Genomic DNA, 56,709 nt, shown 5'->3' with positions numbered 1-56,709 from the left:
GGCGCAGCCAGGTCCGCACCGTGGACCGCTCCGAGCGGATCCGCACCTACAACTTCCCGGAGAACCGGATCTCCGACCACCGCACCGGATACAAGGCCTACAACCTCGACACGGTGCTCGGCGGCGACCTGGACGCGGTCATCACCAGCTGCGTCGAGGCCGACCTGGCCGCCCGGCTGGGGGAGCTCGAGACGTGAGCGGTCCCGTCGCCGCCGGCAGCCCCCGGGACCTCGCCTCGGCGGCCGGCCGTCGGCTGCGGGCCGCCGGGGTCCCCTCGCCGGAGCACGACGCCGCGCTCCTGCTCGCCCACGTCCTGGGGGTCCGGCCGGGCCGGCTCGCGCTCGTCGAGGTGGTCGGCCCCGAGCAGCGGGCGACCTTCGAGGACCTGGTCGCCCGGCGCGCCGCGCGGGAGCCGCTCCAGCACCTGACCGGCAGCGCCGGCTTCCGCCACGTCGAGCTCGCGGTGGGTCCTGGCGTCTTCGTCCCGCGCCCCGAGACCGAGCTGCTGGCCGGCTGGGCCGTGGAGCAGGCCGCGGCCCTCGAGGCCCCGGTCGTGGTCGACCTCTGCACCGGCTCCGGCGCGATCGCGCGGGCGGTGGCCGACGAGGTGCCCACGGCACGCGTCCACGCGGTCGAGCTGGACGAGGGGGCGCACCGGTGGGCGGAGCGGAACCTGGCCGGCACCGGGGTGGACCTGAGGCTGGGGGACATGGCCGACGCCTTCGAGGACCTCCGTGGCCTGGTGGACGTCGTGGTGTGCAACCCGCCGTACATCCCGCTCGAGGCGTGGGAGTCGGTCGCGCCGGAGGCCCGGGACCACGACCCGCACCTGGCGCTGTTCTCCGGCCCGGACGGGCTGGGGGCGCTGCAGGCGCTCGAGCGCCGGGCCGCGCTGCTGCTGCGGCCCGGGGGAGTGGTCGGCGCCGAGCACGCGGACGCCCAGGGCCGGAGCGCTCCGGCCGTCTTCACCGCGACCGGCCGTTGGTGCGAGGTCCGCGACCACCCGGACCTGGCCGGGCGTCCCCGCTACCTGACGGCGAGACTGGCAGGATGAGTGCCCAACCAGCCCGGGGAGCACGCGGAGCCCGAGCGGTGTCGAGAGGAGTGGCAGGCGAGTGAGCACGCGGTACCCGGTCGGCGACGACGACGAGCCGGCACGTGAGCGGGCCATCGAGGCCGCGGCGCTGGCCATCCGACGCGGTGAGCTGGTGGTGCTGCCGACCGACACCGTCTACGGCCTGGCCGCCGACGCGTTCGACCCGGACGCGGTCAGCCGTCTGCTGGCGGCCAAGGGGCGCGAGCGGGACATGCCCCCACCGGTGCTGGTCAGCGCCGCCACCACGCTGGACGCGCTCGCGGTCGGTGTGCCCGGCTACGCCCGGGCCCTGGTCGAGCGGTTCTGGCCGGGCCCCCTGACGCTGGTCTGCCGGCAGCAGAGCTCGCTCCAGTGGGACCTCGGCGACACCCGCGGGACGGTCGCCGTGCGGATGCCGGACCACCCGGTGACGCTGGAGGTGCTGGAGCGCACCGGGCCGCTCGCGGTCAGCTCGGCGAACCTCACCGGGCACCCGGCCGCGCTCGACGCCGACCAGGCCGACGCCATGCTCGGCGACTCGGTGACGGCCATCGTCGACGCCGGCCCGAGCGCCGGCGAGGTGCCCTCCACGATCATCGACGTCACCGGCAGCCAGGGCCGGGTGCTCCGCCCGGGCGCGCTGGGCCTGGCCGAGCTGAACGCCGTCCTCGAGCCGCTCGGGGCCACGCTGACGGACGAGGGCTGAGGCAGACCCCGTGCGCGAGTACCTCCTGGTCTTCCTGGTCGCGGCGTCCATGACCTACCTGCTGACCGTGATCGCCCGCGAGGTGGCACTGCGGACCGGGGCGGTGGCCCAGGTCCGGGACCGGGACATGCACGTCGTGCCGATCCCGTACTTCGGTGGACTGGCCATGCTCGGCGGCCTGGTCGCGGCGTACGTCGTGGCGCGCGAGCTCCCGTTCCTCTCGCTCAGCGCGCCGAACGTGTTCCGGGACGCCGGCGTGGTGCTGGTCGCGGCCGCCCTGATCTGCCTGGTCGGGGTCCTCGACGACCTGTTCGAGCTCGACGCGCTCACCAAGCTGGGCGGCCAGGTGCTGGCCGCGGGGTTCCTGATCGCGTTCGACGTGCAGTACCGCTACTTCCCGGTCCCCGGCGAGGGGCTCTTCGTGCTCCCGCAGGAGCAGGCGGCCCTGCTGACGGTGCTGACCGTGGTCGCCACCGTGAACGCGGTCAACTTCGTCGACGGCCTGGACGGCCTCGCCGCGGGCGTGATCGGCGTGGGGGCGGTGGCGTTCTTCGTGTTCTGCTACCAGCTGGCCGCCCTGAACGGGGTCACCCTGGCGGTGACCGGCGCCCTGCTCTCCGCGGCGCTGGGCGGCGCCTGCATCGGCTTCCTGCCGCACAACTTCTACCCGGCCCGGCTGTTCATGGGCGACAGCGGCTCGATGCTGCTCGGGCTGGCGCTCGCCGCCTCGGCGCTCACCCTGACCGGCCAGTTCGCGGTCACCGACATCACCCAGGGCGGACGGGAGTCCGGGGCCAGCCTGCTGCCCACCCTGCTCCCGATCATCGTGCCGCTGTCGATCCTGGTGGTGCCGTTCGCGGACCTGACCCTCGCGGTCGTGCGCCGGACCCGGCGCGGCGAGATGTTCTACCACCCCGACAAGCAGCACCTGCACCACCGGATGCTCGAGATCGGCCACTCCCACCGCCGGGCGGTGCTGATCATCTGGCTCTGGGCCGGCCTCATCGGCTTCGGGACCGTCCTCGGGAGCCTCTACTCCGGTCCGCTGGTGTGGGGCCTGCTCGTGGCGTGGCTGGTGCTGACCGTGGTCCTGACGTTCGTGGTGCCCCGGTTCCGGGGGATCGACCCGGCCGTCGAGCCGGCCTGAGCACCGGTTGGCGACCCGCCGGGACTTTGTGCTACTTTTCACAAGCGCCGAGAGGCGCCTGATTCCCCCGAAGAGAACGGCCGCCGCCATGACGACCGAGTCGCAGCACCACAGCCCCTTCCGGGGCGGGTCCGTGCTCCTCGGCGCCGCGGTCGCCACCTTCCTCGTGGGCCTGGTCGTCACGCTCGTCGGCGCGGCCACCGGCGGTGCCCCCGCCGCGTACGGCGCCCTCACCGGGGTCCTGCTCGTGATCGTGGTCTTCGCCTTCGGAGCAGGCACCGTGCACCTCGTGGCCGGCCTGGTCCCCGCGGCCTCGCTGCTGGTGGCGCTCCTGACCTACACGCTCCAGGTGGCGGCGATGGCGGTGGCCTTCGTGACCCTCGACTCCTCCGGCCTGCTGGACGCGACGCTGGACCGCCGCTGGCTGGCCGGTGCCGTGATCGTCGGCACCCTCGGCTGGCTGGCCAGCCAGATCGTGCTCGCGGTGCGGCTGCGCCTCCCGGCCTACGACCTGCCCGAGGAGCGGGCCGGCAGCGGCCTCCGCGAGCGGCCGGAGGCGGGTGCGCGATGACCCGGTCCGGCTGCTATTGTCCGGGGCGCGATGGCTCAGCAGAAACCCCCGTCTGCTCGTCCCGGCGGCACCTCCGACGACACCCCACGAGGCGACCCGTGGCACGCGTTCGGGTACCTGGTGTCGGGTGTGGCGATGTACGGGCTGCTGGGCTGGGCGCTGGACCAGTGGTGGGACACATCCTTCCTGGTGGTCGTCGGCATCCTGCTCGGTGCGGGGCTGGGGATCTACATGACCTGGGCGCGGTTCAACCGTCAGGTCGCACCACCGCAAGACGAGACGTTGTCGGGCTGAGGTAGGAGACACGGTGAGTTTGATCGGGACGCTCGTTGTCCGGGCCGAGGGGTTCACGCCCCCGGGGCCGGGCGACTTCAACCTCCCGCCCATCGGTGGCGGGACCGGGACCTTCGAGTGGCTCGGGCAGAGCCACTACATCGGCGTCACCAAGCCGATGGTGCAGCTGGTCCTCGCCGCGATCCTCGTGTTCGGCTTCTTCTACCTCGCCGCCAAGCGCCGGGAGATGGTGCCGGGCCGCATGCAGTACGTCGCGGAGGAGGCCTACGGCTTCGTCCGGAACTCCATGGGTCGCGACATCATCGGCTCGGCCGACTTCATGCGCTTCGTCCCCTACCTGTTCGCGCTCTTCTTCTTCCTGCTCGTCAACAACCTCATGGCGAGCGTCCCGCTCATCCAGTTCCCCACGTTCTCCCGCTCCGGCATGGTCTACAGCCTCGCCGTCCTGAGCTGGGTCATCTACAACGGCGTGGGCATCAAGAAGCACGGGCTGGTCGGCTACCTCAAGCTGCAGTCGGTGCCCTCCGGCGTCGGCGGCCCGATCCTCCTGCTGCTGGTGCCGCTGGAGTTCATGTCGAACATCCTGGTGCGACCCTTCACGCTCGCACTGCGACTCTTCGCGAACATGTTCGCCGGCCACCTGCTGCTGATCCTCTTCGCACTCGGTGGCGAGTACATCCTCCTCCACATGGCGATCCAGTTCGCCCCGGTGGGGATCCTCGCCTGGGTGCTGTTCATCGCGGTCGCCTTCCTGGAGATCCTGATCCAGTTCCTCCAGGCGTACGTCTTCGTGCTCCTGAACGCGATGTACATCCAGGGTGCCGTCGCCGACGAGCACTGAGAGACCGTTCCACCCCCTACGTAACACCAGAGCAGGAACAACGAAAGGAAAGTGCCGTGGAAGGCAACCTGAACATGATCGGCTACGGCCTGGCTGCGATCGGCCCCGGCGTCGGCATCGGTCTGATCTTCGCCGCCTACATCTCCGGCGTCGCGCGTCAGCCGGAGGCGCAGAGCCGCCTCCAGTCGATCGCCATCCTGGGCTTCGCCCTCGCTGAGGCGCTCGCCATCATCGGTATCGCCCTCGCGTTCGTTCTCTGACCGGACAACCGACTGAAGGACCGCCCATGCAGACGCTGAACCTCCTCGCGGCCGGGGAAGAGCTGAACCCGCTCATCCCGCACCCCGTCGAGATCGTCCTGTCGCTCGTCGTCTTCGGCCTGCTGTTCCTGGCCGTGAAGAAGTTCGTCGTGCCGAACTTCGAGAAGACCTTCTCCGAGCGCACGTCGGCGATCGAGGGGGGTCTGGCCGCGGCCGAGACCAAGCAGGCCGAGGCCGACGCCAAGCTCGCCGAGCTGGAGAAGCAGCTCGCCGACGCCCGGCACGAGGCGGCCCGCATCCGTGAGGAGGCCCGGGAGCAGGGCGCCGCGATCGTCTCCGAGATGCGGGACCAGGCCCAGGCCGAGTCCACGCGGATCGTCGACCACGGCAAGGCCCAGATCGAGGCCGAGCGCCAGCAGGCGGTCACCTCGCTCCGGGCGGAGGTGGGCACGCTGGCCACCGCGCTGGCCGGCCGCATCGTCGGGGAGAGCCTCGACGACGACGACCGGTCGAACCGGGTCGTCGAGCGGTTCCTGGCCGACCTCGAGACCATGGAGTCGGCCCGCTCGGGTGGCACGTCCACGAACGGCGACGGGGCGCGCTGATGCTGCTTCGAGGACCGTCGGCCGACGCGGCCGCCACGCTGGGTGACCGGTTGCGGGCGGCGATCTCCGAGGTCGGCTCCCGCAAGGCGGCGCAGGTCGGGGAGGAGCTCTTCGGCGTGTCCGGCGTGCTCCGCACCAACCCGAGCCTGCGTCGTACCGTCACCGACGTCTCCGTCGACGGCCGCGCCCGGGGCGAGCTCGTGCGCGGCCTGTTCGACGGCAAGGTCGACCCGGTCACCCTCGACCTGGTCGTCGGCGCCGTCGAGCAGCGGTGGACCCGCCCCCGGGACCTGCCGGACACGCTGGAGAACCTGGGTGTCGAGGCCGTGATCCGCTCGGCCGACGAGCCCGGTCGGGTCGCCGACGAGCTGTTCGCCTTCGAGCAGGTCCTGGTGGAGAACCCCGACCTGCGCAGCGCCCTCTCGGACCCCAGCCGGTCCGTGTCCGACAAGCGGGACCTGCTCCGGGGACTCCTCGAGGGCCGGACCCTGTCCGCCACGGCCCGTCTGGTCGACCAGTCGCTGGCCGGCACGTACCGCACCATCTCGGTGGCCATGCGCGAGTACCAGAAGGTCGCCGCCGGTGTGCACGGGGAGAGCGTGGCCACGGTCCGCGCCGCGAGCGAGCTCTCCGACGGTGAGCAGGAGCGGCTCCGGTCGGCCCTGTCCACCCAGTACGGCCGCGACGTGCACCTCAACATCGTGGTCGACCCCACGGTGATCGGCGGGATCCGCGTCGAGATCGGAGACGACGTCATCGACGGCACCGTCTCCGCCCGCCTCGCCGACGCCCGCCGCCGACTGGCCGGATGACCCGGCCCCACCCACGACCCCGACCTTCGAGCACCCGAACAGTGAGGAACCAGAAATGACGGAGCTGTCCATCCGTCCGGACGAGATCCGGGACGCACTGCAGCGCTTCGTGGCGGACTACGAGCCCGAGACTGCCAGCAAGGAAGAGGTCGGCACGGTCGCCGAGGCCGGTGACGGCATCGCCCGGGTCAGCGGCCTGCCGTCCGTCATGGCCAACGAGCTGCTCGAGTTCGAGGACGGCACGCTGGGCATCGCCCTCAACCTCGACACCCGCGAGATCGGCGTCGTCATCCTCGGTGACTTCGACAAGATCGAGGAGGGCCAGGCGGTCCGCCGCACCGGGGAGATCCTCTCGGTGCCGGTCGGCGACGGCTACCTCGGCCGCGTGGTCGACCCGCTCGGCACCCCGATCGACGGGCTCGGCGACGTCGAGACCACCGGCCGTCGTGCCCTCGAGCTCCAGGCCCCCAGCGTGGTCGAGCGCAAGTCGGTGCACGAGCCGCTCGCCACGGGCATCAAGGCGATCGACGCCATGACGCCGATCGGCCGCGGCCAGCGCCAGCTCATCATCGGCGACCGCGCCACCGGCAAGACCACGATCGCGATCGACACGATCATCAACCAGAAGCAGTACTGGGAGACCGGCGACCCGGAGAAGCAGGTCCGCTGCATCTACGTCGCCATCGGCCAGAAGGGCTCGACGATCGCCTCGGTCCGCGGCGCCCTCGAGGAGGCCGGCGCGCTCGAGTACACCACCATCGTGGCCTCGCCGGCCTCGGACTCGGCCGGCTTCAAGTACCTCGCGCCGTACACCGGCTCGGCCATCGGCCAGCACTGGATGTACGAGGGCAAGCACGTCCTCATCGTGTTCGATGACCTGACCAAGCAGGCCGAGGCCTACCGCGCCGTCTCGCTGCTGCTGCGCCGCCCGCCGGGCCGCGAGGCCTACCCGGGTGACGTGTTCTACCTGCACAGCCGGCTGCTCGAGCGGTGCGCGAAGCTCTCCGACGACATGGGTGCCGGGTCGATGACCGGGCTGCCGATCATCGAGACCAAGGCCAACGACGTCTCGGCGTTCATCCCGACCAACGTCATCTCGATCACCGACGGCCAGATCTTCCTGCAGTCGGACCTGTTCGCCTCCAACCAGCGCCCCGCCATCGACGTGGGCGTCTCGGTCTCGCGGGTGGGTGGCGCCGCCATGACGAAGGCCATGAAGGCGGTCACCGGCTCGCTCAAGGTCGACCTGGCGCAGTTCCGTGCCATGGAGGCGTTCGCGATGTTCGCCTCCGACCTCGACGCCGCCTCCCGGCAGCAGCTCGAGCGGGGCCAGCGACTGATGGCACTGCTCAAGCAGCCGCAGTACTCGCCGTACCCGCTCGACGAGATGACGGTGGCGCTGTGGACCGGCACCACCGGTCGCCTCGACCGGGTCCCCACCCCCGACGTGCTGCGCTTCGAGAACGAGTTCATCGACTACCTGCGCCGCTCGCACGAGGGCATCCTCGCGGGCATCCGGGAGAGCCAGAAGTTCGAGGACTCCACCGCGACCGAGCTCGAGGGTGCCTACGACTCCTTCCTCGACCAGTTCGAGACCTCCGAGGGGGGCTCGATCAAGGCCGGGCGCGAGGAGCACGAGGCGCTTGAGGACGAGGACGTGGAGCAGGAGCAGATCGTCAAGCAGAAGCGGGGCTGACCCATGGCCGTATCGCTGCGTGAGTACCGCGCGCGGATCAAGTCGACCGAGTCGATGAAGAAGATCACGCGCGCCATGGAGCTCATTGCTGCGTCCCGGATCATCAAGGCGCAGCAGCGGGCCCAGGCGGCCGCGCCGTACGCGCGCGAGCTGACCCGTGCGGTGTCGGCGGTGGCGACGTTCTCGAACGTCGACCACGCGCTCACCACCGAGCCGGAGAACCCCCAGCGGGCCGCGGTCCTGATCGTGACCAGCGACCGGGGCCTCGCCGGTGCCTACTCCTCGAACGTGCTCAAGGAGGCCGAGCGCCTCATCGAGAAGCTCAAGGACGAGGGCAAGCAGGTCGACGTCTACATCACCGGCCGCAAGGGGGAGGCGTACTTCAAGTTCCGCCGCCGCCCCGTGGCGCAGACCTGGACCGGGTTCTCCGACCAGCCGACCTACGACGTGGCCGCCGACATCGGGGCCACGCTCATCGCCGCCTTCCTCGGCGACGACGAGACGCCGGCCGAGGAGGGTGCCCCGCAGGGTGTCGACGAGGTGCACGTGGTCTACACGCGCTTCCGGTCGATGCTCAGCCAGGAGCCGACCGCGATCCGGCTGCTGCCGCTCGAGGTCGTCGAGGGGGAGGAGGCGCCGGAGGACGAGGACCTGCTGCCGCTCTACGAGTTCGAGCCGTCGCCGTCCGACGTCCTCGACTCGTTGCTGCCCCGCTACGTGCAGAGCCGGATCTTCTTCGCCCTGCTGCAGGCGGCGGCCTCCGAGCTGGCCGCCCGTCAGAAGGCCATGAAGTCGGCCACGGACAACGCCGACGAGCTCATCAAGAAGTACAAGCGCATCGCCAACCAGGCCCGTCAGGCCGGCATTACCCAGGAAATCAGCGAGATCGTCGGTGGCGTCAACGCCCTTGCCGACGCCCAAGCCGGGAGTGAGTGAGAGAACATGACTGCCACTGTTGAAGAGACCGCCAGCGCCGGAACCGGCGGCGGCATCGGACGCGTCGCCCGCGTCATCGGCCCGGTCGTGGACATCGAGTTCCCGACCGACGCGATGCCGGAGATCTACAACGCCCTCAAGGTCGAGATCGCGTTGGGCGGCGAGACCACCCGGATCACCCTGGAGGTCGCCCAGCACATCGGCGACGGCATGGTCCGCGCCATCTCGATGAAGCCCACCGACGGACTGGTTCGCGGCGCGAGCGTCACCGACACCGGTGAGTCGATCACCGTGCCGGTCGGCGACGTGACCCTCGGCAAGGTGTTCAACACCACCGGCGAGTGCCTCAACCTCGAGGAGGGCGAGACCCTCGACGTCCAGGAGCGGTGGGGCATCCACCGCAAGGCGCCGGCGTTCGACCAGCTCGAGTCCAAGACCCAGATGTTCGAGACCGGCATCAAGGTCATCGACCTGCTCACGCCCTACGTCCTCGGCGGCAAGATCGGCCTGTTCGGCGGCGCCGGCGTCGGCAAGACCGTGCTCATCCAGGAGATGATCGCGCGAGTCGCCAAGAACCACGGTGGTGTGTCGGTGTTCGCCGGCGTGGGTGAGCGCACCCGTGAGGGCAACGACCTCATCGCCGAGATGGACGAGGCCGGCGTCATCGGCCAGACCGCCCTGGTGTTCGGCCAGATGGACGAGCCGCCGGGCACCCGGCTGCGCGTCGCGCTGTCCGCGCTGACGATGGCGGAGTACTTCCGCGACGTGCAGAACCAGGACGTGCTGCTCTTCATCGACAACATCTTCCGGTTCACCCAGGCCGGCTCCGAGGTCTCGACGCTCCTCGGGCGGATGCCGTCCGCGGTGGGCTACCAGCCCACCCTGGCCGACGAGATGGGCCAGCTGCAGGAGCGGATCACCTCGACGCGCGGCAACTCGATCACCTCGATGCAGGCGATCTACGTGCCCGCGGACGACTACACCGACCCCGCCCCGGCCACGACGTTCGCCCACCTGGACGCCACCACGGAGCTCTCGCGTGACATCGCCTCGCAGGGCATCTACCCCGCGGTGGACCCGCTGACGTCGACGTCGCGGATCCTCGACCCGCAGTACATCGGCCGCGAGCACTACGACTGCGCCATCCGCGTGAAGCAGATCCTGCAGCGCAACAAGGAGCTGCAGGACATCATCGCGATCCTCGGTGTGGACGAGCTGTCCGAGGAGGATAAGGTGATCGTGCACCGGGCCCGTCGCATCCAGCGGTTCCTGTCGCAGAACACCTACGTCGCCAAGCAGTTCACCGGCATCGAGGGCTCGACGGTCACCGTGGCCGACACCATCGAGGCGTTCAACAAGATCGCCGACGGTGAGTACGACCACGTCGCCGAGCAGGCGTTCTTCATGTGCGGCGGTCTCGAGGACGTCGAGGCCAAGTGGGCCGAGATCCAGAAGAGCCTGTGATGGGCGACTCGCTGCAGGTCGAGCTGGTCGCCGCCGACCGCCTCGTGTGGTCGGGCGAGTCGACGATGGTCATCGCCCGCACCACCGAGGGGGACGTCGGCATCCTGCCCGGCCACGCGCCGCTGCTGTCGCTGCTCATCGAGGGTGTCGTCGACATCCAGACCAGCGAGGGGGAGACCTGGGTGGCCGCGGTCGACGCCGGCTTCCTCTCGGTGGCCGGCAACCGGGTGTCGGTCCTCGCCGAGCACGCGGAGATGTCGCACGAGATCGACCTGGAGAAGGCCCGCCACGACCTCGAGCGGGCCCAGGCCGCGGGTGAGAACGACGACGAGGCGGCCGAGGCCGTACGTCGCGCCGAGGCCCGGATCAGGGCGGTCGAGAAGGCCTCCTGAGGCCCCCTGCCCTCCTCGCGGGGGCGGGTGGCGGCACGGATAGAGTGACGCCACGCGCCAGCCGGAGTGAGGGAGGGACAGATGCCACTGTGGCAGTGGATCCTGGACTCCGCGGGCATCCTGCTGCTGCTGGTGCTGCTCTACGGGCTGGCACTGGTGCTCCGCCGCCGGGCGCTGTCCCGCGACGGCGGGTGCTTCGAGCTCAGTCACCGCGCCCGGACCGATCGGCCCGGGCGCGGCTGGGTGCTCGGCCTGGGCCGCTACGCCGGCGACGACCTCGAGTGGTTCCGGATCTTCTCCCTCGCCCCCCGTCCACGGCGGCGCTGGTCCCGCTCCGAGCTGTCCTACGTGGGACGCCGCGAGGCGGGCGCGGGCGAGCAGATGGCGCTGTACGCCGACCATGTCGTGGTCACGCTCACCTCGGCCGACGGCGAGGTCGAGATGGCGATGAGCCCGAGCTCGCTGATGGGCTTCCAGTCCTGGCTGGAGGCAGCCCCGCCGGGGGGCGGCAGCGCCCGGTGACGCTGCGGTGAGTGCCCGCACCGCCGTGGCGGTGGTGTTCGTCGTCAACGGCTTCGCGTTCGCCTCGTGGGTCTCCCGGATCCCCGCCGCCCGCGAGCGACTCGGACTCGGCAACGGGGAGCTGGGGCTCCTGCTGCTGGCCCTGTCGGTCGGCTCGCTGGTGGCACTGCCGCTCACCGGCGCGCTGGTGCGCCGGTTCGGGGCGGCCCGGGTGCTCTCCGGTGCGGCCTGGTCGGCGGCGCTCGGCCTGGTGCTGATCGGCACCGGGGCCGGGGGTCCGGAGTCGGTCGTGGTGGTCGCCCTCGGACTGCTCGTCTACGGCGTCGGCACCGGCTCGTGGGACGTGGCGATGAACATCGAGGGCGCGGCCGTGGAGCACGCCCTCGGTCGGACGATCATGCCCCGGTTCCACGCCGGGTTCAGCCTGGGCACGGTGCTCGGCGCCGTCACGGGCGCGCTGGCCGCGCGCGCCGACGTACCCGCGCTCTGGCACCTGGGGCCGGTGGCCCTGGTCTCCCTGGGCCTGGCCCTGCGCGCGGTGCGCGACTTCCTTCCCGTCGTCGCCGAGGAGGAGGCGGTGCCGACCGAGCCGGGCTCGGTCTTCGCGGCCTGGCGCGAGCCGCGCACCCTGCTCATCGGCCTGATGGTGCTCGCCCTCGCGTTCACCGAGGGCACGGCCAACGACTGGCTGGGGGTGGCGCTCGTCGATGGGTACGCCGTCGAGAAGTGGGTCGGGGTCGCGGGGTTCGCGGTCTTCGTGGTCTCGATGACCCTCGGACGCTGGTTCGGCTCCGGGCTGCTGGACCGCTTCGGCCGGGTGGCCGTGCTGCGGGCGACGATCCTCGCCGCCCTGGTCGGGGTGGCGCTGCTCGTGTCCGGGGCCCAGGTCGCCGGCTCGCCGGGAGCGGCGCTGGCCGTGGTCGGGATCGCCCTCTGGGGGCTCGGTGCCTCGTTGGGGTTCCCGGTCGGCATGAGCGCCGCCGGGGACGACCCCGTGCACGCGGCCGCCCGGGTCAGCGTGGTCTCGACGATCGGCTACGCGGCGTTCCTCGCCGGGCCGCCGGTGCTGGGCTTCCTGGCCGATCGGGTCGGCACGCTGGAGGCGCTGCTCGCCGTCGCGGCGCTGCTGGTCCCGGCCGCCCTGGTCGTGCCGGCCGCGCGCCGCGAGGACCCGGCCACCCCCTGATCCCGCCTGTTCGCCGACGTCGTGGTCGGCGCCGGCCGGTTCGGGTCAGCCGCGCTCCCCGCCGGGCACCCACAGGACGTCGCCGCGCTCCCGGTTCGCGTGCCGGGCCAGGATGAACAGCAGGTCCGAGAGCCGGTTCAGGTAGGTGAGCGCGAGCGGGTTCATCGTCTCCCCGTGCTCGGCGTAGGCCGCCCAGCCGGCCCGCTCCGCGCGGCGTACGACGGTGCGCGCGACGTGCAGGTGGGCGGCCGCGACCGTGCCCCCGTTGAGGATGAACGAGCGCAGGACCTCGAGCTCCTCGTTGTAGGAGTCGCACCACCCCTCGAGCCGGTCCACGTAGTCCTGCTCGATCCGCAGCGGCGGGTACTCCGGGTCCGGGACGATCGGGGTGCAGAAGTCGGCACCCACGTCGAAGAGGTCGTTCTGGATCGTCGTGAGCACCCGGACCACGTCCTCGGCCACCCCGCCGTGCGCCAGGGCGACGCCGATGTGCGCGTTCGCCTCGTCGACGCTCGCATAGGCCTCGAGCCGCAGGTCGTTCTTGGAGGTCTCGCTCATGTCGCCGAGTCGGGTGGTGCCGGCGTCGCCGGTGCGGGTGTAGATGCGGGTGAGGTTGACCATGGGGCAGACCCTACCGACGTACGGTCTGGGACATGGATCCCCGCCGCCAGGCCCTGCTGCTCGCGCTGCCCGGACTGAGCCTCGCCGTGGCCGGGCTGTTCCATCCGCACGGGCTCAGCCACGAGACCTCCCGCCTCTGGTTCGGCCTGCACGTCCCCGGGCTGCTGGTCTTCCCGCTGGTCGGCCTCGCGCTCGCCTGGCTGGTCCGGGGTCGCACCGACCCGGTCGCCTGGGTCGTGCGGCTGGCCGCCTACGGCTACGCCACGTTCTACTCCGCCCTCGACGTGATCAGCGGGATCGCGGCCGGCTGGGTGACCTGGCAGCTCGGCCCCGGCGTCGAACGACCCGACGAGGTCCGGCTGCTGTTCCGGATCGGGACGCCGCTCGGCGAGATCGGCTCCTGGGCGCTGCTCGCCTGCGTCGCGGTGCTGGTGGCGGACCGACTGCTGCGGGGTCGGCGACCGACGGCGGCGACGCTCGTCGGGCTCCTGGTGCTGCCCGGGGCCTGGCTGGTGCACGTCGGGCACATCTTCGCGCCGGAGGGGGTCGCCGGCATGGCCCTGCTCGGCGTGGGTACCGCGGCGCTGTCGTGGTCTCGGCGCGGCGAGGCAACCGATCGGGCTGCCGGCGCGTCATAGTCGATGACACGCGACGAGCGGTGGCATTCGGGTGCCACCGACGAGGGGGACGGCATGGAGATCAGCATCGACGGGCCACGGCTGGTCCTGCGCGGAGACCTGGACGGTCGCAGCACCCAGGAGGTGCGGGCGGCGCTCTACGACCGGCTCGGCGCCTGCGACGGCGACGTCGTGGTGGACCTGACCGAGGTCACCGCGGCCGACGTGATCGGGCTGCGGGTGCTCGCCGCCGCCAGCCGGTACGCCGGCCGGCGCGGTCGGCGCATCGTGCTCCGGGGCGCCGGCGGTGGCATCCGCCGGCTGCTGCACCTCTCGCACCTGGTCCGGGTGGTCGAGCTCGAGCGCAGCCTGGAGGGCGCCGAGGGCGGCTGATCGCCGGGGGATCCGGCACCGATCCCGGTGCGATCGGCCACCTCCGGTGTCGTGAGGACCACACCCGAGACCGGTGCCCACCCGCCGGGAATCGGTTTACCCTCCCCACATGAGTGAATCGCGCGCCGAGAAGGACCGCCCCTGGGTCATGCGGACGTACGCCGGTCACTCGACCGCCGCGGCCTCCAACGCGCTCTACCGCACCAACCTCGCGAAGGGGCAGACCGGGCTCTCGGTCGCCTTCGACCTGCCCACCCAGACCGGCTACGACCCGGACTCGCCGCTGAGCCGGGGCGAGGTCGGCAAGGTCGGGGTGCCGGTGCCGCACCTGGGGGAGATGCGCCGCCTCTTCGAGGACATCCCGCTGACGGGGATGAACACCTCGATGACGATCAACGCCACCGCCATGTGGCTGCTGGCGATGTACCAGGTCGCCGCCGAGGAGCAGAACCCCGACCTCGCGCCGGAGGAGGTCGCCCACCAGCTGGCCGGCACCACCCAGAACGACATCATCAAGGAGTACCTCTCCCGGGGGACCTACGTCTTCCCGCCGGAGCACTCGCTGCGCCTGATCAGCGACGTGATCTCCTACACCGTCCACCAGATCCCGAAGTGGAACCCGATCAACATCTGCAGCTACCACCTGCAGGAGGCGGGCGCCACGCCGCAGCAGGAGCTCGCCTACGCCCTGTGCACGGCGATCGCGGTGCTCGACCAGGTGAAGGGCTCCGGTCAGGTCTCCGAGGAGGACTTCGACAAGGTCGTGGGCCGGATCTCGTTCTTCGTCAACGCCGGTGTGCGGTTCGTCGAGGAGACCTGCAAGATGCGGGCCTTCGTGCAGCTGTGGGACGAGATCACCCGGGAGCGGTACGGCGTCGAGGACCCCAAGATGCGCCGGTTCCGCTACGGCGTGCAGGTCAACTCGCTGGGGCTGACCGAGGCCCAGCCGGAGAACAACGTGCAGCGGATCGTGCTGGAGATGCTGGGCGTCACGCTCTCGAAGAGCGCCCGCGCCCGCGCCGTACAGCTGCCGGCGTGGAACGAGGCCCTCGGCCTGCCCCGGCCGTGGGACCAGCAGTGGTCGCTCCGGCTCCAGCAGGTGCTGGCTTTCGAGTCCGACCTGCTGGAGTACGACGACATCTTCGAGGGCTCGACCGTCATCGAGGCGAAGGTGCGCGAGCTGGTCGAGGGCGCCCGCGAGGAGATGGACCGGGTGCAGGCCATGGGCGGCGCGATCGCGGCCGTCGAGTCCGGCTACATGAAGTCCGAGCTGGTCTCCGCGCACGCCGCCCGTCGGGGTCGCATCGAGTCCGGCGAGGAGCGGATCGTCGGCGTGAACTGCTTCGAGACGACCGAGCCGTCGCCGCTGACCGCCGACCTCGACGCGGCGATCATGGCCGCCGACCCCGAGGCGGAGGCCTCGGCGCTGTCGTCGGTCGAGCGGTGGAAGGCCGAGCGTGACGACGCGGCCGTGCGCGAGGCCCTCGCCAGGCTGGCCGCCGACGCCAAGTCCGAGGCGAACCTCATGGAGGCCACCTTGGCCGCCGCCCGGGCCGGTGCCACGACCGGTGAGTGGGCCGGCACGCTGCGGGAGGTCTTCGGTGAGTTCCGGGCCCCCACGGGCGTGAGCGGCGCGGTCGGCGTGGCCGATGCGGGCGCCGAGCTGAGCGCGGTCCGCGAGCGGGTCCGGGCCACGGGCGAGGAGCTGGGCGGTCGGCTCCGGCTGCTGGTCGGCAAGCCCGGGCTGGACGGGCACTCCAACGGCGCGGAGCAGGTGGCGGTCCGGGCGCGGGACGCCGGCTTCGAGGTGATCTACCAGGGCATCCGGCTCACCCCGGCGCAGATCGTCTCGGCCGCGGTGGCCGAGGACGTGCACTGCATCGGCCTCTCGATCCTCTCCGGCTCGCACATGGAGCTGGTGCCGGCGGTGCTCGCCGGCCTCCGAGAGGCCGGCATGGACGACGTCCCGGTGATCGTCGGGGGGATCATCCCCGACGCGGACGGCCGGGCGCTCACCCAGCAGGGGATCGCGGCGGTCTACACCCCGAAGGACTTCGGCCTCACCGAGATCATGGACGGCATCGTCGGGGTGATCCGGCGGGCCAACGGGCTGGACTGAGCCGACTACCAGCCCCAGGTCCCGGGCGGGCCCTTGAACGGGCCGACCACCCGTGAGGTGATCCACCCGCCGTAGAAGCCACCCTCCTGCGGGGTGACGGTCTCGCCGTCGACGACACACCGCTCCACCGCCGACGGCATCACCGACAGGTGGTCCACGAGCGCCGCGAAGCCGGGGGCGGGCTCCGGGTAGGTCCACGCCGCGCGCGCCGCCGTACCCGAGGGGACCACGAGGTCGAAGTAGGACGCCCGGCCCTTCCACTCGCACGCCGACGAGCCGGCCGCGCGACGCAGCACCCCGTCGACGAACGCCGACCGGGGCAGGTAGTACAACGGCGGGTGGCTGGTCTCGAGCACGCGGTACGACGCGCTGGTGCGCGCGACGCACTCGCCGCCCAGCCACACCTCCACCCGCTCGGTGCTCGGCTCCAGCCGCGGTGGGCGGGGGTAGTCCCACACGGACTCCTGCCCGGGACCGGGGGACGTGGGGGTCGGCACGCCCCCAACCTAGCCAGGGGGACCCACCGGACCCGGCTACCGTGGCCGGATGAGCGACCTGCACTGCCCGGCCCGGGTGTACGTCGTGGTGCCCGACGCCGGCCAGGCCGGGGCGGAGGCCGGGGCGCAGGTGGGGGAGCGACTGCTCGCCGCGGCCCGGGCCGAGCGGGTGGCCGCGGTCCTCGCCGCCGGACCGACCGGGTTCGCGCAGGCGCTCGCCACCGGCCTCGGGGTGCCGCTCGAGCTGCGCTCCGACCTGGCCGGGATCCGCATCGCGGTCGACGCACCGGTCCCTGCCGCGCTGGATGCGGTGGCCGACGAGCGCCTCGGCGAGGCGGTCCTCGTCGTGGGCGACGCGGGGCGTCCCGGGACGCTGCGGATGGTCCGCGACAGCACCGGCTGGGTGGTCACGTCCTGAGGGTAGGCATGCCTCAGTCGCAGGTGTACCGTCGAAGGATGGGCCGCAAGACCAAGCCGAAGAGCCGGTGCTGCGTCAGCGCCGTCCGGTGCGAGAACTGCCCCCTGCGGATGCTCGAGGAGGGCACCCTGCCCCGGGGCTACACGGTCCGGCACCACAAGCTGGTCAAGGTGTCCCGGTCGCGCCGGGCCCGGTCCGCCCAGTCCGCCCGGGCCGCCTGAGGTCCGGCAGGACCGTCCGGCCCGACTCCGGCCGTCGGCGCCCGGTGCGGCGCGGGCACCGGCATACTGGGGCCCATGGCACGGGTCAGCGTCGTGGGCGCCGGGGTGGTCGGGCTCACCGCCGCGATCAGGCTCCTGGAGGCCGGGCACCGCGTCGACGTCCTGGCTCGCGACCTCCCGCTCGAGACCACCAGCGCGGTCGCGGCCGCGCTCTGGTACCCCTACCGGGCCCTGCCGCAGGACCGGGTCACCGGGTGGTCGCAGACGACCTACGACACGTTGGCCGGGCTGGCCGGGTCGACCGGGTCGGCCGGGGGGACTGCCACCGGTGTGCGCATGCGCACCGGCACCGAGGTGTTCACCGCGCCGACGTCGGACCCGTGGTGGCGCGGGGCGGTGCCGGACCTGGACCGGGAGACGGCGCTCCCCGAGGGGTACGTCGACGGCTGGACGTTCCGCACCCCTGTCGTCGAGATGCCGGTGCACCTGCGGTGGCTGACCTCGCGGGTCTCCGAGCTGGGCGGCACCCTGACCCGGATCAGCCTGGGCGCACTGCCGAAGGGGGCCGACCTGGTCGTCAACTGTGCCGGGCTCGGGGCGCGGCTCCTGGGCGGCGACCACGCGGTCACGCCCGTGCGCGGCCAGGTCGTCGTGGTCGAGCAGGTCGGCCTGGACCGCTGGTGGCTCGACGCCGCCGGGCCGACGTACGTCGTGCCGCGCTCGGCCGACATCGTCGTCGGCGGCACCGACGAGGAGGGCGACTGGAGCCGCACCGCCTCCCCGGAGACGGCCCGGGCGATCCTGGCCCGGGCGCGGCGCCTGGTGCCGGAGCTGGCCGGTGCCCGGGTGCTCCGGCACAAGGTCGGTCTGCGGCCGGTGCGGCCGACCGTGCGGCTGGAGCGGGTCGACGACGTGATCCACTGCTACGGCCACGGGGGAGCGGGGGTGACCCTCTCCTGGGGCACGGCCGCGGAGGTGGTCGCGCTGGCGGACGCGGGCTGACCCTGGCTGACCCTGGCTGACCCTGGCTGACCCTGGCTGACTCTGGCCGACCCGGGCCGACGGGGAGCGGGGGCTCAGCCCTGCCGGCGCTCGCGCCGGCGCCGCGCCACCGGCAGCACCAGGGCCACCCCGAGGGCGACCCCGGCGAGCAGACCCACCAGGCCCAGCCGCTCGTTCACCAGCACGGACACGGCCACGCCGCAGCCGATGGCCAGGACCATCACCGCGGCGGCGGCCAGCATCCGGACGGCCATCTCGCCCACGAAGACCTGGGCGAAGCTGGGTCGCGGGTCCGATCCCCGGCCCTCGGCGGTCGTGCCGGCCCACGCCAGCGGCTCCTCCGCGACCACCGCTGCGGGGTTCAGGGGGCCGTGGATGTGGGGGAAGGTGTCCTCGCCGACCCGGTCCTCGCGCCACGGCGAGGTCAGCAGGTCGGTCTCGATCGTGAGCAGCACCAGCGGGCCGGGTGGATCGGCGTAGAACCTCTCCAGCACGCGCGGCCACTGGTCGGCCCGCGCGGCGTGGATGAAGCCCTCCTCCTCGAGGGTGCGGCCCAGCGTCGACCAGGCGTAGGAGCCGGCCAGCTTCGCCGCCTCCCACCGGGAGCGCTCGGCGACGTGGAAGATCCGCATCAGAACAGCCGGGCGGTCGGATCGTCCAGGCCGCGCAGGGCGTCGTAGTCGACGGTGGCGCAGGCGATCCCGCGGTCCTCGGCCAGCACCCGGGCCTGGGGCCGGATCTCCTGGGCGGCGAAGATGCCGCGCACCGGGCGCAGCAGCGGGTCCCGGTTCAGCAGCTCGAGGTAGCGGGTGAGCTGCTCGACGCCGTCGATGTCGCCGCGACGCTTGATCTCCACGGCGACCGAGGCGCCGAGCGCGTCACGGCACATCAGGTCCACCGGACCGATGGCGGTCGGGAACTCGCGCCGGACCAGCGAGAGCCCCTCGGACAGGGTGCCCGGGTGCTCGGCGAGCAGCTCCTGGAGGTGCTTCTCGACGCCGTCCTTCTGGAGGCCCGGGTCCACCCCGAGGTCGTGCGAGGAGTCGTGGTGGATCTCCTCGATCAGGATCCGCAGGGTGTCGTCGGTGCGGGAGGTCACCGTCCACTCCACCTGGCCCTCGTCACTGGTGCCCTCGCGCAGCGTGCACGGCGGCGACATCCAGTTCAGCGGCTTGTAGGAGCCGCCGTCACTGTGGACCAGCACCGAGCCGTCCGACTTGAGCATCAGCACGCGGGTGGCCATCGGCAGGTGTGCCGAGAGCCGGCCCGCGTAGTCCACCTGGCAGCGGGCGACGACGAGTCTCACAGGAGCCACCGTAATCGTCCGGGGATCCCGGCCCGGTCACCGGCCCGTTCCGAGTGACGCGGATCACGGCAAGCGCTTGCGCATTCTCCGTCCGGTGATGTTGTCTTGGGCGCTATGAGCCTCGTCACCGTACTAGCCACCGACGAGCCGGCCCAGACCTGGGAATGGCTCGCCACCGTAGAGGACGCGATCAACGGCGCGTTCGACCCGATCGCGACGGCCGTCGGCACCGTGATCTTCGCCAAGATCCCGATCTTCGGGACCGAGGCTCCGTTGATCGTCTTCTGGCTGGTGATCGCGGCGCTGATCTTCACGATCTACTTCCGCGGCATCCAGTTCACCGGGGCCAGGACCTCCCTCGACCTGGTGCGCGGCAAGTACTCGCGGCACAGCGACCCGGGGGAGGTGACCCACTTCCAGGCGCTCTCCTCGGCGGTGTCGGGCACCGTCGGCCTCGGCAACATCGCCGGTGTCGGTGCGGCGGTGGTCATCGGTGGCCCGGGAGCGACGTTCTGGATGATCGTCGCCGGCCTGCTCGGCATGTGCACGAAGTTCGTGGAGTGCACGCTCGGGGTGAAGTACCGCGAGGTGCACGAGGACGGCACGGTCACCGGTGGCCCGTTCAAGTACCTCCCCGTCGCGTTCGAGCGGTTCGGAGCCGGCGTCTCCAAGGCGATGGTCCTGGTCTTCGCGGTCGCGCTGTTCCTGTTCGGCGCCATCGGCGGCAACATGTTCCAAGCCAACCAGACCCTGGCCCAGGCCCGCGAGGTCACCGGCGGTGACGACGGCTTCCTCGGCTCCTCAGGCTCCGCCCTGGTCTTCGGCATCGTCCTCGCCCTGCTGGTCGGCGCGGTGATCCTCGGCGGCATCACCTCGATCGCCCGGGTCACCTCGAAGCTGGTCCCGGTGATGGGCCTGCTGTACGTCGGGGCGTGCACGCTCGTCATCCTCGGCAACATCGTCGACATCCCGGCGGCGATCGGCACCATCGTCAGCGAGGCGTTCAACCCGACCAGCGCCGCCGGCGGCGTCGTGGGTGTCCTGATCGTGGGCTTCCAGCGGGCGGCCTTCTCCAACGAGGCGGGTGTCGGCTCCGCGCCGATCGTCCACTCGGCCGTGAAGACCAAGCACCCCGTCAGCGAGGGCTTCGTCGCCCTGCTCGAGCCGTTCATCGACACCGTGGTCATCTGCACGATGACCGCCCTGACGATCGTGGTCGCGGACACGAACTTCTACAACGACGCGGTCAGCTCGGTCGCCGCCGGCGGGGACGCCCCCGACGGGGTCGTCGTCACCTCGCGGTCCTTCGAGACCTTCCTGCCCCAGTTCCCGGTGATCCTGGCCATCGCGGTCGGCCTGTTCGCCTTCTCGACGCTCATCACGTGGAGCTACTACACGATGAAGGCGTGGACCACGCTGTTCGGGCGCACGCCCGGCAGCGAGCTGGTCTTCAAGATCGTCTTCTGCCTGTTCACCGTCATCGGCGCCACCGTGAACTTCACCTCGGTCCTGGACTTCGCGGACGCGATGCTCTTCGTCTGCGCGATCCCGAACCTGCTGGCCTGCTACCTGTTGCTCCCCAAGGTCCGCGAGGAGCTGCGCAGCTTCCGTGACGGCGTCCGGGAGGGCCGGATCAAGCAGGTCCCGGTCGAGGAGCGCGCCACCACCTGACGAGGCACGGTCGGGAGACGGGCGTCCGCAGGGTCTCGCCCGTCTCCGGCCGGCTCCGGGCGCGTGCGATGATGCCCGCCATGACCAGCTCTCAGCGTGAATTCCAGACGATCGGAGTCATCGGGCTCGGCACCATGGGTGCCGGGATCGCCGAGGTCTTCGCCCGCAACGGCTTCGACGTCGTCGGCGTCGAGCTCAACGACGAGGCCGTCGACCGGGGCCGACAGCACCTCGAGCACTCGACCGGACGCGCGGTCAAGCGCGGGAAGATGACCGAGGCCGAGCAGAAGGCGCTGCTCGACCAGATCACCCTCTCGACGTCGATGGCCGACCTGGCCTCGGCCGACTTCGTCGTCGAGGCGGTGGTGGAGTCGCTGGAGGTCAAGAAGCAAATCTTCCAGGAGCTCGACGGCATCGTGGCCCCGGAGGCGATCCTGGCCACGAACACCTCCTCGCTCTCGGTCACCGAGATCTCCACCGCCAACACCCGGCCCGGGCGGATCGTCGGCGTGCACTTCTTCAACCCGGCGCCGGTGCAGAACCTGGTCGAGATCGTGCGGACCGTGGTCACCGAGCCCGACGTGCTCGAGGACGTCAAGGCCCTGGTCGGCCGGCTCGGCAAGAACCCGGTCGTCTGCGGCGACAAGGCCGGCTTTATCGCCAACACGCTGCTGTTCGGCTACCTCAACCACGCGGTGGCGATGTACGAGGCGCACTACGCCTCCCGCGAGGACATCGACGCGGCGATGCGCTACGGGTGCGGCTACCCGATGGGTCCGCTGGCCCTGCTCGACCTGATCGGCCTCGACACGGCGTACGAGATCCTCGACACGATGTACAAGCAGGGCCGGGACCGGCTGCACGCGCCGGCGCCGATCCTCAAGCAGATGGTCACCGCCGGGATGCTCGGTCGCAAGACCGGCCGCGGCTTCTACACCTACGAGGCGGCCGACTCGCCGATCGTCGTCCCCGACGACAAGACGCCGTCGGCCGACGACCAGCCACAGCTGCGCCACGCCGTCTCGCGGGTCGGCGTGGTCGGCACCGGCACGATGGCCGCCGGCATCGTCGAGGTCTTCGCCAAGAGCGGGTACGACGTGCTGTTCGTCGGCCGCTCGCAGGACAAGGTGGACGGCGTGGTCGCCACGATCACCCGCTCGCTCGACAAGGCGATCCAGCGCGGCAAGCTGGAGGAGTCGGCCAAGGCCGAGGTGCTGGGTCGGCTGACCGGGTCGGTCTCGCTCGACGACCTGGCCGAGGTGGACGTCGTGGTCGAGGCGATCGCCGAGGACCTCGCGATCAAGACGACGCTCTTCGAGAACCTCGACGAGATCTGCAAGCCGGGCACGATCCTGGCCACCACCACGTCCTCGCTGCCGATCATCTCGCTCGCCCGGGTGACCTCGCGCCCGCAGGACGTCGTCGGCATGCACTTTTTCAACCCGGCGCCGGTGATGAAGCTCGTCGAGGTGGTCAGCACGGTCTCCACCTCGGACGAGGTCGCCGAGACCACCCGCGCGCTCTGCGGCGCGGTCGGCAAGGTGGCCGTCTCGTGCGGCGACCGGGCCGGCTTCATCGTGAACGCGCTGCTGTTCCCCTACCTCAACGACGCGGTGAAGATGCTCGAGGCGCACTACGCGACCGCCGACGACATCGACGTCGCCATGAAGCAGGGCTGCGCGCTGCCGATGGGCCCCTTCGAGCTCCTCGACGTGGTCGGCAACGACGTCTCCCTGGCGATCCAGAAGGAGCTCTACCTCGAGTTCCGCGAGCCCGGGTTCTCCCCGGCGCCGCTGCTCGAGCACCTGGTCACCGCCGGCTATCTGGGCCGCAAGACCCAGCGCGGCTTCCGGGACTACTCGGCCCGCTGACCCGCCCGATCGCGCCACGTCCTGACCCGGTCGGGCCATCTCGTGACCATTTCGAGTTGTTTCGACCCCTTCCCGTGTCGCGGGTCACACGGCATGATCTCCCGTGGTCACTACAACTGACCGCAACACATCCCGTCCCGGTGCACAGGAAGCCGGGATCGATCTCGAGGGAGAGACATGACGAGCACCTGGTTCTCGGGTCGGCGCCTGCGCGCCGCCGTGGCCGTCCCGTCGCTCGCGCTCGCCGCCGCCACCCTGGCGTCGACGGGCGTGTCCGGTGGGGCGAGCGCGGCCCCTGGCACGGCACCGGCAGGGCCGACGGGGGCGTCCGCGACGTCCGCCGACGCCCAGCAGGACGGCTACATCAACTACGTCGCACCCCGCGCCGACCGGCAGGAGAGCGACGACGCGAAGATCGACAAGAGGACGGGCACGACCGAGCGCCCGTCGACCGATCCGCTGGCCCAGGCCTACGAGGTCGACGCCAAGCACGCCCAGGGCAACCCGGTCGCCGCCCGCCAGCTCGCGAAGCTGGAGGCCAAGGCGATCCGCACCGGCAAGAGCCCCAAGGAGCTCAAGGACTCCGGCAAGCAGGACAAGGGCGCCAAGAAGTTCAAGCAGGCCAAGGAGACCCAGACGGCCCAGCTGCTGACGATCCTGGTCGAGTTCAACGACCAGGCCGACGACGACTTCACCGGCGTCAAGGTGCCGGCCAGCGTCTTCGGCTCGCGGGAGTGCGTCGACGGGACCGTCCAGAACGGCCCCCTGCACAACAACATCCCGGACCCGGCCGACTACGACCTCGAGGACAACAACTCGATGTGGGTCGAGGACTTCTCCTCCGAGCACTTCAACGACATGCTCTACACCGACCGCGGCATCACCGACCGGGTCCGGACCGACCTCACCGGCCCCGACGGCAAGCCCGGCTTCGACATCTCCGGCTACACCATGAAGCGGATGTACGAGGAGATGTCCAAGGGCGCCTACACGGTGGACGGCGAGGCGACCCCCTGGGTCACCGTGGACCACTCCGAGGGCTGGTACGGCACCAGCCGCTGCTTCCGCAACGCGGAGGGCGAGTGGGAGGCCCCGGCCCCGCAGGCCATGACCGGCCACCCGGACAACCCCAAGGGCGCCTCGCAGCTGCCGATCGACGCCGTGGCCGCGCTCGCCGAGGCCCAGCCCGACTTCCCGTGGGCCGACTACGACATCGAGGACCAGGGCGACGTCGACGGCGACGGCGACCTGCAGGAGCCGGACGGCATCATCGACCACGTGGTCCTCGTGCACGCCGGTAAGGACAAGTCCGGCGGTGGTGGCGCCGAGGGCGTCAACGCGCTCTGGGCGCACTCCTCGACGGTGACCAGCGGGGGCGACGTGCCCGGCACCGACCTGAAGGTGTCGAACTACATCGTCCAGCCGGAGGACTCCGGCGTCGGCGTGTTCGCCCACGAGTACGGCCACGACCTCGGCCTCCCGGACCTCTACGACACCTCCGGGAACGCCGACTCCGACGTCGACTTCTGGGACCTGATGAGCTCCGGCTCGCACTCCGGCCCGATCTTCCAGTCGATGCCGACGCACATGGGCATCTGGGACAAGTGGGTGCTCGGCTGGGCCGACGTCGAGGAGGTCAACCCCGGTGACGACGCCCGTGACATCAAGGTCGGGCAGACCTCCCGGACGCCGAAGGGCACCGAGGACGGCGTGAAGATCAACCTGCCGACCAAGGTGACCACGGTCGCGGAGCCGCACAGCGGCGAGAACATGTGGTACGGCGGCAACGACCAGGACTGGGCCGACGTCCGGCTCACCCGCACGGTCGAGGTCCCGGACGCCGCGGACGCGAAGTTCTGGATGTGGAACGACTACGTCATCGAGGAGGACTGGGACTACGGCTTCGTGGAGCTCTCCACCGACGGTGGCAGCACCTGGACCGAGCAGCCGGTCTTCGACGAGGCCGGTGACCTGGTCTCGACGCCCGACGACTACGCCGACCCGAACGGCCGGCTGGTCGACTACGGCAACAAGTCCTCCGGGCTCACCGGGAGCACCGACGGGTGGCGGCACGACTACATCGACCTCGCGGCGTACGCCGGTCAGTCGGTGCAGGTGCGCCTGCGCTACGCGACCGACGCGGCCTTCCTCGAGCGTGGCTGGTTCGCCGACGACTTCTCGGTGACCGGCGGTGGCGAGACCACCTGGTCCGACGACGTCGAGGGGCCCGACGACAACGGGTGGACGAACACCGTCGACACCTTCACCAACACCACGGGTGCCGGCTGGCACAAGGACACCGGCACCAGCCGGGCCTCGCACTACTACCTCGTGGAGTGGCGCAACTACGACGGGTTCGACGAGGGCCTGAAGTACGCCTACGACACGACGTACAGCGACGGGGCGTGGAAGGTCGAGAAGATCAGGTACAACGCTCCGGGCGCCCTGGTCTGGTACCGCGACACGACGTGGGGCAACGCCAACCACGTCACGGCCAACAACACGGCCCTGCCGAGCGGTGGCGCCAAGGGCGGCCTGCTGATCGTGGACAGCCACTACGAGCCGCTGCGACGCTCCGGCGCCAACGCGGCCCTGGACGGTTCGACGCTGAAGAACCTGCCCTCGCGCGGGCAGTCGTCGAACGCGGCGTTCGGCCTGGTGCCGACCAAGCAGTTCCAGGAGTGCCAGCCCACGGCCGACCTGAGCGGGGAGGCCTGCAACACCTTCGGGCCGCAGGCTCCCGTGAAGGAGTTCACCGACCTGGTGACGTGGGCCCCCGGCCTCGAGGAGCGGGCTGACGGCTACTACTGGCGCGACATCGACGCGTCGGTCGTGGTCCCCTCGCGGGACAACGAGCCGTACACCACGCGGATCGTGAACCCCGACGGCAGCCCGGCGACCTACGGCCTGAACTTCGGGTTCACCGTCACCGGCTCCGGCAACCCGGAGGACGACGGGGTCGGCTACGGCACCAGTGTGAAGGTCCGCAAGACCAAGAAGGCGAACCAGATCGCGAAGCTGTTCGTCTCGCCTCCCGCCCCGTAGGCGGGAGGAGCACCCCGGTCGGGTGCTCAGGCGGTTGCCCCGGCGACCACCTGAGCACCCGACCCGTGGGTGGCCGTAGCCTGAGGCGCATGCCCGAGAAGATCCGCGCCAACTCCGTGCTGCCGGCCCGGCGCGAGCCGGTCACGCTGCACACCGCCGACGGCCTGGAGCTGGTCGGCGAGCTGGCCCTCCCGGAGTCCGGCACCCCGACGGCCACGCTCGTCTGCCTGCACCCGCTGCCCACCCACGGCGGGATGATGGACAGCCACATCTACCGCAAGGCCGCGTTCCGGCTCCCGGCCCTGGCCGGTGTGGCCGTGCTGCGGTTCAACACCCGCGGCACCTGGTCGGTCCAGGGCACCAGCCAGGGCGCCTTCGACGACGGCGTGGGGGAGCGGTACGACGTCGCCGCGGCCCTGGAGTACGCCGAGTTCCACGACCTGCCCGACATCTGGCTCCTCGGCTGGTCCTTCGGCACCGACCTCGCCCTCATGCACGGGCTGGACCCGGTCGTGCGCGGCGCGATCCTGCTCTCGCCGCCACTGCGCTACTCCGAGCCGAGCCACCTCGAGGCCTGGGCGGAGTCGGGCACGCCCCTGCACGCGTTCGTCCCGGAGCTGGACGACTACCTGCGACCGGCCGAGGCGCGGGAGCGGTTCGCGGCCGTGCCGCAGGCCGAGGTCGTCGGCTTCGACGGCGCCAAGCACCTGTGGGTCGGGGACGCCGAGAAGGTGCTCGACGAGGTGGTGCGCCGGGTGGCCCCCGGTGTGGAGGTGCCGCTGCCGACGACGTGGGACGGGTCGGTCGAGACCGCCGACACCTCGGCGTACAACGCGCACAACACCGAGGCCTACCGGGACACCCCGGTGCCCGGCCCCCAGCGCTGACCCGGCCCGACCGGCCGCTCAGGGGCTGCGGCGACGCTCCCGGTAGGCGGTCACCGCGGCCCGGTTGGTGCAGGTGGTGCTGCAGTAGCGGCGGGACCGGTTCCGGGACAGGTCCAGGACCAGGCCCTCGCAGTCGCCCTGGGCGCACACCGCGAGCCGGGAGTGCTCGTCGGCGCGGATCACGTCGACCATGGCCATCGCGGTCTCGACCACGACCCGGGTCACGAACGGGCTGTCCGGGTCGACCGCGTGCAGGTGCCAGTCCCAGCGGTCGTGGCGCACCAGCCGGGGCAGCGCCGAGGCCTCTGCGAGCATCGCGTTGACCCGCTCGGCCGCCTCGTCCCGGTCGGCGGTGAGCAGCGCGCGCAGCGTGGGTCGCAGCGCGCGGACGGCGGCCAGCCCGGCGGCGTCGCGATCCCTCCGGCCGGTGTACTCGAACCGGGTGTAGAACGCGTCGAGCTCCTCCAGCGTCTGCAGGCCGTCCGGCTCCTCGGCGGTGTTGACCAGGGCGACCGCGGCCTGCAGGGAGACCTCGGTGTCATGCGTGAAAACCATGTTGACACCTTACACGGGGTCGTCGTAGTGTCATGTGCCATGACCACGTTGACACATGACACCGGGACCCGGCTGGCCTCGGGCACCGGCTTCGCGCTGCTCTCGGCGATCTCGTTCGGGCTGTCCGGGGCGTTGGCGCGCGGCCTGATGGACGCCGGCTGGAGTGCCGGGTCGGCGGTGACCGTGCGGGTGCTCGGCGGCGCCTTCGTGCTGGCCGTGCCCGCGGTGGCCGTCCTGCGCGGCCGGTGGGCACTGCTGTGGCGCAGCCGCGGCCTGGTCGTGGGGTACGGCGTGCTGGCGGTCTCGGTGACCCAGCTCTGCTACTTCTACGCCGTCGCCGAGATCTCGGTCAGCGTGGCGCTGCTGCTGGAGTACACCGCCCCGGTCGCCGTCGTCGGCTGGCTCTGGGCCACCCGCGGACACCGGCCCAGCCGGCTCACGGTGGCCGGCGCCGTCCTCGCCGCGGCCGGTCTGGTCCTGGTCCTCGACCTGGTCTCCGGGGCGGACGTCAACCTGGCCGGCGTGCTGTGGAGCCTGGGCGCGATGGTCGGCGCCGCGGCGTACTTCCTGCTCTCAGCCGACGACGGGGCACCCCTGCCGCCGCTGGTGCTGGCCGCCTCCGGGCTGCTCGTCGGCGGCCTGGTCCTCAGCTCGGCGGGCGCCCTGGGCGTGCTGCCGATGCGCTGGTCGACCCGGCCGGTGACCTACGCCGTGGGCACCGTGCCGTGGTGGCTCCCGCTGCTCGCGCTGGCGCTGGTCACCGCCGCCCTGTCCTACACCACCGGCATCGCCGCCGTGCGCCGGCTGGGCTCGCGGCTGGCCTCGTTCGTCGCGCTCACCGAGGTGCTGGCGGCGCTGCTGGCGGCGTGGTGGCTGCTGCACGAGCTGCCGGGCCTCGTCCAGCTGGCCGGGGGACTCCTCATCGTCGCCGGGGTCGTCGTCGTCAAGCTGGGCGAGCGGGGGATCGCCCCGGCCGCCGCACCCGTGCCGGAGACCGGAGGCGAGCCGGCACCCGCGCTGGGAGGCTAGCGGGCGTCCTGCCGGCGCACGAAGACCTCGCGCGTGAGCAGCAGGATGGCGGCGGCGGTCGGGATCGCCAGCAGCGCACCCACGACGCCGAGCAGGCCGGCGCCGGCGAGCGCGGCGATCACGATCACCGCGCCGGGCAGGTCGACCGAGCGGGCCATCACCTTCGGGTAGATGACGTAGTTCTCGAGCTGCTGGTAGACGACGTAGAAGACCAGGCAGGCCAGCCCGATGACCGGGTCGGTGGCGAACCCGATCGCGGTCACCAGGACGGCGCCGATCGTCGCCCCGATCATCGGGATCACGTCGAGCAGGGCCACGACGAACGCCAGCGCGACGGCGTACTGCCCCAGCCCGACGATGAACAGGAAGATCAGCGACGTGACGCCGGCGAACACCGCGATCACGAACGCGCCGGAGACGTAGGCCCCGACGTTGGCCAGGATCCGGTCCCCGAGCCGGGTGACCCGGTCCCGGCGGCTGGCCGGCGCCAGCCGGTAGAGCGCGTCCTTGGTCTTGTCGAGCGAGGCCAGGAAGTAGAGCGTGAGCACGACCACGATGAACGTGTTGACCAGGGCGGAGAAGACCGCCAGGCCGACGCCCACGACCCCACCGAAGGCGGCCGAGGCGAAGTCGCCGTTGGCCACGTAGTCGCGGGCCTTCTCGATCAGCTGGAACTGCTCGTCGAGGGCCTGGACCCGCTCGTTGCCCTGGAGCTGGTCGAGCCAGCCGGGCGCGTTGTCGGTGAGGGCGGCGATCTGGTCGGTGATGACCGGGACGATCGCCGCCACGAAGAGCGTCAGGGCGCCGAGGACCACGCCGATGACCGCCACCAGCGACCAGGTCCGGGACAGGCCTCGGCGGGTGAACCACTCCACCACCGGGTTCAGGCCGGCAGCGAGGAACATCGCCACGACGATGAGCATGATCGTGCCACCGAGGGCCAGCACCTGCTGACCGAGCCAGAAGGCCACCAAGGCACCCAGGGCGCCGAAGAAGCCCAGGTGGAAGGGCGAGTGCCGGAGCGGCCCACCGGGCTCTCCCATGTGGTCCTCGGGGGCCCGGTCTCCTGCAGGGTCCTCGTGCACGCGAGAGCCCGACTCGGCGGCCGCCTCGGCGCGGTCGGCCGCGTCCTCGGCGTCGACGGCGGCCCCGGTCGCGACCTCGGCCGCCTCCTCCGCCTGCTCCGCCCGGTCGGCGGCCTCCTGCTCCTCCAGCGGCCCGGAGCCGTGCCCGTTCAGCGGATCAGCCCTCGTCGAAGCCGGCGACCACGTCGCGCAGCGCGCCGAGCTGGGCCACGATCGCGTCGCGGCGCTTGCTCATCCGGTCCACCTCGGCCCGCACCGCGGCCAGCTCGCGCTCGGCGTCGGCCTGCCCGGAGGCGGTCAGGCTCTCGGCCTGGCTCCGGGCCGAGGCGACGACCTGCTCGGCCTCGCGGCGGGCCCGGGTGAGCAGCGCGTCGGCCTCGGACTGCGCCTGCTGGCGGTGCTCGGCGGCCTGCGTGGTGGCCTCGGCGGCACGCTCCTCGGCGGCCTTGGCGCGGGCCTCGGCCTCCTCGACCAGGCGCTTGGTCTCGGAGGTGGCGCTCGAGTGGTACTCGGCCGCCTCCTTCGCCAGCCGCTCCTTCTCGACCGCCAGGGTGCGCCGGGCCTCCTGCAGCTCGCGGTCCGCGCCGGCGCGGACCGCCTCGGCCTCGCGGGTCGCGCTGACCCGCAGCTCGTTGCTCTCCTGCTCGGCGGCAAGCCGCAGCTGGTCGGCCTCGCGCTGCGCGCCGGCGCGCAGGTCCTGGGCCTCCTGGCGGGCGCTGCTGCGCTCCTGCTCGGCGTCGGCCATGAGCCGGGTCCGCTGCTCGTCGAGCTCCTTGAGCTGGACCACGCGCATGTCCTCGGCCTCGCGGGAGGCGTCGGCCCGGATGGAGCGGGCGTCCTTGCCGGCCTGGGTCCGGATCTCCTCCGCCTCCTGCTGGGCGTGGGCCCGGATGTCGTCGGCCTCCTCCTCGGCCAGGCGCAGCAGCTCGTTGGCGCGGCCGCCCAGGCCGGCGTACGACGGCCGCTCGGCCTCGGCGGCCTGCTCACGGGCCGCCTGCAGCTCGGCCTCGAGCTCGGCCACCCGCTTCTCGGCCGCGCTCAGGCTGCTGCCCAGGCCGGCCCGCTCCTGCACCAGCCTGCGCAGGGCGGTGTCGGTGGCGTCCTTGTCGTAGCCGTTGCGGCGCACCATCGGCAGCGACGGCACGGCGCCCGCGGCCGAGGCCCCGGAGCCCGCCGTCGAGCCTGCCGTCGAGGTCGGGCGGCCGGCTCCCGAGCCGCCGGTGGCGGCCTGCCCGGTGGGTGCGGCCGGTGTGGCCGGCACCTGCTGGGTCTTCTGGTCGGGGGCGTCCTGCACCTTCGGGATGAGCTGGGTGGCGTCGTCCGAGCCGGAGGGCTTGTCGGCCGGCGTGCCGCCGGTCTTGGACGCCTCGGTGCCCCGCGTGCTGCCTGCGGGCGTGCTGGGGGACCGGACCCCCGAGGCGGGCTTCTCGTCGAAGATGGACAGACCCTCGTCACTCATTGGCTCACGGCTCTCTCGTCAGTTGCTGGTCGTGCGATCCCGGACGGACCCCAGTGTTGCGGATCGGTCACGACAAACCCACCCCGGCTCGCCAGCCGGTCGCCGAACCGGGGTGTGAGGGATGTCGCGGAGTCCGGCTCAGACGCCCCGGAACCGGTTGATCGCCTCGAGGTGCTGCTCGCGCATCTCCGGATTCCGGACGCCGAGACCCTCCTCGGGTGCCAGGCAGAGCACGCCGACCTTGCCCTGGTGGGCGTTGCGGTGGACGTCGAGAGCGGCCTGGCCGACGTCCTCGAGGCCGTAGGTCTTGGAGAGCGTCGGGTGGATCATGCCCTTGGCGATCAGCCGGTTGGCCTCGTAGGACTCCCGGTAGTTCGCGAAGTGCGAGCCGATGATCCGCTTGAGGTTCATCCACAGGTACCGGTTGTCGTACTGGTGCATGTAGCCGCTGGTCGAGGCGCAGGTGACGATGGTGCCGCCCTTGCGGGCCGCGAAGACCGAGGCCCCGAACGTCTCCCGTCCGGGGTGCTCGAAGACGATGTCGACGTCCTCGCCGCCGGTCAGCTCGCGGATCCGCTTGCCCAGGCGGCGCCACTCCTTCGGGTCCTGGGTGTGCTCGTCCTTCCAGAACTGCCAGTTCTCCTCGGAGCGGTTGATGATCAGCTCCGCGCCCATCTTGCGGCAGATCTCCGCCTTCTCGTCGTTGGAGACCACGCAGATCGGGGTGGCGCCGCCGTTGAGCGCGTACTGCGTCGCGAAGCCGCCCAGGCCGCCCGAGGCGCCCCACACCAGGACGTTGTCGCCCTGCTTCATGCCGGCGCCGTTGCGGCTCACGAGCTGCCGGTAGGCGGTGGAGTTGACCAGGCCGGGGGAGGCGGCCTCCTCCCAGGTCAGGTGGTCCGGCTTGGGCATCAGCTGGTTGGACTTGACCAGCGCGACGTGGGCCAGGCCGCCGAAGTTGGTCTCGAAGCCCCAGATCCGCTGCTCGGGGTCGAGCATCGTGTCGTTGTGGCCGTCCGGCTGCTCGAGCTCGACGGAGAGGCAGTGCGCGACGACCTCGTCGCCGGGGCTCCACGAGTGCACTCCGGCGCCGGTGGCGAGGACCACGCCGGCCAGGTCGGAGCCGACGACGTGGTAGGGCAGGTCGTGCCGCTTGGCGAGCGGGGAGAGCCGGCCGTAGCGCTCGAGGAACCCGAACGTCGACACCGGCTCGAAGATCGAGGTCCACACGGTGTTGTAGTTGATCGCCGAGGCCATGACGGCGACCAGGGCCTCGCCGGGGCCGAGCTCGGGGACCGGGATCTCGTCGACGTGGAGGGTCTTGCGGGGGTCCTTCTCGGACGTCTCCAGACCCTCGAAGATGTCGACCTCGTCCTTGTGGACGGTCACGGCCGTGTAGGACTCGGGCAGGTCGAGGTTCGCGAAGTCGCCGCCCTCGGCGTCGCCGGCCAGGATCGCGTCGAGGATGTTCTGCACTGGTGGTCCCTCTCGGTGTCGGGTCGGGGTCGGTCCACTCCAGGTGGACCGGCCACAAGATAACGGCCGGTAACCTGCCGTGGCACGTGATGAGACGGACGTCTCAGTCCCGTCTCAGTGCCGGCCCGGCGCCGTCTCAGTGCTCGGCGGACCCCGCGGGCTCCACCAGCTCCACCAGCACGCCGCCCGCGTCCTTGGGGTGGACGAAGTTGATCCGCGAGCCGGCGGTGCCGCGACGCGGGGCGTCGTACAGCAGCCGGAGGCCGCGCTCGCGGAGGACCGCCGAGACCGCGTCGAGGTCGGTGACCCGGTAGGCCAGCTGCTGGACGCCCTGGCCGTTGCGGTCGAGGAACTTCGCGATCGTGGACTCGGGCGTGAGCGGCGCCAGCAGCTGGATGCTCGACCCCGAGTCGCCGACGGCGACCATCGCCTCGCGGACCCCCTGCTCCTGGTTGGTCTCCTCGTGGGTGACCCGCATGCCGAAGGAGTCGCGGTAGAACGCGATCGCCTCGTCGAGGTCGGGTACGGCGATGCCGACGTGGTCGATCGCGGTGAACAGGTGCTCGGGGACGGACAGCGGTGCGCTCATGCCCCCATCGTCGTACGCGCGCCGGGCCAGGTCGCCGCGGGGTCCACATCCGGGACACCCGCGACCCGGACCCACCGGCCTGCCGGTGACTGACGGCTAGCGGACCATGCCGCCGACCCCGTCGGCGTAGGTCCCGATCACCGCGACGCCGTCGACGTCGCCGACGAACCCGAACGGCGCGGAGCACGGGCCCGCGTAGTCCCCGATCCAGAGGTCGTCGTCGGTCGGGAGGCCGTAGCCGATCACCAGGTCCGCCGGCGTGACCCCGACCTCGGTGCCGTCGACCTTCAGTCGCACGTTCGTGCCGTCGTAGGAGCCGATGACCGTGTGCCACCGCCCGTCCCAGATCTGCGGGCCGGCGCTGGGCGAGAGCGTGTAGTCGGAGCCGTCGGAGGCGTAGAACCGCAGCCCGCCGTCATTGCCGGTGTAGAGCCCGTAGGACGCGGTCTCGCAGGACAGTGCGCCCTTGGCCACGACGTACCGGTAGTCGCCGGGGGAGCCCTCGGCGCGGACCCGGGCCACCACCGTCACCCCGTCCGGCTCCAGCGACGGGGAGTCGGCGACGCGCACGTGGTCGTCGCCGTCGAAGCGCAGCGCCGCCCTGCGGAACCAGTAGTGCCGCGGCAGCTGGACCCAGGAGGGGTCGTGCTCGTCCGCGGACGTGGTCGAGCCCAGACGGCCGTGGTTGCCGCTCCACGACCAGTCGTAGGTGTGCTGTCCGCCGCCCTCGTTGAAGAGCCAGAGGCCGGCGAGATCGTAGGACGCGGCGGGCGCGGGCGATGCCACGCTCGCTCCGGTCAGCCCGAGAACGGTGGCGGCGACGGCAATCCGCAGGCTGCGCTTGGTGAACACGGTGTCTCCCTCATCCCCCCGGGCGGCCCCACGCCGCCCGAACCACCAGCAGGACACCACGGCGCGGGGTCCGGCCGGTAGGCCCGGATCGGGTGATGCGAGGTGCCCGAAGTCGCCATGCGCCACCAGTGTCCGACCCCAGTGTCGGGTCCAGGCTCGGGCCCACCGTCGGGCCGCCGCGCCTGTGACCGGCCTGACAGGGCGGGGCCGTCGCCCGCGGTGGCCGCGGTGGGTATCGTCGGACCCATCAGCGCCACCCGTCTTCGCAGGAGGAACCCATGTCGTCCAAGTCCGGCGGATCCGTCATTGTGGCCGGGGCCCGCACCCCGGTCGGTCGCCTGCTCGGCGGGCTCAAGGGCCAGAGCGCTGCCGATCTCGGCGGCGTGGCCATCAAGGGCGCCCTGGAGAAGTCCGGCGTCGCCGGGGACCAGGTCGACTACGTCATCATGGGGCACGTGATCCAGGCCGGCGCCGGTCAGATCACTGCGCGCCAGGCCGCCGTCAAGGGCGGGGTGCCGATGAACGTGCCCTCGATCACGATCAACAAGGTGTGCCTGTCCGGCATCAACGCGATCGCCATGGCCGACCAGCTGATCCGGGCCGGGGAGCACGAGATCGTCGTCGCCGGCGGCATGGAGTCGATGACCCAGGCGCCGCACCTGCTCCCGAAGTCCCGCGAGGGCTTCAAGTACGGCGACACCGCGCTCGTCGACTCGATGGCCTACGACGCGCTGCACGACCAGTTCACCGACCAGGCGATGGGTGGGCTGACCGAGAAGTGCAACGCGGCCGGTGCCGGGCTGAGCCGCGAGGAGCAGGACGAGTTCTCCGCCCGGTCGCACCAGCGTGCCGCCGAGGCGTGGAAGAACGGGATCTTCGACGACGAGGTCGTCCCGGTCGAGATCCCCCAGCGCCGCGGCGAGCCGGTCGTGGTCTCCCAGGACGAGGGCGTCCGGGGCGACACCACCGCCGAGTCGCTGGCCAAGCTGCGCCCGGCCTTCGACAAGGAGGGCACGATCACCGCCGGCTCCGCGTCCCAGATCTCCGACGGCGCGTGCGCGGTCGTGGTGATGAGCAAGGCCAAGGCCGAGGAGCTCGGCCTGGAGTGGCTGGCCGAGATCGGCGCCTCCGGCCAGGTCGCCGGCCCCGACTCGACGCTGCAGCTGCAGCCCGCCAACGCGGTCGCGAAGGCGGCCGAGAAGGAGGGCATCGCGGTGGAGGACATCGACCTCTTCGAGCTCAACGAGGCCTTCGCCGCGGTCGGCATCGAGTCCGCCCGTCAGCTCGGCGTCGACCAGGACAGGGTCAACGTCAACGGGGGCGCGATCGCGATCGGCCACCCGGTCGGCATGTCCGGAGCCCGGATCGTGCTGCACCTCGCGCTCGAGCTGCGGCGCCGCGGCGGCGGGACCGGTGCCGCCGCGCTGTGCGGTGGCGGCGGCCAGGGCGACGCCCTGATCGTCCGCGTGCCGAGTCGCGGCTGACGCCAGGCGTGACCCCACCGTCCGGATCCCCGGCCGGAGCGACGACCGGGTCGACGACGGGCCCGTCCCGTGGTCGGGCTGCGGTCCCCGTTCCCGAGCTGGTCGAGCGGGCCCGCCGCGGCGACCCGCGCTCGGTGGCCCGGCTGATCTCGCTGGTCGAGGACGCCTCGCCCGCCCTGCGTGAGGTGATGGCGGGCCTCGCCCCGCACACGGGGCATGCCCTCGTGGTCGGCATCACCGGGGCTCCGGGCGTCGGCAAGTCCACCTCCACCAACGCGCTCGTCGCCCGGCTGCGCGAGGCGGGGCGACGGGTGGGGGTGCTCGCCGTCGACCCGTCGTCGCCGTTCTCCGGCGGCGCGCTGCTGGGCGACCGGGTGCGGATGGGCGACCACGCGACCGACTCGGACGTCTTCATCCGGTCGATGGCCGCCCGCGGCCACCTCGGCGGACTCGCCTGGACCACCCCGCAGGCGATCCGGGTGCTCGACGCGGCCGGGTTCGACGTGGTGCTCGTGGAGACCGTCGGGGTCGGCCAGAGCGAGGTGGAGGTGGCCGCACTGGCCGACACCACGCTCGTGCTGCTGGCACCCGGCATGGGAGACGGCATCCAGGCCGCGAAGGCGGGGATCCTCGAGATCGGCGACCTCTACGTCGTCAACAAGGCCGACCGCGACGGCGCCGGCCAGGTCCGCCGGGACCTGCGCAACGCGCTCGCGCTCACCGACCGGCCGGACGCGGCCTGGCGGCCGCCGATCCTGCTCACCACCGCCCACGACGGTGGCGGGATCCCGGAGGTGGTCGACGCCCTCGAGGAGCACCAGACCTGGCTGCGTGATTCCGGCGAGCTGCTCCGGCGCCGGACCCGACGCGCCCGGGGCGAGGTCGAGGCGATCGCCCTGACCCGGCTCCGCGAGCGCTGGTCCGGGCTGCGGGAGGGCAGCGAGCTCGACGACCTGGCCGGCCGGGTCGCCCGCGGTGAGACCGACCCGTACGCCGCCGCCGACGCCCTGCTGGACGACCCGTCCGACTGACCGGACGCCCACGCCCCGCCGGGGCGGGCGCGCCTGCCGCGTCGTCCGCGGCCGATTTGGTACAAAGTACGTTGCCCTTGACCCAGGACGGAAGCCGAGAGTGTGAACGCCAAGTCGTTGTTGTTGGTGCTCGTCGTGCTGTTCGTCGGCTTCTACATGGTCCAGGACCCTCGGGGCCTGGCCGACACCGCCGGCGCAGCGATGGCGGGGCTGTGGCAGTTGATGGCCCAGTTCTTCGAGGCGACGATCCGTTTCGTCGACGAGCTCGTCTAGGCCTCGTGCCATGGGCCTCGTCCGGGCGGTGAGCGACCCGAACATCCGCAAGCACCTGCTGCGCGACGAGGGCGAGGTCATCGTCGACGAGGTGCGCAAGCACCGGGTGGTCTACCTGGTGCCGACCCTCGAGCTGGTCGCCGCGGGAGCGCTGCTGGTCGCGATGCCCTTCGTGGACATGGATCTGGCCTGGGCGCCCTTCCTGCTGGCCCTCGTCGTCCTGGCCCATGCCGGCTACCGCGCGCTGGGCCACCACATGGACCGGTTCGTGATCACGAACATGCGGGTGTTCCGCGTGCACGGCGTGCTCTCGCAGCAGCTGGCGACGATGCCGCTCGCCCGGATCCTCGACATCACCGTGCGCAAGCCCCTGCACGGTCGGCTCCTGGGCTTCGGGCACTTCTGCTTCGAGTCGGCCGCCCAGGAGCAGGGTCTGCGCGACATCCGTTACGTCGGGGACCCCGACGCCCGCGACCTCTCCATCCAGCGGGTCGTTCAGCGGACCGGACTCCGCGGGCCACGGGTGAACTGATGACCCTCGACTTCGACCCGATCGACGAGGCCGCCCGGCAGTGGGGGGAGCGCTGGGAGGCGGTCCCGGCGATGCACGCGGTCACTTCGCTGATGCGGGTCCAGCAGCTCGTCCTCTCCCGGCTCGATGCGATCCTGAAGCCGCACGGGCTCAGCTTCGCGCGCTACGAGGCCCTGGTGCTGCTGGTGTTCTCCTCCCGGGGCTCGCTGCCGCTGGGCAAGATGGGCGAGCGGCTGCAGGTGCACCCCACGTCGATCACCTCGATCATCGCGCGCCTGGTCGCCTCCGGCCACGTCGTACGCCGGCCGCACCCGGACGACGGTCGGGCGGTGCTGGCCGAGATCACCGACAGCGGTCGCGCGGTGGTCGAGGCGGCCACGGCCGACCTGGTCGGCTCCGGGTTCGCGCTCGAGACGCTCTCGGAGGACGACCTGCGGCGGCTCTCGGAGCTGTTGCGGCCGGTGCGCCGGGCGGCCGGGGACTTCTGAGGTCTGAGCGGAGGCTCAGTAGCCCAGGCGGGCACCGGCGCCGCCGCCGTTGACGACGATCGTCTGACCGGTCACGAACGCGGCTCCGCTGCTGGCCAGGAACAGCACCGAGGAGGAGACGTCCTGGAGCGTGCCGGTGCGCTCCTGACGGGTCCGGGTGAGCAGCGGCCCGGAGTGCCGCTCGATGGAGACCCGCAGCTGCGACTGCCGCGGCGTCACCACCGTGGAGGAGACCCCGTTGACCCGGATCCCGTCCCGGCCCCACGCGGCCCCCAGGCGGGCGGTGTAGTCGAGCATCTCGGTGTCGGCGGCCGCGCCGTGCGAGAGCGCGAACCACTGCCGCAGCGACTGGGTGTTCACCACGGCGCCGCCGCCGCGCTGCCGGCTCTCGCCGAGCCGGTAGCGCAGCCGGCGCGTCAGCTGGCCCGGGCCGATCAGCCCGAGCCGGATCGAGTGCGCGACGAACTCGCGCTCGTGGACGTCGAGGGCACGCGGCAGGGCGGCTCCTGCGGCGTTGACCAGGACGTCGACCGGTCCGACCTCCTCGGCGACGCGAGCGATCGAGTCGTGGTCGGTCAGCTCGAGCCGGAGGTACTCGAAGGCCGCCAGCGGGGCGTCGTACGAGCCCGTCAGGGTCTGCCTGCCGGTGACGATCACGTGGGCGCCGCTGCGCAGGAAGCGTTGCGCGATCGTGAGGCCCAGACCGCTGGTGCCTCCGGTGACCAGCACCCGGCTGCCGGAGAAGTCGTACGCCAAGTCGCCCAAGGTCGTCTCCTTCCCACAGTGACGCCGAACCCGAGAGTTGCCCGTGCACCCGGAGCAGGACGGAGGTCCGCACGCGGTCCCAGCACCTGGGGAAGGGGGACCGGGTGGCCGATGAGGCGGCGTCCGGGCAGGGGCCATCATGCCACGGTCCGGGGTCGACCACGAGCGGCCGGGGGTGGTCTCGCGGGTGGTGTGGGCGATCGGGGAAGATGGACCCATGACGCAGCAGCCGTTCTCCCGTCCAGGTGCCATCGACCTCTCCGCGCTGAAGCGGCCGGCAGGGGGCGCGTCGACGCCGGGGGCGCCCGCCGGGGCGCCCGCTGGGCCCTCAGCCGGGGGAGCCGCGGGTGGGGCCGGCGCCTCCGCCTACGCGGTCAGCGTCACCGAGCAGAACTTCCAGGAGGTCCTCGAGGCCTCGATGACCGCGCCGGTGCTGCTCGCGTTCTTCTCGCGCGCCCGGTCGCCGGAGAGCGGCACCCTGGCCGACGACCTGGCCACGCTGGCCGGCGAGTTCGAGGGTCGCTTCCTCGCCGGACTGGTCGACATCGACGCCTCGCCGCAGATCGGGCAGGCGATGCAGATCCCGTCCATCCCGCTGGTGGTGGCGGTCCTCGACGGTCGCCCGATGCCACTGCTCCAGGACGCGCTGCCGATGGAGGAGCTGCGCAACGCCCTGACCCAGGTCATGCAGCAGATCACCGCCCAGGGCGTGACCGGCCGGCACCAGCCCCGCGGCGCCGCCCCGGAGGCGGACGCCGCCGAGGCGGCACCGGAGGCCGACCCCCGGTACGCAGCGGCCCAGGACGCCCTCGCGGAGGGCGACGTGGACCGCGCCGTGGCGGAGTACCAGAAGCTCGCGGACGCCAACCCGGCCGACACCGAGGCCGCCGCCGGCCTCGCCATGGCCAAGGTGCTCCAGCGCACGCAGGGCGTGGACCTCGACGCCGCCCGCGCCGCCGCCGCGCAGTCGCCGGAGGACGTCGCCGCGCAGACGATGGTGGCCGACCTCGACATGCTGGGCGGTCACGTCGACGACGCCTTCAACCGGCTCGTGGACCTGGTCCGGCGCTCGGACGGTGCCGAGCGGGACGCCGCCCGCACGCACCTGCTCGGTCTCTTCGCCGCGGTCGGCAACGACGACCCGCGCGTGATCCGAGGTCGGCAGAACCTCGCCTCCGCGCTCTTCTGAGCCGTTCGGTGGGCGAGAGGTCGCGCTGCGATCGTCCTGTGCGACTCACCCGCATCGGAACAGATACCCGAAGGCCGTCCTCGTGTAGGCGATGCCCCGCCCGCTGCGCCGGATCGTCTCCGGGTCGGCGGCCTCGGGCCTCTTCGGCACCAGGTGCCCGCCCAGATCCTCGTCGTCGAGGCGGTAGCGGCCAGCCCGGTGCTGCACGACCGCCACGAGTTCGAGGCGTGGGTCCAGGGCGGCCAGGCTCGCGTCGCCGTGGCTGGTGTTCGCGAGCAGCAGCCCTCCCGGTCGCAGGTAGCGCCCGCAGTGCTCCCACACGGGGCCGGCGTACAGCGAGATGAGCAGGTCGAAGCTCGACGGCGACAGCTCGAGCTCGTGGGTGTAGTCCGCGTGCAGGAACTCCACCTCGAGCCCGGCCCCGGGAAGAGCCCGGCCCTCCAGCTCCGCCCGGACCGCATCCCGATCGGTGAGGAAGCGAGCGGCGCGGCGGTCCGTGTCGACGTACGTGACCGACGGGATCGCGGTGGACGGGGACAGGTCGAGGTAGGAGCCCGGGTAGAGCGCCCGCTCCGGCGACCAGCCGCGGGCCAGGGCCGCGAACAGACCTGACCGGTCTCCGATGGATCGCTGGTACGTCGACCAGGTCTCGCGTGGTCGCCCGTCGCGGCCATCGGACCGGGGGTTCATGCTGCGTCACGCTACGCCGCCCCCTCCCGGTTGAGGAGGTCGCGCTCGGTGGTTGAGGAGGTCGCGCTCGGTGGTTGAGGAGGTCGCGCAGCGACCGTCTCGAAACCACGCCCCGGCGCCCCTCGCCGGTTGAGCCGCGAGCCTTGGCGAGCGTGTCGAAACCCACCCCCCGCTGGTAGAGGAGGTCGCGCAGCGACCGTCTCGAAACCAGAGGCCGGCCGCCCCTCGCCGGTTGAGCCGCGAGCCCTGGCGAGCGTGTCGAAAGCCACCCCCCCCGCCGGTTGAGGAGGTCGCGCAGCGACCGTCTCGAAACCCACCCCCGGTCGCCCTCGCCGGTTGAGCCGCGAGCCCCGGCGAGCGTGTCGAAACCACGACGCCGGTCACCTCCGTCGGTTGAGCCGCGAGCCCCGGCGAGCGTGTCGAAACCCGCCGCCGGCCACCCCCGCCGGTTGAGCCGCGAGCCCTGGCGAGCGTGTCGAAACCCGTTGTGCACAACCGGTCCTCGACCCGGGCCGACTGTCAGTGGGCACGGCTAGCGTGGTTGCCATGAGGACGAAGACCACCGAGACGACGAGCACCGCGGGTGCGGTGTTGGCCTCGGCGCGGTCGAACCGGGAGGCCGCGGACGCGGCCGAGGTCCGGCTCCTCCAGGACGCCTGCGCGTGGGCGGACCTGCACCCCCCGGAGGGCATCCACCCGGCGGCGACGGTGTGCACGGCGTTGTTCGGTGACACCGGCCTCCCGTTGGCCGGCCAGGGTGCCCCTGCGGTGGCGGAGTTCTGCGTGGCCGAGTTCGCCGCCGGTGTGGGGTTGGGCACCGAGTCCGGGAAGGCGCTGATCGGGGAGGCCCTCGAGCTGCGGCACCGGTTGCCGAACCTGTGGTCGCGGGTGATGGCCGGGGACCTGGCCGCGTGGAAGGCGCGTCGGGTCGCGGCCGCCACCATCGTCCTGTCCCCGGCAGCGGCCGAGTTCGTGGACGTGGCGGTCACCCCGGTGGCACACAAGGTCACCCCCGGCCAGGTCGACCGGCTGGTTGCGGAGGCGATCGGCCGGTGCGACCCGCAGCTGGCCCAAGAGCGGGCCGACCGGGCGGTCGCGGGCCGGCACGTGACGATCACCCACGGCCAGGTCTCCTTCGACGGCACCAGCCAGGTGCACGGCATCCTCGACCTGGCCGACGCCCTGGACCTCGACACCGCGGTGGCCAACGGCGCCGCACAGCTCAAGGCACTCGGGTCCACCGAGGACCTGGACGCCCGCCGCGCGTCGGCGCTGGGTGGGCTGGCCCGCCGCCAGCTGGCCCTGGACCTCAACCCCAACACCCCCGACGGCGACAGCGGCATGGACAGCAGCGGCGTCGCCGGCGCGGGTCTCGACGAGACAGACGGCACGGCGGGCGACGACACCGGCGACACCGGCGGCATCGGCGACGAGCCTGCCGCGGCCCAGACCGCCGAATGTCCCGGTGGCAGGGATCGCGAAGAGAGCGGGCGGGTGAAGCCGCGGCAGGCGGTGCTCTACCTACACCTGGCCGCGGAGGCGATCACCGGCACCGGTCACCGCATCGAGACGGCTGGGCGGTCGGGAGTGGTGGGGCGCTGTGAGCTGTCCCGGTCCCCGGTCACCGCCGACCAGATCCGGGCCTGGTTGGCCCACCCCGACGCCCAGGTGGTGGTCAAGCCGGTGCTGGACCATCAGGGGCTGGTCCCGGTCGATGCCTACGAGGTGCCGGACCGGATGGGCGAGGCGATCCGCCTGCGCGACGGAACGTGTGTGTTCCCGTGGTGCACCCGCCCGGCGAGGTCCTGCGATGCCGACCATGTGGTCGCCTACGACCCCGACGGCCCACCGGGCCAGACCGCGACCGGCAACCTGGGCGCGTTGTGTCGGCGGCATCACCGGCTGAAGACCCACGGAGCCTGGGCGTGTCACACCCCGACCCCGGGGGTGTTCGAGTGGACCTCCCCGCACGGGCTGCGGTTCCGACGCGACCGCACCGGCACCCTGGACATCACCGACCCGACCCGCCCGGCCGGTTCCCCGCCCGAGCATTGAGGACCACGCCCCACACCCCACCCCAGGCAGCATCGGGTGGGGGCACAGGCATGTCCACCGCTGGTTGAGGAGGGCCGCCAAGGCCCGTCTCGAAACCAGCGCACCGTCGAGGGGTGGTTTCGAGACGCTCGCTGGCGCTCGCTCCTCAACCACCGGGGACCGCTGGCGCTCGCTCCGGTTCCTGAGGAGGCGCGCCAGCGCCGTCTCGAAGGGCAACCACCGAGGACCCTGTCGAACCCCGGCGCCCAGGCAGAACTACGTGCAGCGCCCCGCCGCGAAGACGATGCCGGCGATTGCCTCCGGCGGCTGCACGTAGTTCTGCACGCCGCGCCGTCGGTGGCGCCAGCCTCGGTGTGGTTGAGGAGGGCCGCCAGGCCCGGCCGTCGGTGGTTGAGGAGGGCCGCCAAGGCCCGTCTCGAAACCAGCACGTCGTCGAGGGTGGTTTCGAGACGCTCGCTGGCGCTCGCTCCTCAACCACCGGAGACCGCTGGCGCTCGCTCCTCAACCACCGGAGACCGCTGGCGCTCGCTTTGGCTTCGAGACGCTCGCTGGCGCTCGCTCCGGTTCCTGAGGAGGCGCGCCAGCGCCGTCTCGAAGGGCAACCACCGTAGGCCACCGCGGCGAGCGACCCGCATGGTCTCGAGACACCGGCGGCCGTAGGTCGCCAGCAGGGGCAGGCCTCATCGGCCGGACTCGGTGTACCTCGGGCGACCGTCGGCCAGGGCGCCCAAGGCCGCCTCGATCCGTCGGGCGGTGAAGTCGGCCGCCCGTTCGCGCACCTCGTCGGGGGAGCAGAAGGCGGCAGCCCGGATCTCGCGCTCCTCGCGCACGACCTCGTACACGATGGCCGCGTCCTGGACCCCGCCGTCGAAGACGAGGCAGACGGCGTCGTCCCAGCCGCCCCACGGGGGCAGCCAGTCGGTGAGCAGCAGCTCGCCGGGAGGCAGGGACAGCGAGAGCTCCTCCTCGACCTCGCGGCCGACGGCGAGCCGGGGTGACTCGCCGACCTCGACGACCCCTCCGGGCAGGTCCCAGTCCTGCTTGTAGGTGAGCTGGCACAGGAGCACCCGGTCGGCGGGGTCGCGCACCAGCATCTGGCTGATCGCCCGCTTCCGCGGTAGGAACGAGTTGAGCAGGGCCCGGAAGCTGCCGGGATCGCTCAACGGCGGGTCGGAGGCGAGCCGCGCCAGCACGACGTACCCGGTCGTCTCGGACCGCTCGCCGGCCCCCGGCGCCACCCGGCTGACGCCTTCGCGCCGCAGCCCGGCACGGGTCGCCACCCGCAGGGCGGCCTCGTTGCCCTGCTCCACCCGCGCCTCCACGCGGGTGAGCCCCAGCCCGCCCTGCCCGGCCTCCGTGAGCGCCCAGTCCGTGAGCAGGCGCAGGGCCCGGGTGGCGCTGCCGCGCCCGCGGTGACCGGCGTAGAGCGCCCAGGAGAGCCGACCGGTCTGGGCGTCGGTACGCCGGATCGCGAGGTGTCCGACCGCCCGTCCGTCCCGCTCGACGACGAATCCGGCGGCCCGTCGGCCGTCCCGGTAGCCACGTCGCCACCCGTCCACCGCGTCGACCAGCTCGGCGCGCGAGGGTCCGCTCCCGTCGGTGCCGGCCCAGTGCGCGATGAGGTCGTCGTGGCCCTCGACCGCGACGTCGAGGTCGTCGTCCCGCCAGGGTCGCAGGGTCACGGTCCCGTCGGTCAGGTTCGGCTGATCGGTGCTCACCCGGCAACCCTAGGCGGCGCGGCATGGAGGTCGTTGGCGCGCACCATGGCCGTCAGCAGACCGTGGGCACGCTCGGCGACCGGGTTCTCCGGCCGCCGGGACGCGAGCTCGACCAGCGCCAGCAGGTCGGCGGCACGGGCCCGCTCGACGAGCTCGGCGTTCGTGCCGTCCACCTGGGACAGGACCGCGGACGCCAGCTCAGGGTCTCGCTCGAAGCGCAGCAGGTTGCCGAGATCCGCGTACGGCGACCCGGCGTGCGCGTACTCCCAGTCGACCAGACCCGTGACCTCCCCGGTGCCGGGATCGACCAGCAGGTTCTTGGGGTTGACGTCGCCGTGCACGAGGCACACCCGCTCCGTCGGGTCGAGCAGGTCCTGCGCGCGGTCGGCGAGGGAGAGCAGACCGGCGACGTCGCCGGCCGGCCAGGCCGACAGCGCGGTCCCGTGGAGGTGCTTCTCGACCCAGGTGCGCAGGTCGGTCGCCTCGGGCACCGGGCACACGGTGAGCGCGGCGTCGGTGAACTCTCCGCCCGACAGGAAGGGAATGCCCCGCAGAGTCCGCAGCAGCCCGCCCACGGAGGTCCCGATCCGGCGACGCAGCTCGGCGTCGGCATGCGGCAGCACCAGGTCCAGCCGGGTCCCGGGCAGCCGCGTGGTCACCATCAGCGCGGGCAGGTCCGCCTCCGGGACCGGACGCCGCACCTCGACCACGGTCGGCACCGGCAACAGCCCGCGGACCAGGTGCAGCACGGCCGCATCGATGTCCACCGCCAGCGGCCCGCGCGCCCGGGACCGGCCGGCATGGATCCGCACCACCAGGCCGTCGCCGGCGGCGAAGGTCTCGCCGCTGAACCCGCCCTCCAACGGCGCCAGGCCGGTCATCGCGCCGCTGTCCGGGTCGGCCCCCGGGCCGGTCATCGCGTCGAGGCGGCCCTCAGCCACACGGTCGCGAGCGGAGGCACCACGATGTCGGCGTGCGCCGGCTGACCCGACCACCCTCCTTCGACGGCCGTGACCGTGCCCAGGTTGCCCACACCCGACCCCGAGTACGACGCGGCGTCGGTGTTGAGCACCTCCTCCCACGCGCCTGCAGTCGGCAGCCCGAGCCGGTAGCCCTCGTGCGGGATCGCGGCGAAGTTCGCCACGCAGACCAGGTCCGGGGCACCCGGGGCCCGGCGGACGAACGAGAAGACGTTGCGGCCCGCGTCGTTGGCGTCGACCCAGGCGAAGCCGGACGGGTCGTGGTCGTGGACGAACAGCGCGGGGGAGTCGCGGTAGACCCGGTTCAGGTCCCGCACCAGCGACTGGACGCCACGGTGCTCCGGGTGGTCGAGGAGCCACCAGTCCAGCTCCCGGGCCTCGGCCCACTCCGACTCCTGGCCGAGCTCGGCGCCCATGAAGATCAGCTGCTTGCCTGGGTGCGCCCACTGGAAGGCGAGGTAGGCCCGCAGCGTGGCCAGCTGCTGCCAGCGGTCGCCCGGCATCTTGCGCAGCAGCGACCCCTTGCCGTGGACCACCTCGTCGTGGGACAGCGGCAGCACGTAGTTCTCGCCGTAGGCGTAGGCCATCGAGAAGGTCATCTGCGCGTGGTGGTGCACCCGGTGCACCGGGTCGTGCTGCACGTAGCCCAGCGAGTCGTGCATCCAGCCCATGTTCCACTTGAAGCCGAAGCCGAGCCCTCCCTCGGAGGTCGCCCGCGTGACACCGTCCCAGGCGGTCGACTCCTCGGCCACCATCATCACGCCGGGGCAGCGCTTGTAGACGGTGGCGTTCAGCTCCTGCAGGAACTGCACCGCCTCGAGGTTCTCGTGCCCGCCGTGCACGTTCGGCGTCCACTGGCCCGGCTCCCGGGCGTAGTCGAGGTAGAGCATCGACGCCACGGCGTCCACGCGCAGCCCGTCGGCGTGGAACTCCTCGAGCCAGTAGAGCGCGCTGGCGACGAGGAAGTTCCGCACCTCGCGGCGGCCGAAGTCGAAGATCAGCGTGCCCCACTCCGGGTGCTCGCCCAGCGAGGGATCGGCGTGCTCGTAGAGCGGCCGGCCGTCGAAGCGGGCCAGCGCGAACGTGTCCTTGGGGAAGTGCGCGGGCACCCAGTCGAGGATCACCCCGATCCCCGCCTGGTGCAGCCGGTCGATCAGCAGCCGCAGGCCGTCCGGGTCGCCGAACCGCGAGGTCGGCGCGAAGTACGACGTCACCTGGTAGCCCCACGAGCCCCCGAACGGATGCTCCATCACCGGCATCAGCTCCACGTGGCTGAAGCCCAGGTCGGAGACGTAGGCCACCAGCTCGTCGGCGAGCTCGGCGTAGCTCGGCGTGCTGCCGCCGTGGCACCGCCACGACCCGAGGTGCACCTCGTAGACCGACACCGGCTCCTGGGTCGCCTGCGCCGCGGTGCGGGCCGCCAGCCAGGCGTCGTCGCCCCAGGCGTAGGCCGACTCGGTCACCACCGACGCGGTCTGGGGCGGCACCTCGGTGGCGTTGGCCAGCGGGTCGGCCTTCTCGTGCCAATGCCCGTCCGCGTCGAGCAGCGCGAACTTGTAGCGGGCGCCGGCGCCCACGTCGGGCAGGAACAGCTCCCAGACACCGGAGGTGCCGAGCTGACGCATCGGGTGCTCGCGCCCGTCCCACTGGTTGAAGTCGCCGGTCACCCTGACGCCGCGCGCGTTCGGTGCCCACACCGAGAACGAGGTGCCGCTCACGCCGCTGTCGTAGCGCCGCGGGTGCGCGCCGAGCACGGTCCACAGCTGCTCGTGCCGGCCCTCGTTGATCAGGTGCAGGTCGGTCTCGCCCACCGAGGGCAGGTACCGGTACGGGTCGTCGTACGTCGCGGGGTCGTGGTCGGCGTAGGCGACGGCGAGTCGATAGTCCGGCACCTCCGAGCCCGGCAGCTCGGCCACCCACACACCCTCGTGCTCGTGCGTCATCGGGGTCCGCTCGACGCCGTGCAGCACCTCGACCGAGCGGGCCAGCGGACGCAGCGCGCGCACCGTGACCCCGCCCTCGTGGGGGTGCGCCCCCAGGATGCCGTGCGGGTCGCCGTGGCCACCGGCCACCAACAGGTCGATCTGGTCGTGATCCATGGGCCTGGTCATGTGAGCAGCCTCTCGACGGCGGTCAGCGGGATGGAGACCCAGCCCGGACGGTTGCGGGCCTCGTAGACGCACTCGTAGACCGCCTTGTCGGCCTCGTAGGCGTCGAGCAGGACGGGGTCCGGCACGGTGCCCGAGGCCTCGGCGTACGCCGCCACGAAGGCGCCGCGGTTGCGCTGGGCCCACTCGCGCGACCGGTAGGCGCGCTGCTCGACTCCGGAGAGGTCGCCCTCGCCGTACGAGCGCTCGGTGACCGCGGCGGCGTAGTCGAACGAGCGGAGCATCCCGGCGACGTCGCGCCACACCGAGTCCGGCAGGAGCCGCTCGGCCAGGGGCCGGGCCGGCTCGCCCTCGAAGTCGACCAGCTTCCAGCCGCGGACGGTGCGCAGCGTCTGGCCGAGGTGCAGGTCCCCGTGCACCCGCTGCACCGGGACGTCGTCGAGCCCGGCGACGGCGTCGAAGAGACCACCCAGCCGCTCGGCGTACGGCGCCAGCCCGGGGACCACCTCGACGGCCTCGGCGAGTCGGCTCCGCATGAGCTCCGCCAGCCCCCGCAGGTCGGCCCGGGAGCGACGCTCGACCGGGAACTCCGCGGCCAGCGTCGCGTGGGTCTCGGCCAGGGCCGTGCCCAGCCGCGCGGACTCGCCCGCGAAGTCGCCGCCGACCTCGTCGGCGTGCAGGTCGGCCTCGGAGAGCAGGTTGCGGACGCTGTTGAGGGCCAGGTCCCAGCCGTCGCTCGCGGTGCGCAGGAACTGCTGGAGCATCGCCAGCTGGATCACCGAGTCCGTGCCCTCGTCGAGGGTGTCCAGCCATCCGTAGAGGCCGGCCACGTGGTCGGACCCGGCCCGGGTCAGCACGTCGTGCACCTGGATGTCCGGGTTGACGCCGGGGGTGACCTTGCGGAAGACCTTCATCAGGCAGTCGTCGCCGAAGGCGACCGAGCTGTTCGACTGCTCGCCGCTGAACAGCGTCGAGTGGGTGGTGACGTCGAGGTCGTGCCCCCCGAGGGTGTGGAAGACCAGCTCCTCGCGGTGGTCGGCGGTGCCGTTCGCCTCCGCCACGAAGGCGGTCAGCCAGCGGGCCATCGCGTCCCGGTCGTGCACCGCGTCGTACACGTGCCGCCAGCCGAAGTCGGGGTCCTCCCAGACGCCGACCAGGGCGTGCTCGAGGCGCGGCTCCTCGGCCCGGCGGTAGGCCAGCGGGACCTGGTACAGCTCGGACTCGCCGTCGGCGTAGGCGATCTCGACGAGCTCGATCGCCACGGCCATGTCCTCGTCGGGCCCGGGCAGCACCCCGGCCCTGCGGACGCCGCTGACGGTGAGCTCGCGGCCCTTCCCGCCGAACCAGCGCGCCTGCGCCACGAAGTCCTCCAGCTCCTGCCTCATGAGCCCCGCACCTCCTCGGGCTCGGCCCAGCTCTCGGGCGCCGGGAGCCGGAACCAGTAGAAGCCGTGCCCGCCCAGCGTCAGCAGGTAGGGCAGCTCGCCGATCGCCGGGAACGGGACCCCGCCGAGCAGCTCGACGGGGGAGCGGCCCTCCCACCGGCGCAGGTCCAGCTCCACGGGCTGCGGGAAGCGCGAGAGGTTGTTGACGCACAGGATCACGTCGTCGCCGTGCTCGCGGACGTAGGAGAGCACCGTCGGGTTCGAGCCGCCCAGGTCGTGGAAGTCGCCCAGTCCGAACGCCGGGTGCTTGCGGCGGGCGTGGATCATCCGCCGGGTCCAGTGCAGCAGCGAGGAGGAGTTCTCGAGCTGGGCCTCGACGTTGACGCTCTGGTAGCCGAACACCGGGTCCTGGATGGCCGGCAGGTGCAGCTTGCCGGGGGTGGCGTTGGAGAAGCCTGCGTTGCGGTCCGGCGTCCACTGCATCGGCGTCCGGACGCCGTCCCGGTCACCGAGCCAGATGTTGTCGCCCATGCCGATCTCGTCGCCGTAGTAGAGCACCGGCGACCCGGGCAGGGAGAGCAGGAGCGCGGTGAACAGCTCCATCTGGTTCGTGTCGTTGTCGAGCAGCGGCGCCAGCCGGCGCCGGATCCCGATGTTGGCCTTCATGCGGGGGTCCTTGGCGTACTCGCCCCACATGTAGTCGCGGTCGTCGTCGGTGACCATCTCGAGGGTCAGCTCGTCGTGGTTGCGCAGGAAGATGCCCCACTGGCAGCCGTCCGGGATGGTCGGGGTCTGCTCGAGGATCTCCGAGATCGGGTAGCGCGACTCCCGGCGCACGCTCATGAAGATCCGCGGCATCACCGGGAAGTGGAAGCACATGTGGCACTCCGTGCCCACCCAGCGACCGGACTCCTCGTCGTGCTGGCCGCCGAAGTAGTCGACCACGTCCGCCGGCCACTGGTTGGCCTCCGCGAGCAGCACCCGGCCGGGGTACTTCTCGTCGACGTGGCGGCGGACCCGGCGCAGCAGCTCATGGGTCTCGGGGAGGTTCTCGCCGTTGCTGCCCGGCCGCTCGTAGAGGTACGGCACGGCGTCCAGGCGGAAGCCGTCCAGCCCCATGTCGAGCCAGAAGTCGAGGGCCTCGAAGATCGCCTCGACCACCTTCGGGTTGTCGAAGTTGAGGTCGGGCTGGTGGTGGAAGAAGCGGTGCCAGAAGTACTGCTGCCGGACCGGGTCCCACGTCCAGTTCGACGGCTCGGTGTCGACGAAGATCACCCGCGCGTCCTGGTAGACGTCGTCGGTGTCGGACCACACGTAGAAGTCGCCGTACGGCCCGTCCGGGTCCGCGCGGGAGGCCTGGAACCACGGGTGCTGGTCGCTGGTGTGGTTCATGACGAAGTCGATGATCACCCGGATCCCGCGCTGGTGGGCGGCGTCGAGGAAGTCGTGGAAGTCCTCGGTGGTGCCGCACTCGGGGAGGATGTTGGTGTAGTCGGCCACGTCGTAGCCGCCGTCCCGCAACGGCGAGGTGAAGAAGGGCGGCACCCACAGGCAGTCCACCCCGAGCCACTCCAGGTAGTCGAGCTTCTCGATCAGCCCCTTGAAGTCACCGGTGCCGTCCCCGTTGGAGTCCCGGAAGGAGCGGACCAGGACCTCGTAGAAGACCGCGGTCTTGAACCATTCGGGCTGGTCTCCGACGCTCGTGCTCGTCGAGAGATCGCTCATGGCACCTTCCTCACGCTGAGCACGTGCGCGGGTTCGTCGTGCGGGTCCAGCCGGACGTAGTTCGTGGCTCCCCAGGTCCAGGTCTGGTCGGTCAGCTCGTCGTGCACGGGGAAGGTCCCGCCGTCCGGGACGCCGAGCGCCGCCAGGTCGAGGTGGACCATCGTCTCGCGGGTGCCGTGCGGGTCGAGGTTGACCACCACGATCACAGCCTCCTCGACCTCGCCCGCGGCGTCCCGGGTGGCCTTGCTGTACACCAGCACCGAGTCGTCGTCGCTGCGGTGCACGGTCAGGTTGCGCAGCAGCCGCAGGGCCGGGTGGGTACGGCGGACGTGGTTCAGCCGGGTCAGGTACGGCGCCAGGCTGCGTCCCTCCGCCTCCGCCCCGGCCCAGTCCCGCACCCGGACCTGGTACTTCTCCGAGTCGAGGTACTCCTCCGAGCCGGGGCGGACCGCCACGTGCTCGAACAGCTCATAGCCCGCGTAGACGCCCCAGCTCGGGCTGCCCGTGGCGGCGAGCACGGCCCGGATCCTGAACGCCGCGGGGCCGCCGTACTGCAGGTAGGCGTGCAGGATGTCCGGGGTGTTGACGAACAGGTTCGGCCGCATCAGGTGGTCGGACTCCCGGGCCAGCTCGGTGAGGTACTCCTCCAGCTCGCCCTTGGCGGTGCGCCAGGTGAAGTAGGTGTAGCTCTGGTGGAATCCCACGGCACCCAGCGCGTGCATCATCGCCGGCCGGGTGAAGGCCTCGGAGAGGAACACCACGTCGGGGTCGGTGCGCCGCACCTCGGCGAGCAGGTGCTCCCAGAACGCCACCGGCTTGGTGTGCGGGTTGTCGACCCGGAAGATCCGGACACCGTGCGACATCCAGTGGTGCACCACCCGCAGCACCTCGCGGTAGATGCCCTTCGGGTCGTTGTCGAAGTTGATCGGGTAGATGTCCTGGTACTTCTTGGGCGGGTTCTCCGCATAGGCGATCGTCCCGTCTGCTCGGGTGGTGAACCACTCCGGGTGGGACTCGACCCACGGGTGGTCCGGCGCCGCCTGCAGCGCCAGGTCCAGCGCCACCTCCAGCCCCAGCTCGCCGGCCCGGGCCACGAAGGCGTCGAAGTCGTCGATCGTCCCGAGGTCGGGGTGGACGGCGTCGTGGCCGCCCTCCGCGGACCCGATCGCCCACGGTGACCCGGGGTCGTCCGGCCCCGGGGTGAGGGTGTTGTTGGGCCCCTTGCGGTTCACCCGGCCGATGGGGTGGATCGGCGGGAGGTAGACCACGTCGAAGCCCATCGCGGCCACCGCGTCGAGCCGCTCGGCGGCCGTGCGCAGGGTGCCGCCGGTCACCGCCCCGGAGACCGGGTCCCGGGTGGCCCCCTCCGAGCGCGGGAAGAACTCGTACCAGCTGCCGAACAGCGCGCGCTCGCGGTCGGCGTACGCCGGGTAGGGGCCCTCCACGGTGACCATCTCGCGCACCGGGGTGCGGGCCAGCACCGCGACCAGCTCGGGGGCGGTGAGCACGGCGAACCGGGCGGGGACCGGACGGGTGGTGTCGGCGGCGGCGTCCACGGCCGCTCGGACCAGGTCCCGGTCCTCGGGAGCGGCCTCCTCGGCCACCCGCTCGAGCAGCAGGCGACCCTCGGTGAACATCAGCTCGGTGTCGATGTCGGCCGGGATCTTGATGCCGGCGGCGTGCTGCCAGGTGGCGACCGGGTCGGACCAGGCGTGCACCTCGAAGGTCCAGCCGCCCGGGAGGTCGGGGGTGAGCCAGGCCGTCCAGCGATCGGGGACCGAGGGGTCGGCGGTCATCCGCACCGGCGGCCGGCGCCGGCCCTCGGGATCGGTGAGCACCACCTCCGCCCCGAGCCGGTCGTGTCCCTCCCGGAACACCGTGGCCGAGACCGGGAACGGCTCCCCCACGGTGGCCTTCGCCGGGTGTCGACCGAGGTCGACCACAGGGGTGACGTCCATGACGGGTATGCGTCCGACCATGGCCCCACCCTAGAGGTCGGGGGAGGTCGTGCAAGCCGACCGGGAGGTGTCCGCCCACGTGCTGGTCGCCCTGTTGGATCGATCCACACGAGGGGTACGGTCAGTGGGTGCGTGCCATTCGACGATTCACCGTCCGCCCCGTCCTGCCCGACGAGCTCTCCGGTCTCGGCGACCTCGCCGCGAACCTGCGCTGGTCCTGGCACCCGGAGACGCAGGACGTCTTCCGGGCCATGGACCCCGAGCTGTGGGAGTCGGTCCACCGGGACCCGGTCCGGATGCTGGGCGCGGTCGGCCCCCGGCGGCTGGCCGAGCTGGCCGGCGACCGCCGCTTCCGCACCATGGTCGAGCTGGCCGTCGCCGACCTCGAGCACTACCTGACCGGACCGGGCTGGTTCGGTGAGCGGGCGCAGGAGGCCGACCGTCCGGCCCCGCGCTCGATCGCCTACTTCTCGCCCGAGTTCGGGATCACCGCCGTGCTGCCGCAGTACTCCGGGGGACTGGGGATCCTCGCCGGCGACCACCTCAAGACCGCCTCGGACCTCGGCGTCCCGCTGGTCGGGGTCGGACTGCTCTACCGCCACGGCTACTTCCGGCAGTCGCTCTCGCGGGAGGGGTGGCAGGAGGAGACCTACCCGGTGCTGGACCCCGACGGCCTCCCGATCTCGCTGCTGCGCGAGGACGACGGTCGGCCCGCCCAGGTCGAGGTCCCGGTCCCCGGCGACGCCCCGCTCCGGGCCCGGATCTGGGTGGCCCAGGTCGGTCGGGTGCCGCTGCTGCTGCTCGACTCCGACGTGGAGGAGAACCCGTCCGCGCTGCGCGAGGTCACCGACCGGCTCTACGGCGGCACCACCGAGCACCGGCTGCTCCAGGAGCTGCTGCTCGGCGTCGGCGGGGTGCGCGCCCTGCGCGCCCACTCCCGGATCACCGGCGCCCCGGACCCGGAGGTGTTCCACACCAACGAGGGTCACGCCGGCTTCCTCGGGGTCGAGCGGATCCGTGAGCTCACGACCGAGGGCCCGCAGCTCGACTTCGACACCGCGCTCGAGGTCTCGCGGGCCGGCACCGTGTTCACCACCCACACCCCGGTCCCGGCCGGGATCGACCGGTTCCCCCGGGACCTGGTCGAGCAGTACTTCGGTGGCAACAGCCCGACCCCGGGCGTGCCCGTCGAGCGGGTGCTCGCGCTGGGCGCCGAGGACTTCGACGGCGGCGACGCGGGCGTCTTCAACATGGCGGTCATGGGGTTCCGGCTGGCGCAGCGCGCCAACGGCGTGTCCGAGCTGCACGGGCAGGTCTCGCGCGGGATGTTCAACGGCCTGTGGTCCGACTTCGACGTCACCGACGTGCCGATCACCTCGATCACCAACGGCGTGCACGCGCCGACCTGGGTCGCCCGCGAGGTGTTCGAGCTGGCGAGCTCGGCCGGCGCCGACGTCGAGGGTGCCGGGGTCTGGGACGCCGTCGACAAGGTCCCGGCCGGAGACATCTGGAGCACCAAGCGGGTGCTGCGCCAGCGGCTCGTGGACGACGCCCGCCGGCGGGTGCACGCCTCCTGGCTCAACCGTGGTGCCGCCCGGGCCGAGCTCGGCTGGGTGGACTCCGTGCTCGACCCCGACGTGCTCACGATCGGCTTCGCGCGCCGGGTGCCGTCGTACAAGCGCCTGACGCTGATGCTGCGCGACCCCGCCCGGCTCAAGCGGCTGCTGCTCGACCCCGAGCGGCCGGTCCAGCTGGTCATCGCCGGCAAGTCGCACCCGGCCGACGACGGCGGCAAGCGGCTGATCCAGGAGATCGTCCGCTTCGCCGACGACCCCGAGGTCCGGCACCGGATCGTGTTCCTGCCGAACTACGACATCGCCATGGCCCAGCCGCTCTACCCCGGCTGCGACGTCTGGCTGAACAACCCGCTGCGTCCCTACGAGGCGTGCGGCACCTCCGGCATGAAGGCCGCCCTCAACGGCGGCCTGAACCTCTCCATCCTCGACGGCTGGTGGGACGAGTGGTACGACGGCAACAACGGCTGGGCGATCCCGTCCGCCGACGTCGTCCACGACGCCGACCACCGCGACGACATCGAGGCGACGGCGCTCTACGACCTGATCGAGCACGAGGTCGCCCCCCGCTTCTACGACGTGGACGCGGCAGGGGTGCCGACCCGCTGGATCGAGATGGTCCGGCACACCCTGAAGTCGCTCGGGCCCAAGGTGCTCGCGACCCGGATGGTGCGCGACTACGTCGACCGGCTCTACGCGCCGTCGGCGGTGGCCTCCCGGGCCCTCAACGGCGACTACGGGCGGGCCGCGGAGTTCGCGGACTGGAAGCGCCGGGTCGTCGAGGCCTGGCCGGGGGTGCGGGTCGAGCACGTGGAGAGCTCGGGCCTGGCCGACGCACCCGAGGTCGGGTCCCGGGTCCAGGTCCGGGTCTTCGCCTCGCTCGGGTCGCTGGCGCCCTCGGACGTGGAGGTCCAGCTGGTGCACGGCGCGGTCGCGCACGAGGACGACCTCGTCGACGTGGCGACCAGCGCGCTGCGCCCGGTGGAGGAGTACGAGGGCGGCCGGCACCGGTTCGAGGGCGAGGTGACCCTCGGCACCACCGGCCCGTTCGGCTACACGGTGCGGGTGCTGCCGCGGCACGACCGGATGGCGGCCCCGGCCGAGCTGGGCCTGGTCGCCCTGCCCTGAGCCCTGCCCTGAGCCCTGCCCCGAGCCCTGTCCCGGGAGGGCTCAGGTCTGGCGCAGCACCACGACCGTGCGGGCATCGACGGTGATCTTCTCGCCGGCGGTCACCGGCTTGCCGGTGGGCAGACCCGGGTCGGTCGAGAGGACCACCTCGCCGGCGTTCACCCACTCGTTCTCGGGCAGCATCACGTCGACCACCTCGGGTGAGGCGTTGAGCCAGATCATGAACGACTTGTCGCGCAGCTGCTCCCCGCGGGGGCCGGGGGAGCGTAGCGGGCTGCCCGAGACGAACATGCCGACCGCGTGCAGGCCGTCGTCGTGCCAGTCCTCCTCGGTCATCTCGCGCCCGGAGGGGTGCAGCCAGGCCAGGTCCTTCGGGCCGCCGCGCATGGTGGGACGCCCCTCGAACCAGTGCCGCTGCCGCAGCGCCGGGTGCTCGCGACGCAGGCGCAGGGCGGCGCGGGTCAGCTCGTAGATGTCGAGCCACGCGTCGTCGGGTCGCCAGTCGATCCAGGAGATCTCGTTGTCCTGGCAGAAGGCGTTGTTGTTGCCGCCCTGGGTCCGGCCGCGCTCGTCGCCGGCGGTGATCATCGGCACCCCGTTGGACAGGCACAGGGTGGCCATGAGGTTGGCCGCCTGGCGGTGCCGCAGCGCGAGCACGTCCGGGTCGTCGGTCCCGCCCTCCGCGCCGCAGTTCCAGGAGCGGTTGTTGTCGGTGCCGTCCCGGTTGTCCTCGCCGTTCGCCTCGTTGTGCTTGTGGTCGTAGGAGACCAGGTCGCGCAGCGTGAACCCGTCGTGGGCGGTCACGAAGTTCACCGACGCGTACGGCGAGCGCCCGTCGTCGGCGTACAGGTCCGAGGAGCCGGCCAGCCGGGTCGCGAGAGTGCGGATGCCGTCGCCGTGGCCGCGCCAGAAGTCGCGGACGGTGTCCCGGAAGTGGTCGTTCCACTCCACCCACGGGGGCGGGAAGCCGCCGACCCGGTAGCCGTCCATGGAGGCGTCCCAGGGCTCGGCGATGAGCTTGACGTGCCGCAGGACCGGGTCCTGCCCGATCGTGGTCAGCAGGTCGCTGTGCATGTCAACCTCGTGGTCGGTGCGGGTCAGGGCCGACATGAGGTCGAAGCGGAACCCGTCCACGTGCATCTCGTCGACCCAGTAGCGCAGCGAGTCCAGGATCAGCCGCAGCGCCATCGGGTGGGCGGCGTCCACGGTGTTCCCGCATCCGCTGACGTCCCAGTAGACGTCCTGCGGCTCGGCGTCCGGGGCCGGCGCCTCACCCTCCGGGTCCTCGCCGACCCGGTAGTAGATCGAGTCGTCGAGCCCCCGGAACGACAGCGTCGGCCCGAGCGGCCCGGCCTCGGCGGTGTGGTTGTAGACGACGTCGAGGATCACCTCGATGCCGGCGGCGTG

The 56,709-nt window shown here is 72.1% G+C and carries 54 protein-coding genes (2 of these 54 cut by a window edge); 35 read left to right on the top strand and 19 right to left on the bottom strand.

All coding sequences use genetic code 11. The annotated features are described in order from the left end of the window. The 16 genes from prfA to IE331_RS10705 all read left to right on the top strand — a co-directional run. Positions 1-197: the 3' portion of a peptide chain release factor 1 gene (gene prfA, locus IE331_RS10780; RefSeq protein ID WP_192143429.1), read on the top strand. Its footprint begins 880 nt before the window's first position; the window shows 197 of its 1,077 coding nt (coding positions 881-1,077); its start codon lies beyond the left edge, outside the window; the stop codon is at positions 195-197. Next, positions 194-1,054, top strand: coding sequence for a peptide chain release factor N(5)-glutamine methyltransferase (gene prmC, locus IE331_RS10775; protein WP_192143427.1), 861 nt, complete (start codon positions 194-196; stop codon positions 1,052-1,054). The genes prfA and prmC overlap by 4 nt, the downstream gene beginning before the upstream one ends. A 61-nt stretch (positions 1,055-1,115) precedes the next feature. Continuing rightward, positions 1,116-1,781 carry an L-threonylcarbamoyladenylate synthase gene (locus IE331_RS10770; RefSeq protein WP_192143425.1) on the top strand — a complete coding sequence of 222 codons (666 nt, stop codon included), beginning with the start codon at positions 1,116-1,118 and terminating at the stop codon, positions 1,779-1,781. Between the two features lie 10 nt (positions 1,782-1,791). Further along, positions 1,792-2,928: a glycosyltransferase family 4 protein gene (locus IE331_RS10765; RefSeq protein ID WP_192143422.1), complete on the top strand. Its 1,137-nt coding sequence runs from the start codon at positions 1,792-1,794 to the stop codon at positions 2,926-2,928. An 88-nt stretch (positions 2,929-3,016) separates the two neighbouring features. Next, entirely contained in the window at positions 3,017-3,499 is a 483-nt protein-coding gene (locus IE331_RS10760; RefSeq protein ID WP_192143420.1) for a hypothetical protein, read from the top strand. 30 nt (positions 3,500-3,529) lie between these two features. Further along, complete coding sequence (locus tag IE331_RS10755; protein ID WP_192143418.1) at positions 3,530-3,793, top strand: AtpZ/AtpI family protein; 264 nt, start codon at positions 3,530-3,532, stop codon at positions 3,791-3,793. A 13-nt stretch (positions 3,794-3,806) separates the two neighbouring features. Next, a complete protein-coding gene (gene atpB / locus IE331_RS10750) occupies positions 3,807-4,634 on the top strand; it encodes a F0F1 ATP synthase subunit A (protein WP_192143416.1) in 828 nt (275 codons plus the stop codon). 74 nt (positions 4,635-4,708) lie between these two features. Further along, positions 4,709-4,894: an ATP synthase F0 subunit C gene (gene atpE, locus IE331_RS10745; protein ID WP_082550515.1), complete on the top strand. Its 186-nt coding sequence runs from the start codon at positions 4,709-4,711 to the stop codon at positions 4,892-4,894. Between the two features lie 35 nt (positions 4,895-4,929). After that, entirely contained in the window at positions 4,930-5,499 is a 570-nt protein-coding gene (locus IE331_RS10740; protein ID WP_263863368.1) for a F0F1 ATP synthase subunit B, read from the top strand. Next, positions 5,499-6,311, top strand: a complete 813-nt coding sequence (locus IE331_RS10735) for a F0F1 ATP synthase subunit delta (protein WP_192143412.1) — start codon at positions 5,499-5,501, stop codon at positions 6,309-6,311. The genes IE331_RS10740 and IE331_RS10735 overlap by 1 nt, the downstream gene beginning before the upstream one ends. Before the next feature lie 55 nt (positions 6,312-6,366). After that, a complete protein-coding gene (gene atpA / locus IE331_RS10730; protein WP_192143410.1) occupies positions 6,367-8,007 on the top strand; it encodes a F0F1 ATP synthase subunit alpha in 1,641 nt (546 codons plus the stop codon). Positions 8,008-8,010: 3 nt separating this feature from the next. Next, complete coding sequence (locus IE331_RS10725; RefSeq protein ID WP_192143408.1) at positions 8,011-8,943, top strand: F0F1 ATP synthase subunit gamma; 933 nt, start codon at positions 8,011-8,013, stop codon at positions 8,941-8,943. A gap of 6 nt (positions 8,944-8,949) precedes the next feature. After that, the gene (gene atpD, locus IE331_RS10720; RefSeq protein ID WP_192143406.1) at positions 8,950-10,407 is read left to right on the top strand and encodes a F0F1 ATP synthase subunit beta; all 1,458 of its coding nucleotides are present in this window, start codon (positions 8,950-8,952) and stop codon (positions 10,405-10,407) included. Then, entirely contained in the window at positions 10,407-10,799 is a 393-nt protein-coding gene (locus IE331_RS10715; protein WP_192143404.1) for a F0F1 ATP synthase subunit epsilon, read from the top strand. The genes atpD and IE331_RS10715 overlap by 1 nt, the downstream gene beginning before the upstream one ends. An 81-nt stretch (positions 10,800-10,880) precedes the next feature. Continuing rightward, complete coding sequence (locus IE331_RS10710) at positions 10,881-11,321, top strand: DUF2550 domain-containing protein (RefSeq protein ID WP_192143402.1); 441 nt, start codon at positions 10,881-10,883, stop codon at positions 11,319-11,321. A 7-nt stretch (positions 11,322-11,328) separates the two neighbouring features. Further along, positions 11,329-12,507, top strand: coding sequence for an MFS transporter (locus tag IE331_RS10705; protein WP_192143400.1), 1,179 nt, complete (start codon positions 11,329-11,331; stop codon positions 12,505-12,507). Positions 12,508-12,552: 45 nt separating this feature from the next. On the opposite strand, the gene IE331_RS10700 is transcribed toward IE331_RS10705, so the two are convergent. After that, positions 12,553-13,128, bottom strand: a complete 576-nt coding sequence (locus tag IE331_RS10700) for a cob(I)yrinic acid a,c-diamide adenosyltransferase (protein ID WP_192143398.1) — start codon at positions 13,126-13,128, stop codon at positions 12,553-12,555. 32 nt (positions 13,129-13,160) lie between these two features. Here IE331_RS10700 and IE331_RS10695 point away from each other — a divergent pair, with 32 nt between their 5' ends. The 3 genes from IE331_RS10695 to IE331_RS10685 all read left to right on the top strand — a co-directional run bounded on the left by IE331_RS10695 (position 13,161) and on the right by IE331_RS10685 (position 16,257). Next, positions 13,161-13,766 carry a hypothetical protein gene (locus tag IE331_RS10695; RefSeq protein WP_192143396.1) on the top strand — a complete coding sequence of 202 codons (606 nt, stop codon included), beginning with the start codon at positions 13,161-13,163 and terminating at the stop codon, positions 13,764-13,766. A gap of 54 nt (positions 13,767-13,820) precedes the next feature. Next, a complete protein-coding gene (locus tag IE331_RS10690; protein WP_192143394.1) occupies positions 13,821-14,138 on the top strand; it encodes an STAS domain-containing protein in 318 nt (105 codons plus the stop codon). 109 nt (positions 14,139-14,247) lie between these two features. Then, entirely contained in the window at positions 14,248-16,257 is a 2,010-nt protein-coding gene (locus IE331_RS10685; protein ID WP_192143392.1) for a protein meaA, read from the top strand. 5 nt (positions 16,258-16,262) lie between these two features. On the opposite strand, the gene IE331_RS10680 is transcribed toward IE331_RS10685, so the two are convergent. Then, on the bottom strand, positions 16,263-16,754 hold the full coding sequence (locus IE331_RS10680; protein ID WP_192143390.1) for a DUF427 domain-containing protein: 492 nt from the start codon (positions 16,752-16,754) through the stop codon (positions 16,263-16,265). Between the two features lie 49 nt (positions 16,755-16,803). Here IE331_RS10680 and IE331_RS10675 point away from each other — a divergent pair, with 49 nt between their 5' ends. From IE331_RS10675 to IE331_RS10665, 3 genes are all read left to right on the top strand, one after another. Continuing rightward, entirely contained in the window at positions 16,804-17,172 is a 369-nt protein-coding gene (locus tag IE331_RS10675) for a hypothetical protein (protein WP_192143389.1), read from the top strand. 38 nt (positions 17,173-17,210) lie between these two features. Beyond that, positions 17,211-17,393: a hypothetical protein gene (locus IE331_RS10670; RefSeq protein WP_192143388.1), complete on the top strand. Its 183-nt coding sequence runs from the start codon at positions 17,211-17,213 to the stop codon at positions 17,391-17,393. Positions 17,394-17,468: 75 nt separating this feature from the next. After that, a complete protein-coding gene (locus tag IE331_RS10665) occupies positions 17,469-18,395 on the top strand; it encodes an FAD-dependent oxidoreductase (RefSeq protein ID WP_192143387.1) in 927 nt (308 codons plus the stop codon). A gap of 74 nt (positions 18,396-18,469) precedes the next feature. Here the strand turns inward: IE331_RS10665 and IE331_RS10660 are convergent, their stop codons facing one another. Together IE331_RS10660 and nucS are read right to left on the bottom strand one after the other, a co-directional pair. After that, positions 18,470-19,027, bottom strand: a complete 558-nt coding sequence (locus IE331_RS10660; protein ID WP_192143386.1) for a DUF952 domain-containing protein — start codon at positions 19,025-19,027, stop codon at positions 18,470-18,472. Next, complete coding sequence (nucS, locus tag IE331_RS10655; protein WP_192143385.1) at positions 19,027-19,701, bottom strand: endonuclease NucS; 675 nt, start codon at positions 19,699-19,701, stop codon at positions 19,027-19,029. Before nucS ends, IE331_RS10660 begins: the two co-directional genes overlap by 1 nt. Positions 19,702-19,815: 114 nt before the next feature. On the opposite strand from nucS, the gene IE331_RS10650 reads away from it, so the two are divergent. The 4 genes from IE331_RS10650 to IE331_RS10635 all read left to right on the top strand — a co-directional run bounded on the left by IE331_RS10650 (position 19,816) and on the right by IE331_RS10635 (position 27,175). Next, positions 19,816-21,372, top strand: coding sequence for an alanine/glycine:cation symporter family protein (locus IE331_RS10650; RefSeq protein ID WP_192143383.1), 1,557 nt, complete (start codon positions 19,816-19,818; stop codon positions 21,370-21,372). Between the two features lie 80 nt (positions 21,373-21,452). Then, entirely contained in the window at positions 21,453-23,243 is a 1,791-nt protein-coding gene (locus IE331_RS10645; protein ID WP_192143381.1) for a 3-hydroxyacyl-CoA dehydrogenase family protein, read from the top strand. Between the two features lie 177 nt (positions 23,244-23,420). Continuing rightward, positions 23,421-26,288, top strand: coding sequence for an immune inhibitor A domain-containing protein (locus tag IE331_RS10640; protein WP_192143379.1), 2,868 nt, complete (start codon positions 23,421-23,423; stop codon positions 26,286-26,288). Positions 26,289-26,377: 89 nt separating this feature from the next. Next, positions 26,378-27,175, top strand: coding sequence for an alpha/beta hydrolase (locus tag IE331_RS10635; protein WP_192143377.1), 798 nt, complete (start codon positions 26,378-26,380; stop codon positions 27,173-27,175). Positions 27,176-27,193: 18 nt separating this feature from the next. Here IE331_RS10635 and IE331_RS10630 read toward each other — a convergent pair whose 3' ends face one another. Next, complete coding sequence (locus tag IE331_RS10630) at positions 27,194-27,730, bottom strand: CGNR zinc finger domain-containing protein (RefSeq protein ID WP_192143375.1); 537 nt, start codon at positions 27,728-27,730, stop codon at positions 27,194-27,196. A 39-nt stretch (positions 27,731-27,769) separates the two neighbouring features. Between IE331_RS10630 and IE331_RS10625 the strand changes: the two genes are divergently transcribed. Beyond that, positions 27,770-28,759: an EamA family transporter gene (locus tag IE331_RS10625; RefSeq protein ID WP_192143373.1), complete on the top strand. Its 990-nt coding sequence runs from the start codon at positions 27,770-27,772 to the stop codon at positions 28,757-28,759. Here the strand turns inward: IE331_RS10625 and IE331_RS10620 are convergent. The 5 genes from IE331_RS10620 to IE331_RS10600 all read right to left on the bottom strand — a co-directional run bounded on the left by IE331_RS10620 (position 28,756) and on the right by IE331_RS10600 (position 34,220). Next, entirely contained in the window at positions 28,756-29,844 is a 1,089-nt protein-coding gene (locus IE331_RS10620; RefSeq protein ID WP_201931614.1) for an AI-2E family transporter, read from the bottom strand. The genes IE331_RS10625 and IE331_RS10620 overlap by 4 nt on opposite strands. A gap of 157 nt (positions 29,845-30,001) precedes the next feature. Continuing rightward, positions 30,002-31,303, bottom strand: coding sequence for a coiled-coil domain-containing protein (locus tag IE331_RS10615; protein WP_192143371.1), 1,302 nt, complete (start codon positions 31,301-31,303; stop codon positions 30,002-30,004). Positions 31,304-31,441: 138 nt separating this feature from the next. Next, entirely contained in the window at positions 31,442-32,779 is a 1,338-nt protein-coding gene (ccrA, locus tag IE331_RS10610; protein WP_192143369.1) for a crotonyl-CoA carboxylase/reductase, read from the bottom strand. A 136-nt stretch (positions 32,780-32,915) separates the two neighbouring features. Next, on the bottom strand, positions 32,916-33,368 hold the full coding sequence (gene mce, locus IE331_RS10605) for a methylmalonyl-CoA epimerase (RefSeq protein ID WP_192143367.1): 453 nt from the start codon (positions 33,366-33,368) through the stop codon (positions 32,916-32,918). A gap of 96 nt (positions 33,369-33,464) precedes the next feature. After that, positions 33,465-34,220, bottom strand: coding sequence for a LamG domain-containing protein (locus tag IE331_RS10600; RefSeq protein ID WP_192143365.1), 756 nt, complete (start codon positions 34,218-34,220; stop codon positions 33,465-33,467). A gap of 278 nt (positions 34,221-34,498) precedes the next feature. Here IE331_RS10600 and IE331_RS10595 point away from each other — a divergent pair, with 278 nt between their 5' ends. From IE331_RS10595 to IE331_RS10575, 5 genes are all read left to right on the top strand, one after another. Then, positions 34,499-35,704: an acetyl-CoA C-acetyltransferase gene (locus IE331_RS10595; protein ID WP_192143363.1), complete on the top strand. Its 1,206-nt coding sequence runs from the start codon at positions 34,499-34,501 to the stop codon at positions 35,702-35,704. A gap of 98 nt (positions 35,705-35,802) precedes the next feature. Then, on the top strand, positions 35,803-36,735 hold the full coding sequence (meaB, locus tag IE331_RS10590; protein WP_225580024.1) for a methylmalonyl Co-A mutase-associated GTPase MeaB: 933 nt from the start codon (positions 35,803-35,805) through the stop codon (positions 36,733-36,735). Positions 36,736-36,837: 102 nt separating this feature from the next. Next, positions 36,838-37,008: a hypothetical protein gene (locus IE331_RS10585; RefSeq protein WP_192143359.1), complete on the top strand. Its 171-nt coding sequence runs from the start codon at positions 36,838-36,840 to the stop codon at positions 37,006-37,008. Positions 37,009-37,018: 10 nt separating this feature from the next. Next, on the top strand, positions 37,019-37,540 hold the full coding sequence (locus IE331_RS10580; RefSeq protein WP_192143357.1) for a PH domain-containing protein: 522 nt from the start codon (positions 37,019-37,021) through the stop codon (positions 37,538-37,540). Then, entirely contained in the window at positions 37,540-38,028 is a 489-nt protein-coding gene (locus tag IE331_RS10575; protein WP_192143355.1) for a MarR family winged helix-turn-helix transcriptional regulator, read from the top strand. Before IE331_RS10580 ends, IE331_RS10575 begins: the two co-directional genes overlap by 1 nt. A 15-nt stretch (positions 38,029-38,043) precedes the next feature. Here IE331_RS10575 and IE331_RS10570 read toward each other — a convergent pair whose 3' ends face one another. Next, positions 38,044-38,793: an SDR family NAD(P)-dependent oxidoreductase gene (locus IE331_RS10570; protein ID WP_192143353.1), complete on the bottom strand. Its 750-nt coding sequence runs from the start codon at positions 38,791-38,793 to the stop codon at positions 38,044-38,046. A 217-nt stretch (positions 38,794-39,010) separates the two neighbouring features. Here IE331_RS10570 and IE331_RS10565 point away from each other — a divergent pair, with 217 nt between their 5' ends. After that, positions 39,011-39,982, top strand: a complete 972-nt coding sequence (locus IE331_RS10565; protein ID WP_192143351.1) for a co-chaperone YbbN — start codon at positions 39,011-39,013, stop codon at positions 39,980-39,982. Between the two features lie 45 nt (positions 39,983-40,027). Here the strand turns inward: IE331_RS10565 and IE331_RS10560 are convergent, their stop codons facing one another. Beyond that, a complete protein-coding gene (locus IE331_RS10560; protein ID WP_192143349.1) occupies positions 40,028-40,672 on the bottom strand; it encodes a methyltransferase domain-containing protein in 645 nt (214 codons plus the stop codon). A gap of 546 nt (positions 40,673-41,218) precedes the next feature. Here IE331_RS10560 and IE331_RS10555 point away from each other — a divergent pair. Further along, on the top strand, positions 41,219-42,727 hold the full coding sequence (locus IE331_RS10555; protein WP_192143347.1) for an HNH endonuclease signature motif containing protein: 1,509 nt from the start codon (positions 41,219-41,221) through the stop codon (positions 42,725-42,727). 680 nt (positions 42,728-43,407) lie between these two features. On the opposite strand, the gene IE331_RS10550 is transcribed toward IE331_RS10555, so the two are convergent. From IE331_RS10550 to IE331_RS10525, 6 genes are read right to left on the bottom strand one after another with little or no spacing between them, the layout of a single operon-like run. Continuing rightward, positions 43,408-44,445, bottom strand: a complete 1,038-nt coding sequence (locus IE331_RS10550; protein ID WP_192143344.1) for an NUDIX hydrolase — start codon at positions 44,443-44,445, stop codon at positions 43,408-43,410. Continuing rightward, complete coding sequence (locus IE331_RS10545; RefSeq protein ID WP_201931606.1) at positions 44,442-45,386, bottom strand: phosphotransferase family protein; 945 nt, start codon at positions 45,384-45,386, stop codon at positions 44,442-44,444. The genes IE331_RS10550 and IE331_RS10545 overlap by 4 nt, the downstream gene beginning before the upstream one ends. After that, positions 45,359-47,536, bottom strand: a complete 2,178-nt coding sequence (glgB, locus tag IE331_RS10540; protein WP_192143342.1) for a 1,4-alpha-glucan branching protein GlgB — start codon at positions 47,534-47,536, stop codon at positions 45,359-45,361. The genes IE331_RS10545 and glgB overlap by 28 nt, the downstream gene beginning before the upstream one ends. Then, the gene (locus tag IE331_RS10535) at positions 47,533-48,918 is read right to left on the bottom strand and encodes a maltokinase N-terminal cap-like domain-containing protein (RefSeq protein ID WP_192143340.1); all 1,386 of its coding nucleotides are present in this window, start codon (positions 48,916-48,918) and stop codon (positions 47,533-47,535) included. The genes glgB and IE331_RS10535 overlap by 4 nt, the downstream gene beginning before the upstream one ends. After that, positions 48,915-50,642, bottom strand: a complete 1,728-nt coding sequence (treS, locus tag IE331_RS10530; protein ID WP_192143338.1) for a maltose alpha-D-glucosyltransferase — start codon at positions 50,640-50,642, stop codon at positions 48,915-48,917. Before treS ends, IE331_RS10535 begins: the two co-directional genes overlap by 4 nt. Continuing rightward, entirely contained in the window at positions 50,639-52,621 is a 1,983-nt protein-coding gene (locus tag IE331_RS10525; RefSeq protein ID WP_192143336.1) for an alpha-1,4-glucan--maltose-1-phosphate maltosyltransferase, read from the bottom strand. The genes treS and IE331_RS10525 overlap by 4 nt, the downstream gene beginning before the upstream one ends. A 107-nt stretch (positions 52,622-52,728) precedes the next feature. Here IE331_RS10525 and glgP point away from each other — a divergent pair, with 107 nt between their 5' ends. Then, the gene (glgP, locus tag IE331_RS10520) at positions 52,729-55,302 is read left to right on the top strand and encodes an alpha-glucan family phosphorylase (protein WP_192143334.1); all 2,574 of its coding nucleotides are present in this window, start codon (positions 52,729-52,731) and stop codon (positions 55,300-55,302) included. A 42-nt stretch (positions 55,303-55,344) separates the two neighbouring features. On the opposite strand, the gene glgX is transcribed toward glgP, so the two are convergent. Next, positions 55,345-56,709 carry the 3' portion of a glycogen debranching protein GlgX gene (glgX, locus tag IE331_RS10515; protein WP_192143332.1) on the bottom strand. The gene runs 822 nt beyond the window's last position, so 1,365 of the gene's 2,187 nt are visible here — the last part of the coding sequence; the start codon falls outside the window, past its right edge — the gene reads right to left on this strand; it ends in the stop codon at positions 55,345-55,347.

Source organism: Nocardioides donggukensis (assembly GCF_014842875.1).
Classification (GTDB): Bacteria; Actinomycetota; Actinomycetes; order Propionibacteriales; family Nocardioidaceae; genus Nocardioides; species Nocardioides donggukensis.
This window is presented reverse-complemented; position numbering and strand designations above follow the sequence as displayed.

Coding starts and splice junctions, on each gene's coding strand:
- IE331_RS10685 (WP_192143392.1), top strand. CDS start 14,248: ATGAGTGAATCGCGCGCCGAGAAGGACCGCCCCTGGGTCATGCGGACG.
- IE331_RS10690 (WP_192143394.1), top strand. CDS start 13,821: ATGGAGATCAGCATCGACGGGCCACGGCTGGTCCTGCGCGGAGACCTG.
- IE331_RS10665 (WP_192143387.1), top strand. CDS start 17,469: ATGGCACGGGTCAGCGTCGTGGGCGCCGGGGTGGTCGGGCTCACCGCC.
- IE331_RS10670 (WP_192143388.1), top strand. CDS start 17,211: ATGGGCCGCAAGACCAAGCCGAAGAGCCGGTGCTGCGTCAGCGCCGTC.
- IE331_RS10695 (WP_192143396.1), top strand. CDS start 13,161: ATGGATCCCCGCCGCCAGGCCCTGCTGCTCGCGCTGCCCGGACTGAGC.
- IE331_RS10675 (WP_192143389.1), top strand. CDS start 16,804: ATGAGCGACCTGCACTGCCCGGCCCGGGTGTACGTCGTGGTGCCCGAC.
- IE331_RS10755 (WP_192143418.1), top strand. CDS start 3,530: ATGGCTCAGCAGAAACCCCCGTCTGCTCGTCCCGGCGGCACCTCCGAC.
- IE331_RS10630 (WP_192143375.1), bottom strand. CDS start 27,730: ATGGTTTTCACGCATGACACCGAGGTCTCCCTGCAGGCCGCGGTCGCC.
- atpD (WP_192143406.1), top strand. CDS start 8,950: ATGACTGCCACTGTTGAAGAGACCGCCAGCGCCGGAACCGGCGGCGGC.
- treS (WP_192143338.1), bottom strand. CDS start 50,642: ATGAGCGATCTCTCGACGAGCACGAGCGTCGGAGACCAGCCCGAATGG.
- atpE (WP_082550515.1), top strand. CDS start 4,709: ATGATCGGCTACGGCCTGGCTGCGATCGGCCCCGGCGTCGGCATCGGT.
- IE331_RS10700 (WP_192143398.1), bottom strand. CDS start 13,128: ATGGTCAACCTCACCCGCATCTACACCCGCACCGGCGACGCCGGCACC.
- IE331_RS10715 (WP_192143404.1), top strand. CDS start 10,407: ATGGGCGACTCGCTGCAGGTCGAGCTGGTCGCCGCCGACCGCCTCGTG.
- IE331_RS10580 (WP_192143357.1), top strand. CDS start 37,019: ATGGGCCTCGTCCGGGCGGTGAGCGACCCGAACATCCGCAAGCACCTG.
- mce (WP_192143367.1), bottom strand. CDS start 33,368: ATGAGCGCACCGCTGTCCGTCCCCGAGCACCTGTTCACCGCGATCGAC.
- IE331_RS10650 (WP_192143383.1), top strand. CDS start 19,816: ATGAGCCTCGTCACCGTACTAGCCACCGACGAGCCGGCCCAGACCTGG.
- IE331_RS10635 (WP_192143377.1), top strand. CDS start 26,378: ATGCCCGAGAAGATCCGCGCCAACTCCGTGCTGCCGGCCCGGCGCGAG.
- IE331_RS10560 (WP_192143349.1), bottom strand. CDS start 40,672: ATGAACCCCCGGTCCGATGGCCGCGACGGGCGACCACGCGAGACCTGG.
- IE331_RS10645 (WP_192143381.1), top strand. CDS start 21,453: ATGACCAGCTCTCAGCGTGAATTCCAGACGATCGGAGTCATCGGGCTC.
- glgB (WP_192143342.1), bottom strand. CDS start 47,536: ATGACCAGGCCCATGGATCACGACCAGATCGACCTGTTGGTGGCCGGT.
- IE331_RS10525 (WP_192143336.1), bottom strand. CDS start 52,621: ATGGTCGGACGCATACCCGTCATGGACGTCACCCCTGTGGTCGACCTC.
- IE331_RS10725 (WP_192143408.1), top strand. CDS start 8,011: ATGGCCGTATCGCTGCGTGAGTACCGCGCGCGGATCAAGTCGACCGAG.
- IE331_RS10565 (WP_192143351.1), top strand. CDS start 39,011: ATGACGCAGCAGCCGTTCTCCCGTCCAGGTGCCATCGACCTCTCCGCG.
- atpA (WP_192143410.1), top strand. CDS start 6,367: ATGACGGAGCTGTCCATCCGTCCGGACGAGATCCGGGACGCACTGCAG.
- IE331_RS10625 (WP_192143373.1), top strand. CDS start 27,770: ATGACCACGTTGACACATGACACCGGGACCCGGCTGGCCTCGGGCACC.
- IE331_RS10640 (WP_192143379.1), top strand. CDS start 23,421: ATGACGAGCACCTGGTTCTCGGGTCGGCGCCTGCGCGCCGCCGTGGCC.
- IE331_RS10555 (WP_192143347.1), top strand. CDS start 41,219: ATGAGGACGAAGACCACCGAGACGACGAGCACCGCGGGTGCGGTGTTG.
- IE331_RS10615 (WP_192143371.1), bottom strand. CDS start 31,303: ATGAGTGACGAGGGTCTGTCCATCTTCGACGAGAAGCCCGCCTCGGGG.
- IE331_RS10575 (WP_192143355.1), top strand. CDS start 37,540: ATGACCCTCGACTTCGACCCGATCGACGAGGCCGCCCGGCAGTGGGGG.
- IE331_RS10535 (WP_192143340.1), bottom strand. CDS start 48,918: ATGAGGCAGGAGCTGGAGGACTTCGTGGCGCAGGCGCGCTGGTTCGGC.
- IE331_RS10595 (WP_192143363.1), top strand. CDS start 34,499: ATGTCGTCCAAGTCCGGCGGATCCGTCATTGTGGCCGGGGCCCGCACC.
- IE331_RS10760 (WP_192143420.1), top strand. CDS start 3,017: ATGACGACCGAGTCGCAGCACCACAGCCCCTTCCGGGGCGGGTCCGTG.
- IE331_RS10710 (WP_192143402.1), top strand. CDS start 10,881: ATGCCACTGTGGCAGTGGATCCTGGACTCCGCGGGCATCCTGCTGCTG.
- IE331_RS10735 (WP_192143412.1), top strand. CDS start 5,499: ATGCTGCTTCGAGGACCGTCGGCCGACGCGGCCGCCACGCTGGGTGAC.
- IE331_RS10660 (WP_192143386.1), bottom strand. CDS start 19,027: ATGCGGATCTTCCACGTCGCCGAGCGCTCCCGGTGGGAGGCGGCGAAG.